Origin of the sequence: Streptomyces sp. NRRL F-525 (assembly GCF_000716605.1) — a bacterium.
Lineage (GTDB): Bacteria > Actinomycetota > Actinomycetes > Streptomycetales > Streptomycetaceae > Streptomyces.
Map to the genome: position 1 here is coordinate 1 of NZ_JNXE01000018.1, position 57,671 is coordinate 57,671.

The window sequence follows — 57,671 nt, forward strand, 5'->3', positions numbered from 1 at the left end:
GAGGGAGGGGGTGCGGGAGGTGGTGAGGGTGAGGGGGCTGGGGGAGTGGTGGTTCGTTGGTGCGGGCGTGGGTGTCGGCATGGACGTTGGGAAGGGGCCGTTGCTTCCGAGTGTCGGCGTGGGGGCGGACCCCGGCATCCGGTCGCCGGGGTCGCTCTCCCGGCTTGGTCGGGCGGCCGGTGCCTGTTGCTGGAGAGGGGTGTTCGGTGTCTGCCGCTCGGGAGGGGCGCCCGGGGTTCGCTGCTCGGGAGGGGCGCCTGCTGTTCTCCGCTCGGGAGTGGCGCCCGGGGTTCTCCGCGAGGGAAGGACGCCCGGTGTTCTCCACTCGGCCGGCGCGACCGACTGCAGTTCCGGGCCGGCGTTTCCGGCACCCGGCGCTGGGCCCTGCGGCAAACGCCCCCACTCCTGCCCCCGCCCCCGCAGGCTCGGTGCCGTGAGTGCCAGCACGCTCGGCGCGACGGCGGCTGCTTGCTCGTCCGGGATGCCAAGGGCCCGTGTCTCCGCGAGGGCGGTCAGGGCGGCCCCAGCGGCCGTGCGGGACTTCGGCGGCTCGTGCAGCAGGGCGCCCGCGAGGGCCTCTTGGGCGTGCAGGGAGACCAAGGCGGCGCGGGTCCAGCGGAGTTGGGCGGCCAGGTCGGGGCCGAGGAGTTCGGCGAGGGCCGGGACTTGGGCGAGGCGGCGGTCGATGTCCGCCACGAGGTCCGCGGACAGCCCGGGCAGCGCCGCCGTGAGTCGGCCGACCCGCCAGGCCGAGCCGAGCCGCCGTGCTCCCGGCGCCGGGTTGAGCAGGGCCAGCCACCGGCGCCGGGGCGGGGCCGCGCCGAGCAGCCGTAGGTCGGCCGCGGCCCAGCCGCCGACCGTCGTGACGACCGGCACCGTACGCAGCAGCCGACGCGGCGCGCTGCCCGCGATGTCCAGCGCGGCGGTCAACCCACGGGCCATCGGCGTGACCCACAAGTCCTCTTCCAGCGGCTGGAGTTGGCCCGGCAACGTCTCCGCGACCGGCCCCGGCCCGAGCAACCGCGCCCCGCGTGACGGCCGCGCCGCCATGGCGGTGATCGGGCGGCTCTGGAACAACCACAGCCGCCCGCCCCCGACTTGATCCCCGTCCTCGTCGAGCCCGAGCCCGAACCCGAACTCGATGTCCTGCGGCCCTCCGAACACCTGCCGCGTCCGGCGCGCGAGCCGGGCCAGTCGCCGTAGTTCGGAGGGGGTGAGCAGCGCGTCGGCGGTCGGTGGCTCGGTGCGCAGCAGCCGCCCCCGTCGGCTCAACCAGTAGTCGGTACCGGCCTGTTCACCACTGACCAGACTGTCCGGACCGCCGCGCACCGCGCTCACCAGCATCCGGTCGGTACGCCCCTCGACGGGGTCGGCGCCGAACATCACCCCGCCGACCCGAGCCGTCAGCATCGGCTGCACCAGCACCGCCATCGGCGCGGTGGACCCGTCGGGCCGGTGCGCCGAATCGAGCACGGTCCGCACGGCCGTACAGAAGGCGGACCACCCGCGCACATCGAGCACGGAGGCGAACTGCCCTGCCAGGGACGACTGTTCGGTGTCCTCCTGCGGCGAGGAGGACCGTACGACGAGGGGTCGCGCTCCGGAGTCGGAGAGGTCCCGCCAGGCCCGGCGCAGGGTGGCGGGGTCGTCGCCCGCGCCCTCGGGGATCACGAACCCGGGAAGCACGGGCAGTCCGGCCCGGGCCGCGCGGGCGAGGTTCGCCGCCTTGGAACCGGCGAACAGGGGCTCTATCGCCGTGAGTTGACCGAGGGGGACGGCGGCGTCCGGGCGGTACGCCCCCTCCGCCTCCCGTGCGTCCTCGCCATGACGTTCGTCGAGCGTCGTCATCAACACCCTCCAGGACCGACCGCCAACAGGGGGGACGCGCGGGGGTGGCCCTGCGCCTGACGACGGAACGAAGGATGGGGGCGCCGCCGCGCCCGACCCCACTCCGGGCCGACCACGACTCGCCTCCTACGCCGATGATCCCACCGCCGTTGGCCCACAGGTCGGCCCGAAGCCACTTTCCGGCCCGCCACCGAACGATTTCGTGAGCCGGGAGGAGAGCCCGCCCGGCGCCTCGTACTCGCGCAGTACGCCCCGCCTCATCCCCAGGTGTGAGCACGGACGTACGCCTGCCCATCCGGCAGCAGAGATTCCGACTGCTTCCTCCGCCGCCTCACACGGTCATCGGGCGGTCGTACGGCCCGATGGGCGCCGGGAGTTGGGAACTCCCGGTCAGATAACGGTCGACGGCCGCCGCCACCGCCCGCCCCTCCGCGATCGCCCACACGATCAGCGACTGCCCGCGCGCCGCGTCCCCGGCGACGAACACTCCGCGCGCACTCGTCGCGAAGTCCGCGTCCCGGGTGATCGTGCCGCGCGGCGCCATCGCCAACCGCAGTTGATCGACGAGGCCGTCCTCGCGGTCGGGCCCGGAGAACCCGAGGGCGAGCAGCACGAGATCGGCGGGCAGGCTGCGTCCGGAACCGTCCAACGGGCGCCGCTGCGCGTCGACTTCGACCAGGTGCAAGGACCGCACATGCCCGTCCCCGTCACCCTCGAAGTGGAGCGTCGACGCCGCGAACAGCCGCGCGTCCGCGTGCGCCGCCGGAGCCGTCTCCAGGTCCCGCGCCTCCTCGTGCGCGGCCGAGAGCCGGTAGATCTTCGGATACGTCGGCCAGGGCTCCGCGTCCTCGTCGCGCTCGGCGTCCGGCTGGGCGTAGATGTCCAACTGCGTGACGGACGCGGCCCCTTCACGCACCGCCGTACCCAGACAGTCGGCCCCCGTGTCACCGCCGCCCACGATCACGACATGCTTCCCGGCTGCGGACAGGGGAGAGGCCGCCAGGTCGCCCTCGCACACCCGGTTGGCCAGCGGAAGGTACTCCATCGCCTGATGGACGCCGGTCAACTCCCGCCCCGGCACGTCCAGTTCACGCCAGGCCGTCGCTCCCGTGGCGATCACCACCGCGTCGTAGCGCGCCCGCAGCTCGGCCGCCCCGATGTCCCGCCCGACCGTCGTCGACGTACGGAACTTCGTGCCCTCGGCCCGCATCTGCTCCAGCCGCCGTTCCAGATGCCGTTTCTCCATCTTGAACTCGGGGATGCCGTACCGCATCAGGCCGCCGAGCCGGTCGTCCCGCTCGTACACGGCGACCGTGTGCCCGGCCCGCGTCAACTGCTGTGCCGCGGCGAGGCCGGTGGGCCCGGAGCCGATCACCGCGACGGTCCGCCCCGACAGCCGGTCCGGTGGCCGAGGTGGCGCGAAACCGTCGCTCCAGGCGCGGTCGGCGATGGCGACCTCGACGTTCTTGATGGTGACGGCGGGCTGGTTGATGGCGAGCACGCACCCCGCCTCGCACGGCGCCGGGCACAACCGCCCGGTGAACTCGGGGAAGTTGTTGGTGGCGTGCAGCCGATCGCTCGCCGCGCGCCAGTCGTCCCGGCTGACGAGATCGTTCCACTCGGGGATCAGATTGCCGAGCGGGCAGGCGTCGTGGCAGAACGGGACGCCGCAGTCCATGCACCGGTCGGCCTGCTTGGTGACGATCGGCAGCAGCGCGCCCGGGACATACACCTCGTCCCAGTCCCGCACCCGCTCCTCGACGGGCCTGCGGGGCCACTCCTCGCGCGGAGTGGTCATAAAACCCTTGGGATCGGCCATGGCCGTCTTCCTCGCGTCCGCGTACGACAGGCCGTGCGTCATCGGGCGGCACTCTTTCAGCCACGATAAGGCCCCGCGGCCGGGCGCGCAGAGTGGGACGAGACGGCTTTCTCGCACGGCCCCGCGGACGGCTTGGTGCGCCCTCACCAGTGCGCGCTCAGGTGATCATGCGGTTTCTCTCAGGTGAGAGCCAGCATGTACACCAGCGCGGCGGCGGCCGAGGCGATCGCGCGGACGTGATTCCACATCGTCCACTCGCGCACGTACGACGGCCAGTACGCGGCGGCCTCCGGCGTCCCCGGGTCCAGCTTCAGCAGCGCCTCGTTGCGGGGCACGTTCGCGACGAGGGTCAGCCCGAACGCGCCGAACAGATACAGCGCGCTGCCCAGCAGCAGCTCCACGGTCCCCCGATCCGGCCACAGCACGAACGTCACCACGGCGATCACCGCGCACACCACCGCGGAACCGGCGAACAGCAGCATGAAGGCCGGCGTCATCGCCGCCGTGTTGATCGCGTTCATCGCGGCGACCCCCTGCGCGGGCGGCAACCCGGCCAGCCCCCGCATGACCAGCACGGAGAAGGCACAGAACACCCCGGCCATCACCCCGGTCGCGAGCACCCCCAGAACCGTCAGGGTGACATACGGTTCACCGATCATGCCGACACCAACTCCCGCCCGTAGAGCCGAGATCCTGCCCACCACCGCCCACCGGGACAAGTCAACCCAGCCCCCGACCGGGTCACCATGGCCGAGAATCGCCGAGGCATAAGCGCACGTCCACGACACGCTCCGCACCGCCGACAGCACCCTGGGCAACCGGCCTCCCTCATGGCCTCCTCACCCAGCGTCGGCCTCCTCCCGGGCCCCCGTCCGAACACCGCCCTCCCTCCCCTCCCTCCACCCCCGCAGCACCCCCTCCACCTCCACCGAGATCCGCCGCCGCGCCTCATGTCGCGGCACCCCACTCATCAGCAACTGGTCGTAGGGCGTGTCCACATGTCGTACGGCCGCCACCACCGCCGAGACCACCGCGCCCTCGGACAACGCCCGCCCCGCCGCACTCCGCCCCACCCGCCCGCTGCCCCGCACCGAGGCATGCGCGGCGACAGCTCGGGCCCGCGCCTCGGGACAGCCCGGGAACAGGCGTCGTATCTCCGCCGCGAACGCCTCCGCGAACCGCACGTCCTCCGCGGCCCGCCGCACCGCGTCCCGGGCCCGGCGCCGCCGTCGCGCCTCCGCGTCCGCGAGACACCGCTCCTCGGCCCGCGCGAGCCCCGCCTCCTCGACGAGAACCCCCTGCCGCTCGTACCGGCCCCGCCGCCGGTGGAACCGCACCACCACCGCCGACAACCCACTCTCCTCCCGCGCCCGCCGCGTCAACGCCGTGTCACCGCGCGGCAGAAACACCAGATGCCCGAGATCCACACAGTCGAGACACCGAGGCACCCCACCCTCGACGACCACCAACGCCAACGGCCCCCCACGGCACCCGGCACAGTGCCGCTTCCTCAGCGGCTGAACAACCAGAAGTCCACGGGGGGTCGGGGAAGTCGCGAGCGCTGCCGTGCGAGCCATAGGAGAAGCATTCCCTCCTGCCGCGCACCGCTCTCCCATCCCCTCCCAGACGGTGACGCCCGATGCACGGGGCACCCTGCTCCACCCACCCCCCGGGATGCCCCACGAGCCCGCAGCCGCCAACGCAACGGGAGTGGGTCGTGGCGGTACGGCGCAGCCCGCCGCGTACCCGGCACCAACCCCGCCCCACCGTGGTAGCAAACCGAGGGGCCCCGAAGGCGGCGGGCTGGCCGTACCGCCACGACCCCGACCCCACAACACACCCGAGGGCGATCCCACCCCACCTCCGAGGACCACGACCCCCCCTCATGCCCAACGCTCTTGTCCAGCAGCGCCCACCCTGATCGCGGCCTGCCGCATCATGGGCCCTGTGCGACTGGAAGCGATCACCTGGGACCGGCTCGGCGACCAACTCGCCGAGCGTCTGCTCGACCTGAAGCCGGCCGACGGCAGCCCCTGGCCGCGCGTAGCCATCGACGGCGCCCCCGCGGCCCACCCCGGCGACCTCGCCGAACGCGTCGCGGAGGCACTGCGCGTCCGCGGCCGCCCCTCGCTCGTCGTCGGCACCGAGGGCTTCCTGCGCCCCGCCTCTCTGCGCCTGGAGTACGGACGCCAGGACGTCGAGGCGTACTACGACGGCTGGTTCGACACCCGTGCCCTGTGGCGCGAGGTCTTCGGCCCGCTCGACCCGGACGGCGACGGCCGCGTCCTGCCCGACCTCTGGGACCCGGTCGCCGACCGCGCCACCCGCAGCCCCTACGTCCAACTCCCGCCCGGCGCCGTCCTGTTGCTGCACGGTCCCCTCCTCCTCCGGCACTGGTTCCCCTTCGACCTGTCCGTCCACGTCCTCCTCTCACCGGGCGCCCTGCGCCGCCGTACCCCCGAGCCCGAGCACTGGACCCTCCCCGCCTTCGAGCGCTACGAGGACGAGACCGACCCGGCCGGCACGGCGGACGTCCTGGTCCGCGCCGACGACCCGCGTCACCCGGCGTGGAACGGCTGATCCACGGACCCGGTGAGCCCCCGCGGGGGCCGGGGCGGCGCGCCGGCGCACCGGAAGTCGTGACCGTCGGGGTGCGTTCACCCGGCCGCGCGGCGAGAATGTAGGGCGCCGGGACTAGCGGAACGTTCTGTGCCGCGCCGGCCGTCCGGCACCGGGAGGTACTTCATGACCACCGCCGGAGACATCATGCACCGGGGCGCCCAGTGGATCCCCGCCCATGAAACCCTGGACCGCGCCGCCCAGCTGATGCGCGAACTGGGCGTCGGAGCCCTGCCCATCAGCGACGAGAACCAACGCCTCTGCGGCATCCTCACCGACCGGGACATCGTCGTCGGCTGTGTGGCCATGGGCCACGACCCGGCCAAAATCACCGCGGGCGAGATGGCCCAGGGCACCCCCCGCTGGATCGACTCCGGCGCCGATGTCGGCGAGGTGCTCCAGGAGATGCAGGGACACCAGATCCGCCGGCTCCCCGTCATCGAGAACAAACGCCTCGTCGGCATGATCAGCGAGGCCGACCTGGCCCAGCACCTGACGGAGGAACAACTCGCCGGCTGGGTCGAGAGCGTCTACGCCCGCAGCGGCATGCGCTGAACCACCGGACGACTTCCGCTTCCGGTTCAGCGGCTGCCGTTCACAGCCAGCCGTTGCGCCGGAAGCCCCGGTACAGCGCCAGACACGCCACGGTTATCACCCCGATGACCAGGGGATAGCCGAACCGCCAGTGCAGCTCCGGCATGTGGTCGAAGTTCATGCCGTACACACCGCACACCATCGTCGGCACGGCGATCACCGCGGCCCAGGCCGTGATCTTCCGCATGTCCTCGTTCTGCGCGACCGTCACCTGCGCGAGGTGCGCCTGCAGAATCGAGTTGAGCAGTTCGTCGAAGGACGCGATCTGCTCCTTCGCGCGCAGCAGATGGTCGGAGACGTCCCGGAAGTAGGCCTGTATCTCCGGTCCGATCACCCGCATCGGCCGGGTGGCGAGCTCCTCCAGCGGGCGGCTGAGGGGGACGACCGCCCGCTTCAACTCCAGCAGCTCACGCTTGAGTTGGTAGATACGGCCCGGGTCCGCCCGCGCGCCGTTCTCCGCGAACACGTCCGTCTCCACCTGGTCGATGTCCGCCTGCACCGAGTCCGTGACGCTCAGATAGTCGTCGACCACATGGTCCGCGATCGCGTGCAGTACCGCGGCCGGTCCCTTGGCGAGCTGTCGCGGGTTCGACTCCAGCTCCTCGCGCAGCGGCCCCAGCGAGCCGTGCCGCCCGTGCCGCACCGTGATGACGAACTCGGCGCCGACGAACACCATGATCTCGCCGGTGTCCACGACCTCGCTGGTCGCGGTCAGCTTCTCGTGCTCGACGTAGCAGACCGTCTTGAACACCGCGAACAGCGTCTCGCCGTAGCGCTCCACCTTCGGGCGCTGATGCGCCTCGATCGCGTCCTCGACGGCGAGCGGGTGCAGGTCGAAGAGCTCGGCGATGCCCGCGAACTCCTCGTTCGTCGGCTCGTGCAGGCCGAGCCAGACGAAGCCGTCCTCCTTCTTGCGCACCCGCTCGACGGTGTCCACCAGGTCGCCGGCGACCGGCACCCGGACGCCGTCCTGATACGTGACGCACTTCACCACCGAGGAGCCCAGCGGTGACCGGGCATGGTGGCTCAGGTCGACCCGCGGGTGCCGCCGGGCCAGCCGCGCCACCTTGCGGAGGCCGCCGACCCTGCCGAGGCCCGTGACCTTCCGAAGATTCCCTGCCATGGACATCCGGATCTCCTTGCGTGGATCCCCTCGCATCGCATTTCTGCGCCTTGGCGTGCCAGTTTGCCAGGCCGAAGTGAGCCGTGGGTAAGCCTGTGGGAACGGAATCCTCCGCTTTGTTCCCGGCTGTGGACGAAGCCGTGGACGAACCGGTGCACGGCCGGGACAAGGGCGCGGTGGGCCGGAGCTCCGCCCGCGCCGGAACCGGAGTTTCGCCCCGCCCGACAACCGGAGCGTCGCCCCCTCCCGACAACCGGGGCAACTGGGATGATCGCGGCATGACGCGATCCGACGGGTATCTCCTCGACAACCGGCAGTCCGAGGCGGGACAGCGCTTCGACGCCTTCGCCACGCTCTTCGACCCCACGACGTTCCGGCACCTGGAGGGGTTCGGCGTCGGACCCGGCTGGCGCGTCTGGGAGGTCGGCGTCGGCGGCACCTCGGTGGTGTCCTGGCTGGCCAAGAAGGTGGGCCCGACGGGGAAGGTCGTAGCGACCGACATCGACACGTCCCAGGTCGCTTCGGCAGCCCGCCCGCCGATCGAGGTGCGCGTCCATGACGTCGGCGCCGAGGAACCGCCGGGGGAGGGCTTCGACCTCGTGCACGCCCGGCTCGTCCTCGTCCATGTGCCGGACCGGGAACGGGCGTTGCGCTCGATGATCAAGTCCCTGCGCTCCGGCGGCCGCCTCCTGATCGAGGACGCCGACCCCGCCCTCCAGCCCCTGCTCTGCCCCGACGAACACGGCCCCGAGCAACAACTCGCGAACCGCCTCCGCCACGGCTTCCGCAAGCTCCTCGCCGACCGCGGCGCCGACCTCTCCTACGGCCGCCGACTCCCGCGCCTGCTCCGCGAGGCCGGCCTGCGCCGCGTCGAGGCCGACGCGTACTTCCCGGTCACCTCACCGGCCTGCGCCGCCCTGGAGTCCGCCACGGTCCGCCAGATCCGCGACCAGCTCGTCACCGCGGGCCTGGCCACGGACGAGGACATCGACCGCCACCTGGCCAACGTCGCCTCCGGCACGATGGATCTGGCGACGGCTCCGATGATCTCGGCGTGGGGGCGGAAGGCGTAGGCGGGGAGCGGGAGTTGATGATCGGCGGGGGAGACTGCCGCTTCCGGTGCGGGGGTTGTCAGTACCGGGTTGTCGGTGCTGGGTGCCGGTTCGGCCGCCGGTGACTTCGGCGACGGGGTGCCATGAGGCGGCCCTTACCGTTGCTCGCCCGGCTCCGCCATCCGGCACCGGTGGCCGTCAACCCCGTACAGCCGCCCCTCCGCCCGACACGGCTACCTGATCCACAACTGGCCCTGCACCCAGCACCGTTGACCGAATCACCGCTGCCCCTCACCCCCGCCCAGGCGGCCGCCCTCCCACCCGCTCCACCGCCCGAGCCCCCGCCCGGCATCCCTCCCGCGCGGCTTCCTCGGGATCGGCGCCCGCCAGCAGCGTCGCGAGGAACGCCCCCGTGAAGGCATCCCCCGCGCCCGTGGTGTCAAGGGCAACAGCCGGCTCGGCCGGTACGCGTGCGTGGACGGTGCCGGAGTGGGCGACCAGCGCTCCCTGGGCGCCCTGCTTGGTGACCACCAGGGGGACATGGCGGCTCAACTTGGCCGCCGCGTCCGCCGGATCGGGCAACCCCGTGAGCAGGCACGCCTCGTCACGGCTCGGCAGCAGGACGTCCACCCCCTCGACCAGCGCGAGGAAACGGTCCACGCCCAGCTCCACCAGGAACCCCGCCGACGCCGGATCCAGACTCACCGGCACCCCACGCGCGCGTGCCGACTCCAGCGCCGCGGCCACCAGCGCCCGGCTCGGCTCCGAGAACAGCAGATAGCCCGACAGATGCAGCCGTACGACGCCGTCGAGCAGGGAGTCCGACCAGTCGCCGGGATCGAGCCGCAGGGACGCGCCGCTGTCCGTGAGGAACGTCCGCTCGGCCGACGCCCCCGTGTCGACCAGGCAGATCACCGTCCCGGTCGCGGCCTCCGGGTCGACGACGAGACGGGGCCGTACCCCGGAGGCGACCAACTCCCGCTCGTGCCACACCGCCGCGTCCGTACCCACACGGCCGAGCAGCCGTACGTCCGTACAGCCCCAATGGGCCGCCCAGCAGGCCACGTTGGCGCCCGCGCCGCCCGGCACGGTGCGGATCGCGGCGGCGGTGTCGGTGCCCGGGGCGAGCGGCCCCCGGTGCCGGGCGACGACGTCCGTGACGACGTCCCCGACGACCAGGAGCGCGCCGTTCGGCTCCGTCGTCACGCCTCGGCCCAGGCCGCCGCGATCCGCCCCGCCAGCCGTACGTTGCCGCGCACGGCCGCCAGGTTGGCGGTCAGCGAGGCGCCGTCGGTGTGCTCGACCAGGTAGCCGAGCAGGAACGGGGTGACCGCCTGCCCGGTGACGCCCTCCGCCTCGCACGCGTGCAGCGCGTCGGCGAGCACACGCGCGTGCAGCGCGGGATCCAACTGCTCGTCCTCGGGCACCGGATTGGCGACGATCAGCGTCGACTCCGGGGCGTCGAGAGCGTCCTGTGCCCGCATCACGGCCGCGACCTGCTCGGGAGTCTCCAGCGTCCAGTCCACCGGGTACCCGGAGTCGGAGAGGTAGAAGCCGGGGAAGCGGTCCGTGCCGTACCCGGCGACCGCGACTCCCAGCGTCTCCAGGCGTTGCAGGGTCGCCGGCACGTCCAGGATCGACTTCACGCCCGCGCACACCACCGTGATCCGGGTGGACGCCAGCAGCCCCAGGTCGGCGGACTCGTCCTGCGTCACCGTCCACTCCCGGTGCACCCCGCCGAGCCCGCCGGTCGCGAACACCCGGATGCCCGCCCGCGCCGCCAGCAGCGCCGTCGCCGACACCGTGGTGGCCCCGCTGGCCCCCGCCGCCACCGCGAGCGGCAGGTCGCGGTGGCCCAGTTTGCGGATGCCGTCCTCGTTGGCGACCCGCTCCAACTGCTCCTTGTCCAGGCCGACATGGGGCCGCCCGTCCAGCACGGCGATCGTCGCGGGTACGGCGCCCTCCTGCCGTACCGCCGCCTCCAGCTCCAGCGCCACCTGCAGATTGCGCGGGCGCGGCAGCCCGTGCGCGATGATCGTCGACTCCAGGGCCACCACGGGTCGACGCGCGTCGATCGCCTCGCGTACTTCCTCGGACACCACCAGCACCACGCGCCTCCTGTCGTTCGGTCTTCCCTCATCCCTGGCGGGTGCCGGGCCTGGTCAAACCCTCGCGGACTGTGGGGGACACCACCAGCGGGCGACGTGGAAAAAGGGGGCCACGCGTGCGTGGCCCCCGCTTTCCGTGCCTCAGACCGGGCTCACACCCGCCAGCGTCCCGTGCGGATCGAGCACGTACTTACGGCTGGCGCCCTGGTCGAACTCGGCGTAGCCGCGCGGTGCTTCCTCCAGGGAGATGGGCGTCGCGTTGACGGCCTTGGCGATGTGCACGCGCCCGTGCAGGATCGCCATCATCAGACTCCGGTGGTACGTCATCACCGGGCACTGACCGGTCGTGAAGGTGTGGCTCTTGGCCCACCCGAGCCCGAGCCGCACCTTCAGGGTGCCGCTCTTCGCGTCCTCGTCGACCCCACCGGGGTCGGCGGTGACGTACAGCCCGGGGATGCCCAGGGCACCGCCCGCGCGCGTGACGCCCATCAGCGAGTTGAGGACCGTCGCCGGCGCCTCCGGGGCGTCCGGGCCGTGCGCCCGTGCCTCGAAGCCGACCGCGTCGACCGCGGCGTCCACCTCGGGCTCGCCGAGGATCTCGGCGATCTGCTCCCCGATGTCGCCGCGCGAGACGTCGACGGTCTCGCAGCCGAAACTCCTCGCCTGGCCCAGCCGTTCGGCGTTCAGGTCGCCGACGATGACGACCGCGGCGCCCAGCAGCTGCGCCGACGCGGCCGCCGCCAGACCGACCGGCCCCGCCCCGGCGACGTACACCGTGGACCCGACCCCGGCGCCCGCGGTGACCGCGCCGTGGAACCCGGTCGGGAAGATGTCCGACAGCATCGTCAGATCGAGCAGCTTCTCGCGTGCCTCGTCCCGGTCGGGGAACCTCAGCAGGTTGAAGTCCGCGTACGGGACCATGGCGTACTCGGCCTGACCGCCGACCCAGCCGCCCATGTCGACATAGCCGTAAGCCGCACCGGGGCGGGCCGGGTTGACGTTCAGGCAGATGCCCGTCTTGCGTTCCTTGCAGTTGCGGCACCGGCCGCAGGCGATGTTGAACGGTACGGAGACGATGTCGCCCACGTCGATGAACTCGACGTCCGGACCCCGTTCGACGACCTCTCCGGTGATCTCGTGTCCGAGGACCAGCCCCTCGGGCGCGGTCGTCCGGCCGCGCACCATGTGCTGGTCGCTGCCACAGATGTTGCTGGCGAGCACCTTCAGGATCACCCCGTGCCGGACCTTGCGGCCGACGTTGGCGGGTGCGACTCCCGGCCCGTCCTGCAGTTCAAGCGTCGGATAGTCGATGGTCCTGACCTCGACCGCTCCCGGCTTGAGATACGCGACTGCCCTGTTTCCGCTTCCACTCATGCGTGTTCGCCGTCCCTTCGGCTCCGATCCCCCGGATGCCAGTGGCTGTGCGCGCGCACGGCGGAGTCTGCTACCGGCCCGGCCTCCCGGCCACCCTTCGCGGGACATCGGAAACCGGGATCTTCCGGGAGCGGGTGAACAGCGCCAGCGCGGCCAGGGGTATCAGCAGGCAGGCGGCCGTGAGATTCAGCCAGCCGTAACTCGCCTCCGCGACCACCAGCCCGGCGACCGCCCCGCCGATGCCCGCCGAGGTGTTCATCGTGAGGTCGGACAGGCCCTGCGCGGCGGCACGCGCGGGCTGTGGCACCGAGTCCGTGAGCAGCGCGGACCCGGAGACGAGCCCCGCCGACCAGCCCAGGCCCAGCACGAACAGGCCCAGCGCGATGCGTCCGTGACTCCCACCCGCCGTACCGGCAAGAAACGCGGCACAGGCCAGCAGCCCCACCGCGAGCCCTATCCCCGCCAGCCGCCCGACCCGGTCGGACAGCCTCCCCATCAGCGGCGAGAACGCGTACATCCCCGCGATGTGCCCGCTGATCACCAGCCCGACCAGATCGATGCTCGCCCCGTGGTGCCCCAACTCGACCGGCGTCATCGCCATCACCGACACCATCGCCGTGTGCGACACGGCCACCGTCACCAGCGCCAGCCGCGCCCGCGGCGAGGCCATCACCGCCGCGAACCCGGCCCGCAACGACCGCGCGGCCGGCGACCGGTCCTCGTCCGGCGCGAGCGCCCGCGCCGTCAGCAACGGATCGGGCCGCAGCATCACGGCGACCACCACGGCGGCGACCAGAAAGATCGCACCCGCCCACAGGAAGGGCCCCGCCGCCGCGGGTATCCCGAGCCCGGAGACGCTACGGCCCGCGGGCGCGGCGATGTTGGGTCCGAGGACCGCCCCTATGGTCGTCGCCCACACGACATGGGAGATGGCCCGGGCCCGCTGCTCCGGCTCGGCCAGATCGGCGGCGGCGAACCGGGACTGCAGATTCGCCGACGAGGCAGCCCCGAACCCGGCCATGCCGCACAGCAGCAGCGGAAAGCTCCCGATGCTCGCCGCGAGCACCACGACCCCGGCTCCCAGCGCCCCGACCAGATACCCGAGGACCAGCCCCGGACGCCGCCCACGCGCCGTCATCAGCGCCGCGAACGGCATCGACAGCACCGCCGTCCCCGTCACCGTCGCCGTGGGCGCCAGCCCGGACAGCGACTCGGTCCCACTGACCTGCTTGGCCAGTACGGCGGCCAGTGCGATCCCGGTGGCGACGCCGAGGCCGCCCAGGATCTGGGTCGTGATCAGCACCCCGGACACCCGGCGCCGCAGCGCGGGCAGCCGGTCGGCCGTGACGGGCAGCGCGCCCCGCCCCTCGACGGCGGTCACGGCGCGCACCCGGTACCGCCGTCGCCGCACGCGCACGTGAAGCCGGTCCTCACCAGCACGACATCCCCCCGATTCCCGGTCCGACCGAGCCCTCAGAACAAGGGCTCGGGCAGCACCCCCTCCAGCGCCAGCAGCTTCCTCTTCGTCTCCAGGCCGCCCCCGAACCCGCCGATGCCGCCGTCGCTCTCGACGACCCGATGGCACGGCACGACGACCGGCAGCGGATTGGACCCCATCGCCACCCCCACCGCCTGGGCCGCGAGCGGTTGCCCGACCCGCCCGGCCAGATCGCCGTACCCGACGACCGAGCCGTACCGCACGCCGGACGCCAGCTCGCGCAGCACCTGCCGGTTGAAGCCGGAGATCAGGGACCAGTCGAGCGGCAGCTCGAAGTCGCGCAGATCACCGGCGAAGTAGGCCTCGAACTGACGTATCGCCTCGGCCAGCAAGGGGGAGTCGGGCGCCTCGACCGGCTCGGTGCCCAGCCGGGTCGCCAGTCGGTCGAGGGTCTTGTCGCGCACCGCGTCCGTGGCGTGGAAGACGACGTTGACCAGGCCGTCCTGTGTCGCGGCCAGCAGCAGGGGACCGATGTCGGTGCCGACCACGGTCCACACCACCCGCTGCTCGTTCTGCCCATGGCTGTCCATGCGCCCACCGTACGACCCGGCACTGACAACGCCCCGCGAGCGGCCTCAGAAGCCGTTCAGCGCGGACCGCACCACGTCCGGCTTGTTCGTGATGAGCCCGTCCACGCCGTACCCGGCGACCTTCCACGCCGTGGGCGCGTCGTCGACGGTCCAGGCGTACACCTCCATCGGACTGCCGTGCGGGCCCGTGTGCCCGTGCACGGCGGAGACGTAGCCCATGGAGATCGAGCCGTACGACGGGTTGATCAGGTCGGTGAAGGCGGCGTACGACTGCAGCGCGGACACGGCGGGTGTGCCGAGGAAGGCGGTCCTGATGGCGGGCTTCAGGTCGTGCACGATGCGGATGCTGTCCGCGCTGAAGCTCTGCACGATCAGCCGGTCGTCGAGGTGCCCCTGGTCCAGCCATCCCTCGTTGCCCAGGAGCTTGAGGGTCTGCTGCTCGATGCCGGGGTACAGCTCCGGGTTCTTGATCTCCAGGAGCAGACTCTCGTGGTTGTGCTCCACCTCACGCATGTACTGCGTGAGCGTGGGCACGCGCGTGCCTGTGAACGCGGGACCGAACCAGCTTCCCGCGTCGAGGCGCGCGATCTCGGCGGCGGTGAAGTCCTTCACCTTCCAGGGAGCTCGATCCGGGAACACCTTCTGGACGTCGGTGGTGCGCTTCAGGCTGTCGTCGTGGATGACGACGAGCTCGCCGTCCTTGGTGCGCTGGACATCGTTCTCCACCCACTGGAAGCCGAGCTGGGCCGCCTTGTCGATGGAGGCCAGGGTGTTCTCGGGCGCATAGGAGGACGCGCCCCGGTGGGCCACGACCGTGGGCCACTGGGTGGCGTCGCCGGCCCGGGCGGCGGGGGAGGGGAGCAGAAGGGCGGCGGCCCCCAGGAGCGCGGTGGTCGAGGCGGCAACTGCGCGCAGGTGCATGCGTACTCCTCGCATCGAGCGATCACATACAGCTCAAGGATGACAGCGGAACGTCACTACCCGTGGGGTACAGGATGGACACAGAATGAATGGTGTTGCCCAAGTCCGCTCACCGGTGCCGCACAACTGGGGCAGGGCCGTGTTTCTTTGCCGGAAAATCGTTCGACCATTCCGGTGGGGGTCATACTCTCTGCGTCGACCCTGACCGTTCCGGCGGTCCTGGGGCTGGGCGCGTTTCAGGAATTCCGGAATGGAACAGGACGGAAGGGCAACTGCGCATGCAGGGCACGGTCGACGGATTCAGCTACGGACTCGTCACACCGCTGGTGGCCTACCTCATGGCGTGCCTCGGCGGCGCCCTCGGCCTGCGCTGCACCACCAGATCGATGCTCGTCGCCCAGTCCTGGCGCCCCGGATGGCTCGCCCTCGGATCGGCGGCGATCGGTTCCGGCATATGGACGATGCACTTCATCGCGATGATGGGTTTCTCGGTCCGCCAGACACCGGTCCACTACGACAAGCCGATGACCTTCGCGAGCCTCGCCGTCGCCATCGTCATGGTGGGCGTCGGGATCTTCATCGTCGGCTACAGGGGAGCCCGCGGGACGGCGCTCTTCACCGGCGGCACCCTCACCGGCCTGGGCATCGCCTCGATGCACTACCTGGGCATGGCCAGCATGCGCCTCAACGGAAATCTCGAATACAACACGTTCACCGTCGCCGTGTCCGTCGTCATAGCGGTCGTCGCCGCGATCAGCGCCCTCTGGGCCGCCGGACAGGTCCGCGGGTTCCTGTGGAGCGTGGGCGCGAGCCTGGTCATGGGGCTCGCCGTCGCCGGCATGCACTACACCGGCATGGCCGCCCTCAGCGTCCACGTCCACGGCACGGCCCCGACCACCGACGGCGTGTCGGCCGCTTCCCTCCTCGCGCCCATGATGATCGGCCCCCTCGCCTTCCTCCTCCTGGCCGGCGTCGTCGTGATGTTCGACCCGCTGATGGTCATGGGGAAACCCGCCCAGGCCCCCGTCGAGCACAAGCCCGGCGTCCCGGCCGGCGCCCTCGTCCCGCACCCCCGGCGCGCCCCGGTCCGCGCCGCCCGCGAGCTCGGGCACCGCCGCTCCCGCACCCCGCAGAACCGCTGATCCGACCCCGTTGTCAGTGGTGGGTCGTACGGTTGGTTCCATGCGGCCCGTTTCCCACATCGAACGCACGGTGGCGCCTTTCGAGGTCGTCAGTTCCTACCAGCCCAGCGGCGACCAGCCGGCGGCCATCGCCGAGCTGGCCCGACGCGTCGAGGCAGGTGAGAAGGACGTCGTCCTGCTGGGCGCGACCGGCACCGGCAAGTCCGCCACCACCGCGTGGATGATCGAGAAGCTCCAGCGCCCCACCCTGGTGATGGCGCCGAACAAGACCCTGGCCGCCCAGCTGGCCAACGAGTTCCGCGAGCTCCTGCCGAACAACGCCGTCGAGTACTTCGTCTCGTACTACGACTACTACCAGCCCGAGGCCTACGTCCCGCAGTCGGACACCTACATCGAGAAGGACTCCTCGGTCAACGAGGAGGTCGAGCGCCTGCGCCACTCCGCGACCAACTCGCTGCTCACCCGCCGCGACGTCATCGTGGTCGCCTCCGTCTCCTGCATCTACGGCCTCGGTACACCGCAGGAGTACGTGGACCGCATGGTCCCCCTCAAGGTCGGCGACGAGATCGACCGCGACCAGCTGCTGCGCCGCTTCGTGGACATCCAGTACACGCGCAACGACGTGGCCTTCAGCCGCGGCACCTTCCGCGTCCGCGGCGACACCATCGAGATCTTCCCGGTCTACGAAGAGCTGGCCGTCCGCATCGAGATGTTCGGCGACGAGATCGAGGCCCTCTCCACCCTCCACCCGCTCACCGGCGAGATCATCAGCGAGGACGAGCACCTCTACGTCTTCCCGGCCTCCCACTACATCGCCGGCCCCGAGCGCATGGAGCGGGCCGTCAACGACATCGAGAAGGAACTCGCCGAGCGGCTGGCCGAGATGGAGAAGCAGGGCAAGCTCCTGGAGGCCCAGCGCCTGCGGATGCGGACCACGTACGACCTGGAGATGCTCCGCCAGATCGGCTCCTGCTCCGGCGTCGAGAACTACTCGATGCACTTCGACGGCCGCGAGCCCGGCTCCGCGCCGAACACCCTGATCGACTACTTCCCGGAAGACTTCCTGCTCGTCATCGACGAGTCGCACAACACGGTCCCGCAGATCGGTGCCATGTACGAGGGCGACGCCTCCCGCAAGCGGACCCTCGTCGACCACGGCTTCCGGCTGCCCTCCGCCCTGGACAACCGCCCCCTGAAGTGGGAGGAGTTCCAGAAGCGCATCGGACAGACGGTCTACCTCTCGGCGACCCCGGGCAAGTACGAGCTCTCGCGCGCGGACGGCGCCGTCGAGCAGATCATCCGCCCCACCGGACTCATCGACCCCGAGGTCGTCGTCAAGCCCACCGAGGGCCAGATCGACGACCTGGTGCACGAGATCCGCAAGCGCACCGAGAAGGACGAGCGGGTCCTGGTCACCACGCTCACCAAGAAGATGGCCGAGGACCTCACGGACTACTTCCTGGAACTCGGCATCCAGGTCCGCTACCTGCACAGCGACGTCGACACCCTGCGCCGCATCGAGCTGCTGCGCGAGCTGCGCTCCGGCGAGTTCGACGTCCTGGTCGGCATCAACCTCCTCCGGGAAGGCCTCGACCTCCCCGAGGTGTCCCTGGTCGCCATCCTGGACGCCGACAAGGAGGGCTTCCTGCGCTCCGGCACCTCCCTGATCCAGACCATCGGCCGCGCGGCACGCAACGTCTCCGGCCAGGTCCACATGTACGCCGACCGGATCACCCCGGCGATGGAGAAGGCCATCGAGGAGACGAACCGCCGCCGGGAGAAGCAGGTCGCGTACAACACGGAGCGCGGCATCGATCCCCAGCCGCTCCGCAAGAAGATCAACGACATCGTCGCGCAGATCGCCCGCGAGGACGTCGACACGGAGCAGCTGCTCGGCTCGGGTTACCGCAAGGCCAAGGACGGCAAGGGCGCCAAGACCCCCGTGCCCGCGCTCGGCGGCAAGGCCGCGAAGAGCGCCAAGTCCGCCAAGGGCAAGGCCCAGGACACGGTGCCGACCGACCGTCCCGCGGCCGAACTCGCCGAGCAGATCGAGGAGATGACGGCACGCATGCGTGCCGCCGCCGCCGACCTGCAGTTCGAGGTCGCGGCCCGGCTGCGCGACGAGGTCCACGAGATGAAGAAGGAACTGCGCCAGATGAAGGAGGGCGGCCTGGCCTGACCGCCCGCGTGGACCGCCCGACCTCGGGGTACGCGCTCTGTGTTGCAAGACCGACACAAAGTCCGATGCGGGGTTCGGCACTGTCAGTGGCGCTGCGTAGGGTTCTGGACATCCGCGGATTCCGCGGCAACAGGGGACAGTTCGAGAGGGGAACAGCCGTGACGGTCAACATGACCAAGGGTCAGGCCATCAGTCTGCAGAAGAACGACGGGTCGGGCCTGACCGCGGTGCGCATGGGCCTCGGCTGGCAGGCGGCACCCCGGCGCGGCCTGTTCGGCTCGCGCACCCGGGAGATCGACCTCGACGCGTCCGCCGTGCTCTTCGCGGACAAGCAGCCCGTCGACGTCGTGTTCTTCCGCCACCTGGTCAGCGACGACGGCTCCGTGCGCCACACCGGTGACAACCTCGTCGGCGGTGTCGGCCAGGGCGGGGACGACGAGGCGATCCTCGTCGACCTCGCGCGCGTGCCGGTCCACATCGACCAGATCGTCTTCACCGTGAACTCCTTCACGGGCCAGACCTTCCAGGAGGTGCAGAACGCGTTCTGCCGCCTGGTCGACGAGACCAACGGCCAGGAGCTGGCCCGCTACACGCTGGCGGGCGGCGGCCAGTACACCGCCCAGATCATGGCGAAGGTGCACCGCACCGGCTCGGGCTGGACGCTGACGGCCCTCGGCACACCGACCAACGGCCGTACCTTCCAGGACCTGATGCCGGCGATCCTGCCGCACCTGTAGGACGGCCCGGCGCACACGACACGACACGGCTGAGCAGGGGGACGAGAGCGATGGCAGCCGAGCTGGTGCGAGGGCAGAACCACCCGCTCTCCCAAGTGCGCCTGGAGATCCGGGTCGCGGCAGGCCAGCCGGTCGTGGCCGCCGCCACGCTCGGCGACGAGCACGGCAGGATCCACGGCGTCGAGTGGGTGGCCCACCCGGGCACGCCCACCCTGCCCGGCCTGGAGGTCTCCAAGCAGGCGGCCGCCGAACACCGCCTCGCGGTCGACCTGGGCGCCATGCCGGAGATCGTGCACCGCGTCAGCGTCCTCCTCGCCCTGCCCCTCGGCGGCGACGGCCCCGCCCGCTTCGGCGCCGTGGCCGCGCCCTTCATAGCGGTCACCGGCCTCGACGGCACCGAGGTCGCCAGCTACACGATCACCGGCCTGGACGCCGAATCCGCCGTGGTCGCCCTGGAGTTGTACCGCAGGCAGGGCGCCTGGAAGGTACGCGCCGTAGGCCAGGGCTACGCCGGCGGCCTCGCCGAACTCCTCACCGACCAGGGCCTGCCCCAGGCCGCGCACCTCGCGGCCGGCATCAACGAAGCGGTGGCCCACGGCCTCGCCCGCTCCGTGGCAGCACCCCCACCCCGCACCCCGGACGGCGACCGCACCCGCCAGACGGCCACCCCTGCCCTCGGCCCGGAGGGGAGTGGGCCTACGGCACAGGGCGCACCCGGAGCCGTAGCGCCGCAGCCGACGTCTCCGTACGGGACGCAGGGCACCCCGGGAGCCGTAGCGCCGCAGTCCGGATTCCCCGGTTCCGCCGCGCCCGCGGACCCCGCCGCCCAGCCCGCGCCCCCCACTACCGGTGGGCCGATCGACTACAGCCACCCGCGTCGGCAGACCGGGGCGCCCCCGTCGCCCGCGCCGACCGCGCCCCCGGCTCCGCCCGGGCAGCCCGCGCGGCCCGTTGCCGGGGACGCGACCGGGTGGTCGATGGAGGAGCGGCTGTACAACCAGGTGTGGGGGATGTTCGAGGACCTGGCGCGCACGATGGCCGCGTACCGCAGCGCGGTTGACTTCGCGGACTCGCGCATGGAGAAGGAGCTCGACCAGGCCCTGTCCGACCCGCGCAGCCGGATCGGCGGTCAGGGGGACGCGGCCCGCGAGGCGGCGCAGGCCAAGCACGCCCAACTCGTCGACCAGGCGCGGGCGGCCCTCGACCGGGACCTCGCCCAGCTGGCCGCCGAGTCCGAGGTGGTCGAGCCCGCGCTCCCGCCCGCGTTCGCCGGCTGGGACAACCCCGTCTGGCACGGCTACCGCGCCCCGATGGAGATCCCGATGGCCGTGCGCCTCGGCGATCTCCACCTCCCGGAGAGCCCCGAGCTGCGCGTCCCGATGCTGGTCCGGCTGCCGCTGGAGCGCGGCCTGTGGATCGACAGCGGTGGCGCGGAGTCCCTCGACGGCTCGTTCACCGACTCGCCCGAGCTGCGGCGCCTCGCGCTGGACACGGCCGTGGCGCACGCGGCCCGGCTGCTCGCCGTCTATCCGGCGGGCGAGTTCGCCGTGCACGTCATCGACCCGGCCGGGTCGGCTGCGCAGGCGCTGGTCCCGCTGGTGCACACCGGCGTGCTCGCGGCGCCGCCCGCCGTGGGCGCCGCCGGGGTGACCGACGTACTGACCCGGCTCACCCAGCGGGTGGACCTGGTGCAGATGGCGGTGCGCGGCGGCGCCGCCGACTCGCTGCCGCCCGGCCTCGACACGGCCGAGCAACTGCTGATCGTCAACGACTTCCCGCACGGCTTCGACGACCGCGCCGTGACCCAGTTGCGCTATCTCGCCGACGAGGGCCCGAGCGTCGGCGTCCATCTGATGATGGTCGCGGACCGTGAGGACGCCGCGGGCTACGGCCCGTTGCTCGACCCCCTCTGGCGTTCGCTGATGCGACTCACCCCGCTGCCCGACGACCACCTGGCCGACCCGTGGGTCGGACACGCCTGGACGTACGAGCCCTCGCTCGTGCCGCCCGGCAGCCAGGTGCTGCGGCAGGTGCTGACAGAGGTCGCGACGGCCCGCACCAAGCTCAGGTAAAGAGCCCCCACCTGCGCTTTTGTCCTTTCTTTGGTAATCGCTTTACCTTTCCTTGGTGGTTGGGGTAGGCTTTTCCGTACGGAGGGGAGTACTCCCTATCTGCTGCGGCGTACCCGTCAATACGGATCAGGCCAGATCCCGGGGCGTCGGCCCTGGACACCCGTCCAAGGTGGAAGAGACCTCCGGTAGCGACGACGCTGACCATTTGCCGTTAATACCGCCGGAGGAGCAGTAGTGGACGTTTCCGTGACCCTGTGGGTCCTGACCATCGTGGGGCTGGCGGCCCTGATCGCGGTCGACTTCTTCATCGGCCGCAAGCCGCATGACGTGTCGATCAAGGAAGCCGGGATCTGGACGATCGTCTGGATCGCCCTCGCCGGACTCTTCGGACTCGGTCTGCTCCTCTTCGGGGGCGGCCAGGCGGGCGGCGAGTTCTTCGCCGGCTTCATCACCGAGAAGTCGCTGAGCGTCGACAACCTCTTCGTCTTCGTCCTGATCATGGCGAAGTTCGCCGTGCCCTCGCAGTACCAGCAGCGGGTGCTGCTCGTCGGCGTCCTCATAGCCCTGGTCCTGCGGGCCATCTTCATCGCGGCCGGCGCGGCCATCCTCGCCAGCTTCGCGTGGGTCTTCTACATCTTCGGCGCCTTCCTCATCTGGACCGCCTGGAAGCTCATCCAGGAGGCCCGCGCCGACGAGGAGGAAGAGGAGTTCGAGGAGAACAAGCTGCTCAAGGCCGCCGAGCGCCGCTTCGGCGTGGCCGACCGGTACCACGGCACCAAGCTGTGGATCCGGGAGAACGGCAAGCGGATCATGACCCCGATGCTGGTCGTGATGCTCGCCATCGGTACGACGGACGTGCTCTTCGCCCTCGACTCCATCCCCGCGATCTTCGGCCTGACCCAGGACCCGTACATCGTGTTCACGGCCAACGCCTTCGCGCTGATGGGCCTCAGGCAGCTGTACTTCCTCATCGGCGGCCTGCTCAAGAAGCTGGTCCACCTCAGCTACGGCCTGTCGGTCATCCTCGGCTTCATCGGCGTCAAGCTCGTGCTGCACGCACTGCACGAGTCCGGCGTCCATGTCCCGGAGATCTCCATCCCGGTCTCCCTGGGCGTGATCTGCGCGGTCCTGATCGTCACCACGATCACCAGCCTGATGGCCAACAAGAAGACGGCGGCGGCCGAGGCGGCGCAGTCCGGGACCGAAGGCGCCCCGAAGGACAGCATCGACGCCTGACCACGTCCGACGTAGGAGAAACGATCACCGGGAGCACCGCACGATGAATTGCCGACCACTGCTCCCGGTGCTTCGTTGGATACCGAGCGCGACCGGTCCGGGAGCGCCACGGCCGGGTGGAGGTATCCATGGACGTATCGAAGAAGTTCGTGCAGATCGTCGACTTCGAGACCGACCGCTTCGACGAGATGCAGGCGGTGGCCGAGGAGGCGGACAAGCGGATCGCCGGCCGGCCCGGCGGTCCGACGCACCGCCTCGTCCTGCGGGACCGGAGCAATCCCGGCCATGTCCTCGTCGTGATCGAGTTCGACTCGTACGAGGACGCCATGCGCAACAGCCAGGATCCGGAGACCGGCAAAATGGCCGAGCGGATGGCCGCGCTGTGTACCAGGCCGCCGTCGTTCACCGACTGCGACGTACTGGACGTGACCGAGTTCAAGTAGTGCCGGACGGGCTCCGCACCGCCGGAATGCGGGGCCCGTGCGCCTCTGCGAGGATCGCTTCATGATCACTCGGCTCAGGTCGCTCACCACCCGGTGGACGACCCTCGTACCGGTGCTCGCGGCCGTCCTGCTGATCTTCACGTGGGGGCGCAAGGATCTGCCCGCCGTGGTCGTCGCCCTGGTGACCGTGGTCCTCGCCGGTGCCGTGCTGGCCGCGGTGCACCACGCCGAGGTGATCGCCCATCGCGTCGGAGAACCCTTCGGCTCCCTGGTCCTCGCCGTCGCCGTGACGATCATCGAGGTCGCCCTGATCGTCACCCTGATGGCCGACGGCGGCGACAAGAGCTCGACCCTCGCCAGGGACACCGTCTTCGCGGCCGTCATGATCACCTGCAACGGCATCGTCGGCCTGGTCCTCATCGTCGCCTCGCTGCGCCACGGCACGGCGGTCTTCAACCCCGAGGGCACCGGCGCCGCCCTCGCCACCGTGGCGACCCTGGCCACGCTCAGCCTGGTGCTGCCGACCTTCACCACCAGCAAGCCGGGCCCGGAGTTCTCCGGCGCCCAGCTCACCTTCGCCGCGCTCTCCTCACTCGCCCTGTACGGCCTCTTCGTGGCCACGCAGACCGTGCGGCACCGCGACTACTTCCTGCCGGTCTCCCACCAGGGCGAGACGATCACCAAGGACCTCCACGCGGACGCGCCCTCCGCCCGCACCGCCCTGATCAGCCTGGGCCTGCTGGGCCTCGCCCTGATCGGCGTGGTCGGACTGGCCAAGGGCGTCTCGCCGACCATCGAGTCCGGCGTCGAGGCGGCCGGACTGCACCACGCCGTCGTCGGTGTGATCATCGCGCTGCTCGTACTGCTCCCCGAGACCATCGCCGCCCTGCGCTCCGCCCGCCGCGACCGGGTGCAGACCAGCCTCAACCTCGCGCTCGGCTCGGCGATGGCCAGCATCGGCCTCACCATCCCCGCCGTCGCCCTCGCGTCCATCTGGCTCTCCGGGCCGCTCGTCCTCGGCCTCGGCTCCACACACATGGTGCTGCTCGCCCTGACGGTTGTGGTGAGTTCGCTGACGGTGGTGCCGGGGCGGGCGACACCGCTCCAGGGCGGAGTCCATCTGGTGCTGTTCGCGGCCTACTTGGAGCTGGCGATCAATCCGTAGCGCGAGGCGTCCCGCCCGCCGCGTGTGCGGTTCCGCAAGGCGAGAATTTCCGTGAGGCGAGGATGTCCGTGAGGCGCGGGGGCTCGGGCGGGACGTAAACGCTTGCGCAAACGTTTACGTCCCTCTGCCGCCTGCCGCGCACGCCCTCACCCGGCGACCGGCTCCACCGCCACCACCTCCACCGGCCGGGTCTCCGGCAGCAGCGCGAAGCAGCCCAGGCTGAACAGGGCGACCCCCGTCAGATAGGCGCCCACACCCCAGGGGACGCGCCCGCTGTGCTCGGCGAGCGCCGTCGCCACGATCGGGGTGAGCGCGCCGCCGAGGACCCCGCCGAGGTTGTAGCCGACAGCGGCGCCCGTGCAGCGCACCCGCGGCTCGTACAGCTCGGGCAGATACGCGCCGAGCACGGCGAACATCGTCACGAACGCGAGCAGCGCCCCCAGGAACCCGAGGAACATCAGCAGCGGCTCACCCGTGGCGAGCAGCGCGACCATCGGGAACATCCACAGCGCGGCGCCCGTGCACCCCAGCAGGCACAGCGGACGGCGCCCGTAGCGGTCGCTCAGCAGCGCCACCAGCGGGGTGAGCGAGCCCTTCACCAGCACGGCGGCCATGATGCAGGCCAGCATGACGGTACGGCTCACCCCGAGCCGCTCCGTGCCGTAGGCGAGGGACCACGTCGTGACCGCGTAGAAGATGGCGTACCCCACGGACAGTGCCCCGGCGGTCAGCAGTACCAACCGCCAGTGTCCGCGCACCACTTCGGCGAGCGGCACGCGCGCGTGGTCGTCGATTTCGAGGAACCTGGGGCTCTCGGCGAGCGACGACCGCAGCCACAGCCCGCCCAGGGCCAGCACCCCGGCCACCCAGAACGGCACCCGCCAGCCCCACCGCGCGAACTGCGCGTCCGTCAGGGTCGCCGACAGCGCCAGCATCACGCCGTTGGCCAGCAGGAACCCCACCGCGGGTCCGGCCTGCGGAAAGCTCGACCACAGCCCGCGCCGCCCGGCAGGCGCGTGCTCGGCGGTCAGCAGCACCGCCCCGCCCCACTCCCCGCCGAGTCCAAGACCCTGCAGAAAACGCAGCACCAGGAGGAGCACGGGAGCGGCCACCCCGATCGAGCCGTACGACGGTACGCAGCCGACCGCGACCGTCGAGGCTCCCGTCAGCAGCAAGGACGCGACGAGGACCGGCCGTCGCCCACGCCGGTCCCCGAAGTGCCCGAACAGGATCGAGCCCAGCGGTCGCGCCACGAAGCCCACCCCGAACGTCCCGAAGGCGGCCAGCGTCCCCGCCACCGGCGAGAACGTCGGGAAGAACAGAGGGCCGAGAACCAGGGCCGCCGCCGTGCCGTACACAAAGAAGTCGTAGAACTCGATCGCGGTCCCGGCGAGCGAGGCGGCCGCGAGGCGCAGCATGGACGGAGGGCTTACGGTGCGTGCATCGTGCATGCCGCGTCAACTACCCACAGTGAGCGACGGTTACGGGGCGCGCGGTGGTGCGGAGGTGGCGTGATAGACCGGGTCCGAGCAGTGCCGTCGACCGGCGGTCCTGCCTCGAACGACATGTCCGAACGGACCGGAGGAACCGTGCCCCGCACCCTGGCCAACGCCCCGATCATGATCCTCAACGGCCCCAACCTGAATCTCTTGGGCCAGCGCCAGCCGGAGATCTACGGCTCCGACACGCTCGCCGACGTCGAGGCCCTGTGCGTCAAGGCGGCGGCCGGGCACGGCGGCACGGTGGACTTCCGGCAGTCCAACCACGAGGGCGAACTGGTCGACTGGATCCACGAGGCACGCCTGAACCACTGCGGCATCGTGATCAATCCGGCCGCCTACTCGCACACCTCGGTCGCGATCCTGGACGCCCTCAACACCTGTGACGGGCTGCCGGTGGTGGAGGTCCACATCTCCAACATCCACCAGCGCGAGGCCTTCCGGCACCACTCGTACGTCTCGCTGCGCGCCGACGGTGTCATCGCGGGGTGCGGTGTGCAGGGGTACGTGTTCGGCGTGGAGCGGGTCGCCGCGCTGGCGGGGGCGGGGAAGGCCGACGCGTAAGCACCGGCCTCCAGGAATACGCCCCTTACAGACCACCCGTTACACAAGGCCGCTGCTACAGCCGGCCCGCCTCCACGATCCGTCGCAGGAAGCGCTGAGTGCGCTCCTGCTGCGGGTCGCCGAAGATCTGCTGGGCGGTACCGCGCTCCAAGACCACGCCTCCGTCCAGGAAGCACACCTGGTCGGCGACGTCCCGGGCGAAGCCCATCTCGTGCGTGGCCAGCACCATGGTCATGCCCTCGTCCTTCAAGTCCCGCACCACGGCGAGCACTTCACCGACCAGCTCGGGGTCGAGCGCGGCGGTGATCTCGTCGAAGAGCAGCAGCCGCGGACGTACGGCCAGGGCGCGCACGATCGCCACCCGCTGCTGCTGACCACCGCTCAGCCGGTCCGGGTAGGCGCCCGCCTTGTCCCCGAGCCCGAGCCGCTCCAGCAGCTCACGCGCGTGTGCCTCGGCCTCCGCGCGGGACACGCCGTGCACCCGGCGCGGGGCCAGGGTGATGTTCTCCAGGACGGTCATGTGCGGAAACAGGTTGTAGGCCTGGAACACCACGCCGATACGGCGCCGTATCGCGTCCGGGTCGACGCGCGGGTCGGTGATCTCCTCGCCGTCCAGCCAGATCGCGCCGTCGTCGATGTCCTCCAGGAGGTTCGCGCACCGCAGCAGCGTCGACTTGCCGGAACCGGACGCGCCGATCAGCGCGGTCACCGTGTGCTGAGGGACCTCCAGGTCGACGTCCCGCAGGACGACCGACGTACCGAAGGTCTTGCGGACGGACTCCATGCGCAGCACGGGTGAGGTGGTGTCGGTGCTCATGTCGTGCCTCCCTGGGCGCGCTGCTTGTCCATCCGCGCGGTCACCCAGTCCGTGAAGCGGGTCATCGGGATGGTCAGCGCCACGAAGACCAGCCCCGCGACGATGTACGGCGTGTAGTTCAGGGCGCGCTGCGCGATGATGTCGGACGCCCGTACGGCGTCGATGGCGCCGCCGATCGACACGAGCCCGGTGTCCTTCTGGAGGGACACGAGATCGTTCAACAAGGGCGGCACCTGCCGGCGTACGGCCTGGGGGAGCACCACGTGCCGCAGCGCCTGCCGGTTGCTCAGGCCCAGCGAGCGGGCCGCGGCGCGCTGCGAGGGGTGCACGGACTCGATGCCCGCGCGGAACACCTCGGCGACGTACGCCGAGTACGTGAGCGTCAGCGCCGCACCGCCCAGCCACACGGGGTCGACGGTCACGCCCTGGAGGCGCAGAGCGGGCACTCCGAAGACCACGATCATCAGGTTGATGATCAGCGGCAGCCCCCGGAAGAAGTCCGTGTACGCCGCCGCCAGCACCCGCAGGGGGAAGAACACCGGCCCGCGCAGGGTGCGCGCGATGGCGATCAGCATGCCCAGGACGAGCACCAGGACGCCGCAGATCAGCAGCAGCCGGACGTTGAGCCACAGTCCTTCGAGGACCTTGGGGAACGCCTCGCGCGCGTAGTGCCCGTCGAAGAAGGTCTCCTTGGTGCGCTCCCAGCCCGGCGCGCTGACCACGACCACGTACAGGACGACGGCCGTGACCAGGGTCGACACCGCGGCGATCGCGGTCGCGCGACGGGCACGCGTGCGCTTGTGCCGCTCGCGGTCCAGGCGCCGCTGCGAGGGGACGTACGCGTCGCCCCCGCCTGGCATGTCGCCCTTGTCGTCCGCGGCCTCCTGGCCCGACTCGCCCTTCACCACGGTCACTTGAGGACCGGGGCGTCGACGGCGTCGGAGAGCCACTGCTTCTCCAGCGCGGCCAGCGTGCCGTCCTTGCGGAGCGCGTCCACGGCCGACGACACGCACGACGTGAGGTCGCTGCCCTTGTCGAGGACGAGCCCGAACTGCTCGGGCGTGCCGCCCTGGTTCTCGAACTGGCCGACGATCTTGGCGTTGGTCACCTCGGCCGAGGTGATGTAGAAGGCGGTCGGCAGGTCGACGACGATCGCGTCCACCTGGCCGTTCTTGAGCGCGGAGACGGCCTGGTCGTTCTTGGAGAACGCGGCCTCCTGCTGCGTCGGCTTCACCACGTCGCTGATGTAGTTCAGGCTCGTGGTGCCGACCTGGGCGCCCAGCTTGAGGCCCTTCAGGCCCGCGATGGTCGTCGCCTTGGCGGCCTTGCTGCCCTTGAGCGCGATGACGGCCTGCCGCACGTCGTAGTAGCCGGACGAGAAGTCGACGGCCTTCTTGCGCTCGGTGCTGATCGACACCTGGTTGATGTCGAAGTCGAAGGTCTTCACGCCGGGCGCGAACGCCTTGTTGAAGGGGACGCTCTGCCAGACGACGGCGCTCTTGTCGTAGCCGAGCTGCTTCGCCACGGCGTAGGCGACCGCCGACTCGAAGCCCTTGCCGTTGGCGGGCTTGTCGTCCTCGAACCACGGCTCGTACGCCGGCTCGTCCGTTGCGATCGTCAGCTTGCCGGAGGTCTGGGTGGCCAACTTGCCCTTGGCACAGGTGGTCGCGGTCGAACCCGAGGCCTGGTCCGAGGCCTTGTCCTCCGGCTGGGGAGCACAGCCGACGGCGGTGGCGAGCAGGGCTATGGTCGCGGCGGATATCGCGCGTCGCAGTACGCGAGGGGCAAGGTGCATGGCGGGAGAGTGACAGTCAGACGTCCTGATTGTCCAGGTCACAGCCCCGAATGTCCGCATAGTGGGAACACTTGTTGCGCTCTTGTGAACAGCGCCTGTGGAGCCGCCGATTCCGACCCGCTCGCCGGGGCCGCCGGTCTAGGGCGGGGGAATGACGGACCGGCGGCCCATCCGCGCAGGAGCCGTCGTCCTGAGCGGGGCTGCTTCCAGTTGACCGCGCAACCACGTGTGTTGGGAGCGCGCGTGGGACACCGGCGCGTGCGAAGGATTCACACGGGGCGCGCACGCACCGGTTCACGCCGGACGGTGACCACTCCGGCCGATCCTCACCACCCGCGCGCGTGCCACTCCGGCAGGTGCGGACGCTCGGCGCCCAGCGTCGTGTCGTTGCCGTGTCCCGGGTAGACCCAGGTCTCGTCCGGGAGCGTGCCGAAGATCTTCGTCTCGACGTCGTGGATCAGGCTCGCGAACGCCGCCGGATCCTTCCAGGTGTTGCCCACGCCGCCGGGGAACAGACAGTCCCCGGTGAACACATGAGGGTGCCCGTGCGGGTCGTCGTAGACAAGCGCGATCGAACCCGGCGTATGGCCCACGAGGTGACGCGCCGTCAACTCGACCTGGCCCACCCGGATCGTGTCGCCGTCGTCGACCAGGACGTCGGTCGGCACGGGGATGCCGTCGGCGTCCTCGCGGCCCGCGTGCGTACGCGCGTGCGTGGCCGTCACGACCTCGGCGAGCGCCTGCCAGTGGTCGCCGTGCTGGTGGGTGGTGACGACGGACGCGATGCCGTCCTCGCCGATCGTGCCGAGCAGGGTCTCCGCGTCGTTGGCCGCGTCGATCAGCAACTGCTCGTCCGTGGCCCGGCAGCGCAGCAGATAGGCGTTGTTGTTCATGGGCCCGACCGCGATCTTGGTGATCATCAGGTCCGTGAGCTCGTGCACATCCGCCGGTCCACCGACCGTGACCTCGCCGCTGTACGTCATGGCGGTCAGCCTAGTGGGTTCCCGAAGACGTTCCGAAGGGACCGGCGCGCTCCGGTGCCCGGGCGCGGGAGCGTGATGTCGTGCCCGCCGTGGCGACGGAAGTCGATCATTCGCCCATGAGACCCGAAGTGCGCGCGTTCGTCGCCGACGGCCCGCTCCCCGGCTGGGACGCGAGCGAGGAGGAGATCGACAGGCGGGCCCGCCGGCTCGACGCGATCCCGAAGCCGGTCACGGGAGAGGAGACCCGGGCGCTCGTCCTCTGCTTCGGCCCGGACGACTGCTACGGCGTCGCCTGGACGCTCCTCCACCTCATCGAGACCGGCCCGAACCCCGTGCTCACCAGCCAACCCGCACCCACTGCCGACGAGTGGCACCGGAGGCTCTACGACCGCGCCCTGGGCCTATAGCGGGGGAAGTGCCGGCAAGGAGTCCCCGTCGACCGCCAGGGCCGCCCCGTCACGGCGCCCGCAGAGCCAGCCGAGCAGATCAGCCGGGCGGCCGGTGACGGTGACTTCGGGCTTGTCGGACGCCCGGCCCGTGCTCCACGCGTGCGTGCCGTCGGTGAGCTGCGTCGACGGCACATCGGGGTGTCCGGTGAACCGCTCGACCAGGAAGTCGATCTCCCGCCGCGTGAACTCCTCGGGCAGATCCTCCAGTTCGTACCCGATCCCCAGGTCCACGTGGTGCAGCTCGACCTCGACCCAGCGCCGGAACGGCACCCGGGAGGCGCTGTCGACGACCCCGTTGCGCAGTTCCACGGTGCGTGACCAGTCCGCGGGAGCGGCACCCGCGTCCTGGAAACGGGCCCCGCTCTCGCGCACGTCGGCGAGCTGGACGTCGAGGGGGCGCGGGGCGTCCCGCTCGATGTCGGCGTCGCGCATGCTCGCCGTGGCGTACATGGGACGCCCCTCCAGGACGTTCACGAGGGCGTCCGCGTTCCGGGCGATATGGGCGAGGACGTGGCCGCGGCTCCAGCCGGGAAGCCGTGACGGCTCGGCCACAGAGGCGTTGTCCAGTTCGGCGGCTGCGGTGAGCACCCGCTCGGTCGCATCACGTACAGAGGCCAGGTCATGAGCGTGATCAATCATGCTGCTGACCCTAGTCCCGCCACACCTTTGGGTGAAGGTGGTGAAGCAGTGCCGTAAATCGAATGCACGTGCTATATCGTCGGGTGCGGCGTCGGGCATGCTGGAAGGCCGGAGGTTGTTATGCCTCGGCCGGGATTCCGACCGGCGTTGTCAGTGGCTCCCCCTAGTCTGAGAACGACGGGGGCCCCGCCCCTGTCACTTCTCTCAAGAAAGGTGCGGACCGGCGTGGCCGACCGTCTCATCGTCCGTGGCGCGCGCGAGCACAATCTGAAGAATGTCTCGCTCGACCTTCCACGCGACTCGCTCATCGTTTTCACGGGCCTGTCCGGGTCGGGCAAGTCCTCCCTGGCCTTCGACACGATCTTCGCCGAGGGCCAGCGGCGCTACGTGGAATCGCTCTCCTCGTACGCCCGCCAGTTCCTCGGCCAGATGGACAAGCCGGACGTCGACTTCATCGAGGGTCTGTCCCCGGCCGTCTCCATCGACCAGAAGTCGACCTCGCGCAACCCGCGCTCGACGGTCGGCACCATCACCGAGGTCTACGACTACCTGCGCCTGCTCTTCGCGCGCATCGGCAAGCCGCACTGCCCCGAGTGCGGTCGGCCCATCTCGCGCCAGTCGCCGCAGGCCGTCGTCGACAAGGTCCTGGCGCTGCCCGAGGGAAGCCGCTTCCAGGTCCTGTCGCCGCTGGTGCGCGAGCGCAAGGGTGAGTTCGTCGACCTGTTCGCGGACCTCCAGACCAAGGGCTACAGCCGCGCGCGCGTGGACGGCGAGACCATCCAGCTCTCCGAGCCGCCCACCCTGAAGAAGCAGGAGAAGCACACCATCGAGGTGGTCATCGACCGCCTCACGGTGAAGGACTCCGCCAAGCGCCGCCTCACCGACTCCGTGGAGACCGCCCTCGGTCTGTCCGGCGGCATGGTCGTGCTCGACTTCGTCGACCTCCCCGAGGACGACCCCGAGCGCGAGCGCATGTACTCGGAGCACCTGTACTGCCCGTACGACGACCTGTCCTTCGAGGAGCTGGAGCCCCGCTCCTTCTCCTTCAACTCGCCCTTCGGCGCCTGCCCCGAGTGCTCCGGCATCGGCACGCGCATGGAGGTCGACGCCGAGCTGATCGTCCCGGACGAGGACAAGTCCCTGGACGAGGGCGCCATCCACCCGTGGTCGCACGGCCACACCAAGGACTACTTCAGCCGCCTCATCGGCGCCCTCGCCGACGCCCTGGGCTTCCGCACCGACATCCCCTTCGCGGGCCTCCCGCAGCGCGCCAAGAAGGCCCTGCTGTACGGCCACAAGACGCAGATCGAGGTGCGGTACCGGAACAGGTACGGCCGCGAGCGGGTCTACACGACGCCCTTCGAAGGCGCCGTCCCCTTCGTGAAGCGGCGGCACGGCGAGGCGGAGAGCGACGCCAGCCGCGAGCGCTTCGAGGGCTACATGCGCGAGGTGCCCTGTCCCACCTGTCACGGCACGCGTCTGAAGCCCGTCGTCCTCGCGGTCACGATCATGGACAAGTCGATCGCCGAGATCTCCGGGATGTCGATCAGCGACTGCGCGGAGTTCCTCGGCGGGATGAAGCTCGACGCCCGCGACAAGAAGATCGCCGAGCGCGTGCTGAAGGAGTGCAACGAGAGGCTGCGCTTCCTGGTCGACGTAGGCCTCGACTACCTCTCGCTGAACCGCGCGGCCGGCACCCTCTCCGGCGGCGAGGCCCAGCGCATCCGCCTGGCCACCCAGATCGGCTCCGGACTCGTAGGCGTCCTGTACGTCCTGGACGAGCCGTCCATCGGCCTGCACCAGCGCGACAACCACCGGCTGATCGAGACCCTGGTCCGGCTCCGCGACATGGGCAACACGCTCATCGTCGTCGAGCACGACGAGGACACCATCAAGGTCGCCGACTGGATCGTCGACATCGGCCCCGGCGCGGGCGAGCACGGCGGCAAGGTCGTGCACAGCGGCTCCCTGAAGGAACTGCTCGCCAACGAGGAGTCGATGACCGGGCAGTACCTGTCCGGCAAGAAGGCCATCCCGCTGCCCGAGATCCGGCGCCCGCTCGACCCCTCCCGCCGGCTCACGGTGCACGGCGCCCGGGAGAACAACCTCCAGGACATCGACGTCTCGTTCCCCCTGGGCGTGTTCACCGCGGTCACCGGCGTCTCCGGCTCCGGCAAGTCGACCCTGGTCAACGACATCCTGTACACGCACCTGGCCCGCGAGCTGAACGGCGCGAGGAACGTGCCGGGTCGGCACACGCGCGTGGACGGCGACGACCTCGTGGACAAGGTCGTGCACGTCGACCAGTCGCCCATCGGCCGCACCCCGCGGTCGAACCCGGCGACGTACACCGGAGTCTTCGACCACGTCCGCAAGCTGTTCGCGGAGACGACCGAGGCGAAGGTGCGGGGCTATCTGCCCGGCCGCTTCTCCTTCAACGTCAAGGGCGGCCGCTGCGAGAACTGCGCGGGCGACGGCACCATCAAGATCGAGATGAACTTCCTGCCGGACGTGTACGTCCCGTGCGAGGTGTGCCACGGCGCCCGCTACAACCGGGAGACGCTGGACGTCCACTACAAGGGCAAGTCCATCGCCGACGTCCTGAACATGCCGATCGAGGAGGCCACGGAGTTCTTCGAGGCGGTCCCCGGGATCGCCCGCCACCTCAACACCCTCAAGGACGTCGGCCTCGGCTACGTCCGGCTCGGCCAGTCCGCGACCACCCTGTCCGGCGGTGAGGCCCAGCGCGTCAAGCTCGCCAGCGAGCTCCAGCGCCGCTCCACCGGCCGTACGGTCTACGTCCTGGACGAGCCGACCACCGGCCTGCACTTCGAGGACATCAGCAAGCTCCTCACGGTGCTCGGCGGCCTGGTCGACAAGGGCAACACGGTCATCGTCATCGAGCACAACCTCGACGTGATCAAGGTCGCCGACTGGGTCGTCGACATGGGCCCCGAGGGTGGCGCGGGCGGCGGTCTGGTCATCGCCGAGGGCACACCGGAGCAGGTGGCCGCGGTCTCGACCAGCCACACCGGCAAGTTCCTCCGCGAGATCCTCGACGCCGACCGGATCAGCGACGGCGCCCCGGTGAAGGCCCCGCGCAAGACGGCCGCCAAGAAGACCGCGGCGGTCCCGGCGAAGAAGGCAGCGCCCGCTAAGAAGGCCACGCCCGCGAAGAAGACGACGCGGGCCCGCAAGGCCTGACCGGCGGCGAGCACGCGCGTGTGGCGCCCTGCGGGAACCTCCTCGCAGGGCGCCACACGCGCTCAACAGCCCCTACAGACCGCCCAGTTCAGAGGCGTACGGCGGTTCCGCCCCCGCCCGTGAACACGTGATCGCCGCAGCCCGCGCCGCGAACTTCAGCAGCTGGGTCCAGCCGTCGCGGCCCAGGACGGCCATCCCCTCCGCGGACAGCGCGTTCCGGGTGGACAGGCCGTGCAGCAGCGCCGCGTTGACGGTGTCGCCGGCGCCGATCGTGTCCACGACGTCGACCTTCTCGCCCGGAATCGGGTACACGGTGCCGTCCTGGGTGTACGCGGCGAGGCCGTCGCCACCATGGGTGATCACGACCGCCGAGGGACCGGCGTCCAGCCACTCGCGCGGGGTGCCGCCCAGCCACAGCGCGTCCTCCTCGGACACCTTGAGGAGGGAGACGTACGGCAGCCAGCTCTTGAAGCGCGCCCGGTAGGCGTCCGCGTCGGGGATCAGGCCCGCCCGGATGTTCGGGTCGAGCAGCGTGAACACGCCCTGCCCGAACGCGGTCCGCAGCAGTTCCTCGTAGGCGGTCGCGCCCGGCTCCAGGACGAGCGAACAGGTGCCGAAGGACACGGCCTCGGTCTCGGCGGGCAGCGCCGCGGGCACCTCGAAGAGCCGGTCGGCGGTGCCGTCGACGTAGAAGGAGTACGTGGCCGAGCCGTGCGCGTCGAGCGTGGCGACCGCGAGGGTGGTCGGCTCCTGGCCGCGCTGTACGTCCAGGACGTCCACGTCGGCCTTCCGCAGCCCGGCGAGGAGGGCCTCGCCGAACGCGTCGTAGGAGACGCGGGAGCAGAAGGCGGTGGGGGAGCCGAGGCGGCCGAGCGCGATGGCGGTGTTGTACGGGCCGCCGCCGAGCGCCGGCTTCAGGGCGGCGAGGGCTCCGGTGCCCTGCGGCACCAGGTCGATCAGGGCCTCACCGGCTACGACGATCACGAGATGTTTCCCTTCTGGGACTGTTCGGACGGGGCGGGGCAGCCGCAGGACGTGCGGTGGACGAAGGTGCAGGGCAGGCGTACGACGCGGGCGGGCCGGTCCGGCGTGGTGAGCCGGTCCAGCAGGAGCCGTACGGCCTCGGCGCCGATCTCCTTGCTGGGCTGGGCGATCGCGGTGAGCCGGGGCTCGAACAGGTCCGCCCAGGCGAAGTCGTCGAAGCAGCACAGCGCGAGGTCGCCGGGGACCGACAGGCCGCGCTCGCGCAGGGCGCGCAGGGCGCCGATGGTCATCGCGTTGTTGGCGGTGACCAGGGCGGTGGGCGGGGCGGCGAGGGACAGCAGCTTCTCAGTGGCCCGCTCGGCGGCGGCCGACTCGGAGTCGCCGTACGCCAACAGCCGCTCGTCGTAAGGGAGTCCGGCGGCGGCGAGGCCGTGCCGGTATCCGGCGATCCGCTCGCCGGTGGTGCTGAGCCCGGGCAGGCCCGCGACGAGGCCGATGCGGCGGTGGCCGAGTCCGGCGAGGTGGGTGACGAGATGGGCCGTCGGTTCGATGTTCTCGGCGCACACCTGGTCGACGGGGGGCGCGTCGGCCGGGGGTGCCTCGACCACCCGGTCCAGGAACACCGTCGGTACGGAGTGCCGGGCGAGGTAGGCGACCAGGGCGTCCGGGGCCGCCGACGGGGCGACGATCATGCCGTCCACCCGGCGCTCGTGCAGGAGTTGGACGACCGTGCGCTCGTGCTCCGGGTCGTCGTGCGGGTCGGCGATGAGCAGGCTGTAGCCCTGTTCCAGGGCGCCGGCCTCGACGCCCTGGAGGATCTCCGTGAAGTACGGGTTGCTGATCGCCGACACCGCGAGGCCGATGGAGCGGGTGCGGGACGTGACCAGGGAGCGGGCGAGGGTGTTGGGGGTGTAGCCCAGCTCCTCGATCGCGGCCAGCACGGCCTCCCGGGTGCCGGGCAGCACCGGACGGGTGTCGTTCAGGACGTGCGAGACGGTCGCGACGGACACACCGGCGCTCCGAGCGACGTCGACCATGGTGGCCATCGCGGGTCCCCCTCCCCGAGGTGCGGTGGGCTTGAAATGTGGCAGGCCTTCTGGGCGGGAACGTATCCCATCCGCCGCCAGACGTAAACGCTTGCGCAAACGTTTACGTACCGTGAGCGCCCGTCCGGTGAACCCACCTCAAAGCGGGCGGAACGCCACGGGTATCGTCGCCGTGCACCGCCCTCTGAACGACTGAACAGCGCGCACCACTGGAGATCCCCATGCCCGGCCGCCCCGCCCCGAGCCGTCGTACCGTCCTGCGCGGAGCGGTCCTCACGCCCGTCGCCGGGCTCGGACTCGCCGCCTGCTCGGGCGGTGGTTCAGGGGCCGCCGCGACCCCGACCGCGCCCGTGGAACTCGGCGCGGAGAGCGAGGTCGCCAAGGGGAGCGCCACGCTGTACCGCGATCAGAACGTGGTCGTCAGCCGGGCCGCGAACGGCACCCTCAAGGCGTACAGCACGATCTGCACGCACGCGCAGTGCCCCATCAACAAGCTGGACGGCACGACCCTCATCTGCCCGTGCCACGGTAGCCAGTTCGACGCGATGACCGGCAAGGTGGTGCAGGCGCCGGCCACCGAACCGTTGCAGGAGCTGAAGGTCACGGCCGAGAACGGGAAGATCGTCGCGGGGCCGGCCGCCTGATCCGCGGGGCCTCCGCGCCCCGGCGGCTCACTCCCAGTCCCAGCCGATCCCCACGATCCCCGACCGCATGCGCGGCTCCACGAGGTGCACCGAGTGGTGTCCTCCGGCCAGGCGCAGTTCCTGGCGGCCGCTGCGCGGGGCCGCCGCCGAGTGCTGGGTGAAGCGGTGGCAGCGCACCGGGAGGGCGTTCTCGTCGAAGCGCACCTGGAGCGCGTACTGGCCGCCCGCGATACCGAAGTCGCGGACGTACTCGCGGGAGACGCCGGCGGTGCCGTCCTCGACGCCGTAGCGGAAGAGGAACGTATCTCCCGAGCGCAGGCGGGTGCCGAAGAGGAGCTCGGCGACCAGGATGCCGGTCTCGTGGTGGCGGTGGACGCGGCCCGTGCGGCAGTTCTCCAGGGCGTGCACGGTCATGCGGTCCGGGGCGCAGCCGGGGTCTCCGTAGTGGACGGCTATGAAGCGGTCGACGCCGTCCCGGTGGGCGCGGACGATGTGGTGCGACTCGCGGCCGAGCAGCTCGCGGTGCGGCCCGACGCGCACGCGCTCGTGCAGCCCGAGGGAGTGCAGGCCGGTGTCCAGGGAGGACTCCAGTTCGGCCAGCAACTGCTCCAGGACGCCGGAGGCCTCGACGAAGGAGCGGTACGAGCGGGCCGCCGGGCGCTGCGCGACGGAGCGTTCCTCGGCCTCGGCGAGCAGCCGGATCAGGGACTCCTCCGGGAGCTGGAGGATCTCCTCCAGTGCCCGTACGGCGCGCAGCGACTCGGGGCGCTGCGGGCGGCGGGCACCCTGCTGCCAGTAACTCAGGCTGGTGACACCGACCTTGACCCCGTAGCGCGTCAGATGGTGCTGGACGCGCTGCAGGGGGAGTCCGCGGGCGGCGATGGCGGCGCGCAGCGCGACATGGAAGGGGCCGCCGCGCAGGGCCGAGTCCAGTTCCGCGGTGGCGACGTCCGCCTGCTGTGTGGCGTGCGGCATGCAGGGGCCCTCTCTGTGAATGTTCACAACGGCTGGTCAGGCCGTTCACGCGAGTTGCTTCGGGGCCCCCGTCGGCGCCGGAGAAAAGTCTTCACATCCGTACGCCGTCGTTCACGCCCCGAGTTCCCCCGCATTGAAGCGTGTTGACCAAGTCCCGACAACACCTGTCGCCCATCAGGCATATGTGACTTGGCCCGGTCGCGGTGGGTGCTCTCACCGCGGTGCGGGCGGCCCGTCGACGCCCAGCACGTCCCTGATCGCCCGTGCGGACACGGCCGACTTGTGCAGGAAGCCGTGTGCGGGGCTGGCGGCGATGAGTTCCTGGAAGTCCTCCCGGGAGTGGGTCGAGATGAGGATCACCGCCGGTACGTCGCCCACGAGTTGGCGCGCGACCTCGAAGCCGTTCTCGCCGTCGAGGTCGAGATCGACGAGGACGACGTCGGGGGCCGACTCCCGGGCCTGGGAGAGGGCCTCCGCGCCCGTCGAGGCGATGCCGACGACTTCCACGCCGCCACGTTCCAGCAGGGCGCGAGCCGCCTCCAGGAACCGTGCGCTGTCATCGACGAGGAGACAGCGCAGCGACATGTCCTCAGCTTGCCAACCGGTGGTCGGTCGCGCCTTCCAGCTAGCCGGAAAGTGCTGAAGTCCCGTGCCCCAAGCGAAGGTTCTCGTGCACGCAGGGCGATGGGGATGAGACGGGCGGTAGCATGACGGCGCCCTGGGGGAGACCACGTCGTCCGGTCGAGTGGGGGTGTGCCATGGACGGAACGAGCGCCACGCGCGCGTGGACCGGCAGCCGCGGGATCCGCCGGGTCCGCGGAACCCTGGTCCCCTGGGTGGCGTGCGCGGCCCTGTTGCTGGCCGCGTGCGACGGCGGCGGGAGCGACGCCAAGGGGGCGAGCGCGACCCCGAAGGACACCACCTGCGACGGGAGGATCCACGGCACCGCGCACATCACCGTCTGGTACCACGCTGGCCCCAGCGGCGAGTTCACCACGCTGCAGGACCAGGTGAAGGAGTTCAACAGGCGGCAGAAGCAGGTGCGGGTCGAGCTGGTCACCCTCCCGGAGGACCGCGCCTACACCGCCCTGGTGCTCTCGGCGGCGGCCAGCGGAGACCTGCCCGACCTCCTCGACTTCGACGGGCCGAACCTCTACAGCTACGCCTGGTCGGGCAAGCTCCGGCCGATCGACTCCTGTGTGCCCGCGAGCGTCCGCGCCGACCTGGTGCCGACGATCCGTCAACAGGGCACCTACGCGGGCAGGTTGTGGGGCATCGGCACCTTCGACTCGGGCATGGGCCTGTATGTGCGCAAGTCCGTCATGAAGAAGGCCGGCATACGCATCCCGACCGGTCCGAAGGACGCCTGGACGGCGACCGAACTCACGGGCATCCTGCGCAAGTTGCGCACCCAGGGCTACAAGGCACCCCTCGACCTGCGGCTCGTCTACTCGCAGCCGGGCCAGGAGTGGAACACCTACGGCTTCGCGCCCGCCGTGTGGTCGGCGGGCGGCGACCTCGTCGAGCCCAAGAACTTCCGCACCGCCGAGGGCTATGTGAACGGCCCCGGTTCGGTCAAGGCGCTCACCGACATGCAGAACTGGGCCAAGGCCGGGCTCATCGACATGGTCAAGGACGACAAGGCGTTCGTCAGCGGCCGCAGCGCGATCTCCTGGTGCGGTCACTGGACCTATCCGGAATTCAACAAGGCATTCCCCGGGGACGTCGCCATCGTCCCGCTGCCCGACTTCGGCCAGGGGACCGTCACAGGGATGGGCTCCTTCCAGTGGGGCGTCCCGGCGGGCAATGCGGACGGTGACGCCGTCTGGCGCTTCCTGTCCTTCCTGCTCCAGCCCGCCCAGGTGCACCGGATGACGGTGGCCAACGGGGCGATCCCGGCCACCGAGAGCGCGATCAAGCTCTCGCCGCAGTACGCGCCCGGCGGCCCCGAGCACCTCTTCATCGAGCAACTCCGGGACGGAGTCGCCCGCCCCAGGCCGCAGACGCCCGCCTACCCGGCGATCACCGATGCCTTCTCCCGGGCCTTCGCGAAGATCATCTTCAATCGGGCGCCGGTCAAGGCCACCCTGGACGAGGCCGCCAGGAAGATCGACGACGACCTCGCGGCGCACGACGGCTATCCGCCGAGCAGGTAGCGAAGGCGTGCGCCACGCGCGCGTGCCCGACGGCGGCAAGGACCGCGCGGGCCACGGCCGCGAGCGGCGCCACGCGCGTGTGCCCGACGCGGGTCCCACGCGCGTGCCCGATTTCGAGCAACCCGCCCTCCCCAAGGCCCTGACGATCATGGCCGGTTGGGGGCAGGCTGGGCACGTGACCCACCATCATCGATACCCGCCACCACCCGGCCGCTGAGAGCCCGCCGTGCGTCGCCCCCTGTTCCCGGGCCCGCTCCGTAAGGTGCTTGCAGGGCTCCGCCCCGAGCCCGACCTCGCCACGCCCACCGCGCTCCCGGAGCTGCGCAGCCCGCGCTCCGACCGCCCCGCCCCGCGCGGTCCTCGCCGTCGGCGCCCTCGGTCCGGTGCCGCCCTCCGGATCCCCTTCCTCGCCCGGCTGCGCGTCGGGCGCAAGCTGATGCTCCTGGTGCTGCTCCCGGTGACCGGCATGCTGGCGTTCACCGTGTTCGGCGCCGTCTCCCAGTGGCACGACGCGGAGACGATGCGGAACTTCCGTACGGCGACCGCGCTGTCGTTCCGGACCACCGCGCTGACCGACGCCATCGCCAGGGAACGCATCGCCGCCGTCAAGGCCCGTCTGCGTCCCGGAGCGGCGACGCTGAAGGAACGCTCCGGTGCGGAGCACGCCACCGACCACGCCCTGAACACAGCCCTCCTGGGCACCGGCGGCTGGACCGGGTCGCCCGATGTCTCGGGCCGGCTCGACGCCCGGAGCCGCCAACTGCACGCCCTGCGGCTCCAGTCGGGCACCGGTTCGCTCACCGCGCCCCAACTCGCCGCCCAGTACGACACGATCGAGGACGACCTCCTGGAGTTGGCCGCCACCCTGGAGTCAGGTCGGCCGACCCGCGCCTCCGGGCAGGCCGCCGACACCCACATCGCGCTCCTGAACGCCATCGAGGCCGCCGAACGCGAACGCACCGAACTGGCCGTGCTGTTCGACACCCCGGACGCCCCGCACGCCACCGCCACGGACCGCTGGTCGGCGCTGGAGAAGGCGCTCCTGGACGACTTCGACCGGACCGCGCCCGCCGCTCTCAAGGGCAGGCTCTACGTCGTCCTCCTCCAGCACCCCGGCCTCGTCGTCCGCACCACCCGCGAGACCCTCGCCGACCCGCACGCCAAGAAGAACGCCTGGCCCACGTACGCCGGTTGGCTGACCGCCTCGACCCAGCGCATCGACGCACTGCGCGTCATCCAGCACCAGGCCGCCGCCGAACTGGGCCGCGACGCCGCCGGCGACCTCGACACGGCACGCGCGCGTGAGGCACGCGACCTCAGCGTCTCGCTGGCCGTCCTGGCCGCCGTCACCGTCCTCGCCCTGACCCTGCGCCAGTCGATCACCCGCCCCCTCAGCGAGGTCTCCGCGGGCGCCCGCGCGCTCTCCGAGGGCGACCTGTCGTACGACATCCGGTACGCGGGCCGGGACGAACTCGGCGCCGTGGCCGACACGTTCAGAGAGCTGCGGGTCACCACCGAACGGCTCGCCGGCGAGATCAACACCATGAACACGGCGATCGACGACAACCGGCTCGGTCACCGCGCGGACGTCGCCGCGTTCGAGGGGACCTGGGCGCAGCTGCTCGGCGGCATGAACGGCACCATGGCGTCCTTCGCCGCCGCGCACGGGCGGCGCGACAAGGCCGAGCAGGAGCTGGCGAGCATCTTCCACCTCTCCCTCGACCTGCTGTGCATCGCGGGACTCGACGGCTACTTCAAGCGCGTGAACCCCGCCTTCGAGCGGACCCTCGGCCACTCCGCCGACGCGCTCCTGGGCAGACCCTGGCTGGAGTTCGTGCACCCGGAGGACCGGGCACGCACGCGTGCCGTCCTCGACCGGCTGGCGAGCGGCGTCGAACTGGCCGAGTTCGAGAACCGCTTCGTCCGGGACGACGGCACCGAACGCTGGCTCCAGTGGAGCGCCCGCCCGGTCACCGCGGACGGCCTGATCTACGCCGCCGCACGCGACGTCACCGAGAGCCGCCGCGCCGCCCGCGAACAGACCGCGCTGCGCCGAGTCGCCACCCTCGTCGCACGCGGAGTGCCACCGCACGAGGTGTTCTACGAGGTCGCCGACCAGGTGGGCAAGGTCCTGAGCAGCGGCTCCGCCGCGGTCCTGCGCTACGGAGCCGACGGAGCAGCCACCGTCCTCGGTTCCGCCCGCGGGCCCGCCGCCGAGGCCGAGACGGCCGCCGCCGCCGAGGTCGCGCGCACCGCCCGCCCCGCGCGCGTGGGCCGCTCGGTGGGCGTCCCCATCGTCGTGGACGACCGGCTGTGGGGTGCCGTCGTCGCGGCCGCCGCCGGAAGCGAACCGCTGCCCCCGGGCACCGAGTCCCGGCTCGCCGACTTCACCGAACTCGTCGCCACCGCCCTCGCCAACGCCGACAGCCGCGACCAGCTCACCGCGTCCCGCGCGCGCGTGGTGGCCGCCGGGGACGCGTCCAGGCGCCGTATCGAACGCGATCTGCACGACGGCGTCCAACAGCGGCTCGTCTCGCTCCAACTCGACCTGAGAATGGCCCAGTCGATGCTGGACGAGCAGCCGGAGGAACTCGCCGAGCAGCTGGACCACATCGCCAAGGGCCTGGACGACGCCTTCGGCGACCTGCTGCAGGTCGCACGCGGCATCCACCCCGCGATCCTCTCCAAGGGCGGCCTGGGCCCGGCCCTGCGCGCGCTGGCCCGCCGCTCCGCCGTCCCCGTGGAACTCGACCTGCGCCTGCCCGCCGGCCGCCTCCCGGAGCGGATCGAGGTCGCCGTCTACTACGTGACCTCCGAGTGCCTCACCAACGCCGTCAAGCACGCGCGCGCGAGTTTCGTGGCGGTGTCCGCGCGGGTCGAGGACGACGTCCTGGAGGTGACGATCGCCGACGACGGAGTGGGCGGCGCCGATCTCGGGCACGGCTCCGGGCTCATCGGACTCGTCGACCGCGTCGAGGCGATCGGCGGCAAGCTGCACGTCGTCAGCCCCCCGGGGGAGGGCACAACTCTCGTCGTACGACTGCCCCTTACCCGGACGGAGGGGTGACCGCCCGAGGCGTACGCGATGAGGTCCAGGTCGGGGGAGCCGTGGACTCGGTGACGTCGCGTACGCGTCGGGCGGTCTTCTCGGACGGAGAGGCAGCCGTCCGGCTCTAGGGATGCCGCGAGGTCCTCGCACGCAGGTGCTTGGCGCGGACCACGTCGGGGTCACGCGGGTCGAGGAGGTCCTTCAGGGACCGCGTGTCGTCCTCGTACGGGCGGACACGGACCGACCGCCGTCGTCTGTCCGCCCGTGTCCGCCGCATCTCCCGCAGCCCTTCCGACGTTCCGGCCTGAGCTCCGTCACCTCGCCCGAGACGACCGGTCCGCCCGCATTCGCACTCCTACGAGAATCGCCCGGACGCGCGGCCCTGTCTTCACCGTCACCCCCCAATTCCCTTACCGGCTAGCCGTACCCGACCCGGTCCGGCAGGCTGTGCCTGGCGCACCGCACCGGTCGGGCAGGGGGAGCCGTGACGATGGACGCATCGCAGCAGGCCGCGCGGGGACGGGTCGTCCTCGCCGACGACGACGTCCTGCTCAGGGAGGGCCTCGCGAGCCTGTGCGAACGCCTGGGCTACGAGGTCGCGGGCCAGGCCGGCGACGCCGTACGGCTCCTCGAACTGGTCGACACCGAGCGGCCCGACCTCGCGATCGTCGACATCAGGATGCCGCCCGACCACTCCACCGAGGGACTCAAGGCGGCCCGCACGATCCGCGAGCGCCACCCCGACACCGGCATCCTCGTGCTGTCCGCGTTCGTCGAGGTCGAGGAGGCCCTGGAGCTGCTGGCCGGCGGGCACAAGGTCGGGTATCTCCTCAAGAGCCGGATCACGGTCGTCGACGAGTTCGTCGAGGCCCTCGACCGCATCCACAAGGGCGGCTCGGTCGTCGACCCCTCCCTGGTGCACGAGCTGTTCTCGGCGCAGCGCCGCGACGACCCGCTGTCCTTCCTCAGCACCCGCGAGCGCGAGGTCCTGGCGCTGATGGCGGAGGGCCGCTCCAACGCCGGCATCGGCCGCCGGCTGTGGGTCACCGAGGGCACCGTCGAGAAGCACGTCCGCAGCATCCTGGGCAAACTCCGCCTTCCGGAGGCCGCCGACGACCACCGCCGTGTCCTGGCGGTTCTCACGTTCCTGGAGTCCCGCTAGGAGTACCGGCAGAACATCCGACAATCGTTCCGGCGGGAGTTCCGCCGGGCGTGTCCGGCGTTGTCCACAGCCCCGCCGCGCTGTCACTCCGCGCCAGTAGGGTGTGAAACATGGCCGATCCCTCCAGCTACCGCCCCAGGCCGGGAGAGATCCCGGACTCGCCCGGGGTCTACAAGTTCCGCGACGAGCACCGCCGGGTGATCTACGTCGGAAAGGCGAAGAGCCTGCGCCAGCGCCTGGCGAACTACTTCCAGGACCTGGCCGGACTCCACCCGCGCACGCGCACGATGGTCACCACGGCCGCGTCGGTGGAGTGGACGGTGGTGTCCACGGAGGTCGAGGCACTCCAGCTGGAGTACTCCTGGATCAAGGAGTACGACCCCCGGTTCAACGTCAAGTACCGCGACGACAAGAGCTACCCGTACCTCGCGGTGACGATGAACGAGGAGTACCCGCGCGTGCAGGTGATGCGCGGTCACAAGAAGAAGGGCGTCCGCTACTTCGGGCCGTACGGACACGCCTGGGCGATCCGCGACACCGTGGACCTCCTGCTGCGCGTGTTCCCCGTCCGCACCTGCTCGGCGGGTGTCTTCAAGAACGCGGCCCGCACCGGCCGCCCCTGCCTGCTCGGCTACATCGGCAAGTGCTCCGCCCCCTGCGTCGGCCGCGTCTCCGAGGAGGAGCACCGCGAACTGGCCGAGGAGTTCAGCGACTTCATGGCCGGCCGCACCGGCACGTACATCCGCCGTCTGGAGAAGCAGATGACGGACGCGGCCGAGGAGATGGAGTACGAGCGGGCCGCCCGCCTGCGCGACGACATCGACGCCCTCAAGAAGGCCATGGAGAAGAGCGCGGTCGTCCTCGCCGACGCCACCGACGCCGACCTGATCGCCGTGGCCGAGGACGAGCTGGAGGCGGCCGTCCAGATCTTCCACGTCCGCGGCGGACGCGTGCGCGGCCAGCGCGGCTGGGTCACCGACAAGGTCGAGGACGTCACCACCGCGGCCCTCGTCGAGCACGCCCTCCAACAGCTCTACGGCGAGGAGACCGGGGACTCCGTCCCCAAGGAGGTCCTCGTCCCGGCCCTGCCCGACCCGGTGGAGCCGGTCCAGCAGTGGCTGACCGACCGGCGCGGGGCGAACGTGTCACTGCGCATCCCGCAGCGCGGCGACAAGAAGTCCCTCATGGAGACCGTCGCGCGCAACGCCCAGCAGTCGCTGATCCTCCACAAGACCAAGCGCGCCTCCGACCTCACCACCCGCTCACGCGCCCTGGAGGAGATCGCCGAGGCCCTCGACCTGGACAGCGCGCCCCTCAGGATCGAGTGCTACGACATCTCGCACCTCCAGGGCGACGACGTCGTGGCGTCGATGGTCGTCTTCGAGGACGGGCTGGCGCGCAAGAGCGAGTACCGCCGCTTCCAGATCAAGGGCTTCGAGGGCCAGGACGACGTCCGCTCGATGCACGAGGTGATCACCCGCCGCTTTAGGCGCTATCTCGCCGAGAAGGAGAAGACGGGGGAGTGGGCGGACGGCGACGAGCTGACGGACCTCAAGGATGACGAGGGCCGCCCCAAGCGGTTCGCCTACCCGCCGCAGCTCGTGGTGGTCGACGGCGGGCAGCCGCAGGTCGCCGCCGCCAAGAAGGCCCTGGACGAGCTGGGCATCGACGACATCGCCGTGTGCGGCCTCGCCAAGCGTCTGGAGGAGGTCTGGCTCCCGGACGACGACGACCCGGTGGTCCTGCCCCGCACCAGCGAGGGCCTCTACCTCCTCCAGCGCGTCCGCGACGAGGCCCACCGTTTCGCGATCACCTACCAGCGCGCCAAGCGGGCCAAGAGGTTCCGGTCGAGCCCCCTGGACGACGTGCCCGGCCTCGGCGAGACACGCAAGCAGGCGCTGATCAAGCACTTCGGTTCGGTGAAGAAGCTGCGATCCGCGACAATCGATCAGATCTGCGAGGTTCCGGGCATAGGTCGCAAGACTGCTGAGACCATCGCGGTCGCCCTCGCCCAGGCGGCCCCGGCCGCACCCGCCGTGAACACGGCGACTGGAGAGATCATGGAAGACACGGAAGACGGGACACCCGGGACCACGGCGGGTGCCCCAGGGGAGCCCGTACCCGCGGGAGCCCCGGACGAGCGACGGGGGCAGGAGACATGACCGGACAAGAGAAGCAGCCCACAGCGGACCGAGATCGGACGCACAAGGAAACCGGCGACGATCAGGCTCCGCAGCAAGAGGTCCAGGACGACGGAGCACAGGTGAGTACGGACAGCACGACCCCCGGGGTGCCCGAGGCGGCCATCCCCGAGCTGGTGATCATCTCCGGCATGTCCGGAGCCGGGCGGTCCACCGCCGCCAAGTGTCTGGAGGACCTCGGCTGGTTCGTCGTCGACAACCTCCCGCCCGCCCTGATCCCCACCATGGTGGAGCTCGGCGCCCGCTCCCAGGGCAACGTGGCACGGATCGCGGTCGTCGTCGACGTACGCGGACGGCGCTTCTTCGACAACCTCCGCGAGTCCCTCGCCGACCTGGAGTCGAAGAACGTCACCCGCCGGATCGTCTTCCTGGAGTCGTCGGACGACGCCCTGGTGCGCCGCTTCGAGTCGGTGCGCCGCCCCCACCCCCTCCAGGGCGACGGCCGCATCGTCGACGGCATCGACGCCGAACGCGAGCTGCTGCGCGAACTGCGCGGCGACGCCGACCTGGTCATCGACACCTCCAGCCTGAACGTCCACGAACTGCGCGCCAAGATGGACGCCCAGTTCGCCGGCGAGGAGGAGCCCGAACTGCGGGCCACCGTCATGTCCTTCGGCTTCAAGTACGGCCTCCCGGTCGACGCCGACCTCGTCGCCGACATGCGCTTCCTGCCCAACCCGCACTGGATCCCGGAGCTGCGCCCCTTCAACGGCCTCAACGAAGAGGTCTCGGCGTACGTCTTCAACCAGCCCGGCGCCAAGGAGTTCCTCGACCGCTACGCCGAGCTCCTGCGGCTCATCGCGGCCGGCTACCGGCGCGAGGGCAAGCGGTACGTGACGATCGCGATCGGCTGCACCGGCGGCAAGCACCGCTCGGTCGCCACGGCGGAGAAGCTCGCCGCGCGGCTCGTGGCCGAAGGCGTGGAGACGGTGGTCGTACACCGGGACATGGGACGGGAATGACAGGACGTAGCCCACGGCTGGGCAGGCTGCGCCGCGTGGTGCCCGAAGGACGGACGACCAGGCCCGTGGAGGCCCGCGGCGGCAAGCCGCGCCGGCGCGGCACCCAGCCCAAGGTGGTCGCCCTCGGCGGCGGCATGGGCCTGTCCGCCTCGCTCACCGCACTGCGCCGCATCACCGGCGACCTCACCGCCGTCGTCACCGTGGCCGACGACGGCGGCTCCAGCGGCCGCCTGCGCGACGAACTGGGCGTCCTGCCCCCCGGGGACCTCCGCAAGGCGCTGGCCGCGCTGTGCGGCGACGACGACTGGGGCCAGACCTGGGCCCGCGTCATCCAGCACCGCTTCCAGTCCAAGGGCGACCTGCACGAACACGCCGTGGGCAATCTGCTGATCGTCGCCCTGTGGGAGCAGCTCGGCGACCATGTGCAGGCCCTCGACCTGGTCGGCAAGCTGCTCGGCGCGCACGGGCGCGTGCTGCCCATGTCCGCCGTACCGCTGGAGCTGCAGGCCCTGGTCAAGGGGCACGATCCGGCGCGGCCCGACGACGTCGACACCGTCCGGGGACAGGCGACGGTCGCCCTCACCCCTGGTGAGGTGATGTCCGTGCACGTCGTGCCGCACGACCCGCCGGCCGTGCCCGAGGCCGTCGCCGCCGTGCTCGACGCGGACTGGGTGGTGCTCGGCCCGGGGTCCTGGTTCTCGTCCGTCATCCCGCACCTGCTGGTGCCGGAACTGCTCGACGCGCTCACCGAGACGAAGGCGCGCCGGGTACTCTCCCTGAACCTCGCGCCGCAGCCCGGAGAAACCGATGGCTTCTCCCCGCAGCGTCATTTGGAGGTTTTGGGACGACACGCCCCTAAACTCGCCCTGGACGTGGTGCTGGCCGACGAGGCCGCCGTGCCCGATCGCGCGTCGCTCACCGAAGCCGCCAAGCGGCTGGACGCCGCGGTCGAGCTGGCGCCGGTGGCCCGGACCGACGGAACTCCAAGGCACGACCCGGAGCTGTTGGCCGCCGCGTACGACCGTATTTTTCGGATGCATGGAAGGATCGGCCCATGGCGATGACGGCAGCGGTGAAGGATGAGATCTCCCGGCTCCCCGTCACCCGGACCTGCTGCAGGAAGGCGGAGGTCTCCGCCATTCTGCGGTTCGCCGGAGGCCTCCACCTGGTGAGCGGGCGCATCGTGATCGAGGCGGAGCTGGACACCGCGATGGCGGCGCGCCGGCTCAAGCGGGACATCCTGGAGATCTTCGGCCACAGTTCGGAGCTGATCGTGATGGCGCCCGGCGGCCTGCGCCGCGGGTCCCGTTACGTCGTCCGGGTGGTCGCGGGCGGCGATCAGCTGGCCCGGCAGACGGGCCTCGTGGACGGCCGCGGACGCCCCATCCGGGGCCTGCCCCCGCAGGTCGTCTCCGGGGCCACCTGTGACGCGGAAGCGGCCTGGAGAGGCGCGTTCCTGGCGCACGGCTCGCTGACCGAGCCCGGCCGGTCCTCCTCCCTGGAGGTGACCTGCCCGGGTCCGGAGGCCGCGCTCGCGCTGGTCGGCGCCGCGCGCCGGCTGTCGATCGCGGCGAAGGCACGTGAGGTGCGCGGGGTCGACCGGGTGGTCGTCCGTGACGGCGACGCGATCGGCGCCCTGCTCACCCGGCTCGGCGCGCACGAGTCGGTGCTGGCCTGGGAGGAGCGCCGGATGCGCCGCGAGGTGCGCGCCACGGCGAACCGCCTCGCCAACTTCGACGACGCCAACCTCCGCCGCTCGGCCCGCGCGGCCGTCGCCGCCGGAGCCCGGGTGCAGCGTGCGCTGGAGATCCTCGCCGACGAGGTCCCCGAGCACCTCGCGGCAGCGGGCCGCCTGCGCATGGACCACAAGCAGGCCTCCCTGGAGGAACTGGGCGCCCTCGCCGACCCGCCGCTCACCAAGGACGCGGTGGCCGGCCGTATCCGCCGCCTGCTGGCGATGGCCGACAAGCGGGCCCAGGACCTCGGCATCCCGGGCACGGAGTCCAGCATCACCGAGGAGATGGCCGACAACATGGTCGGCTGACGATCACTCGACACGGATCGGCTGATGATCCGTCAATACGCCGGTGCGGGTGCCCAGTTCGGGCGTCGGCACCGGCGTTCGTCTGTGGTGGGGTGCCTTGGCTTCGCTGCCGACGGGCCGTCAACTCACCGGTGCGGGGTGCCTGTACGGGCGTGCCTGGTGGATTGGGCCGGAGGTTGGTCAACGGTGGCCGATCGACGTGAGGGGGCGGCAGGAGGCGGGCCGTGAGGGTTTCCGCTGGGCGAGTGGATGCCGGCCCTTGCGTTCCCGGGAGGATGTACGGGCTCGTCCGAGGGCGTCGGCATTGGCGTGTTTTCTGCCGGGGTGCAATTGCCGTCGATGCCGACGGGCCGTTAATTCGCCGGTGCGGGCCCCGTCCGGGCGTGCTCGGTGGATCCGGCCCGGAGGGAATCGACGACGACCGGTCTGCACGAGGGAGCCGACGGCTGACGGTCGAGGGCAAGGCTGCGAGGGCTCCCGCCGGGCGAACGCGTGCCGGCGCTTGCGCCTTTGAGGAAGACCCGGCCTCCTCGGAAGCCCCTGGCGCTGACGCTTCTCCGCTGCGAGCGCCCTCGTCTCGATGCCGGCGAGCTGTCGATACACCGGTGCGGGCGCCCCTTCAGCCTGTCGGCTGATCAGGCCGGGGAGAATCAACGACCCGCGTCCCTCAAGGGGAACGCCCCGCGCCCAACCTGTGCCCCTCAAGGAGATCGGCCGGGCCTGCCTGAGGATCCGCGCGCCGACGTGTGTCCGTCTTGGGCGCCGCATACCTCGATACCGCTCCATCCCGCCCAGCCCACGAGTAACGCCGCCTGCCCCCCGGAGGGACCCCCGTCCCCCCTCCCCACCCCGTCCCGATCCGCCGCCCCCGCCAAAGTTCAACACCCCGCCGTTTGAACCTCCTTGAGGCCCCCTTGACTCGATCATGAAGTGTCATGAGCCTGGCAACTGTTCGCCGCTGTGGTGAACGATTGCTAGGGGGATTCATGAGACACAGAGCGAGATCGATCCTCGCTGTCGGCGCCCTCCTGATCGCCGGGGCGAGCATCGCACCCATCGCCCAGGCGCAGGGCGGGAGTTCGACGAAGTCCGACCCCGCCGAGGTCAAGGTCTTCCACGCCGACGTCACCCAGAAGCAGATACCCCTGCTCCTGAAGGCCGGACAGGACGCCCACGAACTCGGCGACAACCAGTTCTCGGCCTCCGGCAAGACAGCCGTAGAGGTCTACCTCACCGACCAGCAGGCCCAGAAGCTGGAGAAGCAGGGCGTCGACCTCACCGAGCACACCCTGTCGGCCAAGGCCGAGACGCGGGTCGAGGACGCGGCGCAGGGGGTGTTCCGCCCGTACAGCGGAAGCGGCGGGCTGGAGGAGGAGATCCTCAGGACCGGGCAGGCCAACCCCGGTCTCACCAAGGTCGAGTCCATCGGCAAGACGATCGACGGCCAGGACATCCTCGCGCTCAAACTGACCAAGAACGCGAAGAAGACCAAGGACGGCTCCAAGCCCTCCGTGCTGTACGTGTCCAACCAGCACGCGCGCGAGTGGATCACGCCGGAGATGACCCGCCGGCTGATGCACTACTACCTGGACAACTACAAGACCGACAAGCGCATCAAGAAGATCGTCGACTCGACCGAACTGTGGTTCGTGCTGTCGGCCAACCCGGACGGCTACGACTACACCTTCCAGAACTCCGACACCCGCCTGTGGCGCAAGAACCTGCGGGACGTCAACGGCGACGGCACCATCTCCACCGGTGACGGCGTCGACCTCAACCGCAACTTCGCCTACAAGTGGGGCTACGACGACGAGGGTTCGTCCCCCAACCCCACCAGCGAGACCTACCGGGGCGCGAGCCCGAACTCGGAGCCGGAGACCGCCGCGCTCGACGCCTTCGAGAAGCGCATCGGCTTCACCTACGGCATCAACTACCACTCCGCCGCCGAACTCCTCCTCTACGGAGTCGGCTGGCAGGTCGCGACCCCGACCCCGGACGACGTGCTTTACAAGGCCCTCGCGGGCACGCCCGACAACCCGGCGATCCCGGGCTACCGCTCGCAGGTCTCCTCGGAGCTGTACACGACCAACGGCGAGGCGGACGGCCACGCGTCGAACGTCAACCACATGTCGATGTTCACCCCCGAGATGTCGACCTGCCAGACCGCGTCGAACATCGACCCGAACGACGCCTGGAACGCGGCCGACTGCCAGTCCGTCTTCAACTTCCCCGACGACGAGAAGCTGATCCAGGACGAGTTCGAGAAGAACATCCCCTTCGCGCTCTCCGTCGCCGAGACGGCCGTCCACCCCGACCAGCCGACGTCGTCGGTCGGCCTCAGCGCCGCCGACTTCACCCCGGCCACCTTCCCGACGTCGTACTCGCGCGGCGCCGACCAGGAGGTCTCCGTCGTCGTACGGAAGTCCGTGCGCGACAAGGAGCTCAAGTACCGCGTCAACGGCGGCCGTACGGAGGACATGGCGCTGAAGCCCTGGAAGGGCGGCCAGACCTACGGCGGGGACGACAACCTGTACTTCGACGAGTACCGGGCCAAGGTCAAGGACGGCGACCCGGGCGACAAGGTCGAGGTCTGGTTCACCGGCGAGACGAAAGCCGGGAAGCCCACCTCCAGCGCGCACTTCACCTACACGGTGGCCAAGCGGGCCGCGGCCGACACGCTCTTCGTCGCCGAGGAGGCCGCCGCCGCCACCCAGGCGCAGACCTACGTAGACGCGCTGAAGGCGGACGGCCGCAAGGCGGTCGTCTGGGACGTCGCCACCCAGGGCGCGCCCGACGCGCTCGGTGTGCTCGACCACTTCAAGACGGTCGTCCACTACTCGGGCACTGCAGGACCGGGCAACGACACCCAGCTCCAGCTGCGCGCCTTCCTCAACGAGGGCGGCAAGCTGATCGAGGCCGGCGAGCAGGCGGGCGGCTCCGTCGACCTCGGCGACGGCACCCCCTCGAACGACTTCAGCCAGTACTACCTGGGCGCCTATTCGCGTACGTCCCTCCCCGGGGCCACCGGCTTCACCGGCTCCGGCAAGCTCGCCGGCTTCACCGGGCCGCTCAGCGGCGCGCCCGGCAACCCGCTGGACCGGGCGGGCAGTTACAGCGTCACCTCCGACTCGCTGTCGCCCACCGCGTACCCGCAGTTCGCGAGCGCGGGGGCGGGTCAGTTCGCCGGGACCGTCAACCCGTACGGCCCGTATGCGGGCTCCTACATGGCGGCCGCCGTCCACACCGACGACGCCTACAAGCGCCTCACCCGCACCATCGACCTCTCCGGGGTGAGCGCCGCCGACAAGCCCACGCTGCGCAGCGAGCTGCTGTGGGACACCGAGCCCGGCTACGACCACGCCGTCCTCGAGATCCACACCACCGGGGCCGACGACTGGACCACGCTCCCGGAGGTCGGCGGCGCCACCAGCACCGCCCTGCCGTCCGAGTGCGAGGCCGGCTTCCTGGTCGCCGAGCACCCCTGGCTCAAGCACTACCTGACCTTCTCCACCAGCGGCTGCACCGCGACCGGCTCCACCGGTTCGTGGAACAGCTTCACCGGCTCCTCCAGCGGCTGGCAGCAGGTCGGCTTCGACCTGAGCGCCTACGCCGGCAAGTCGGTCGAGGTCTCGCTCAGTTACATCACCGACCCGGGCTCCGGCGGCCACGGCGTCCTCGCCGACGAAACCTCGCTCGTCGTCGGCGGTACGGCGACCCAGACCGAGGGCTTCGAGACCTCCCTGGGGGCCTGGAGCGTGACAGGGCCGCCCCCGGGCAGCCCGGCGGTCCTGAAGGACTGGACCCGCACCGGAGCCCTGTTCCAGACGTACGGCGCCGTCACCACCGACCGCACCGTGCTGCTCGGCTTCGGTCTGGAACAGGTCACCTCGGCGAGTGACCGGGCAGCCCTCCTCAAGAAGGCGCTGAACGCTCTGACCAGCTGACCCTGTGTGACGATGTCATGAACATCAAGGGCGGTCCGTACCCCTACTGGCGGGTACGGACCGCCCTGCCGTGTATGGGGCATCTCGATGTCACCACGGCGGGCTCAGGAGGGTAGGGTCGTAGGCGGTCGGGGACATCCCATACAACTCGCCGGCACTGAGCCGGCGTACCAACGAGGAGATCGGTTCGTGACGATCCGCGTAGGCATCAACGGCTTTGGCCGCATCGGTCGTAACTACTTCCGCGCGCTGCTGAAGCAGGGTGCTGACATCGAGATCGTGGCTGTCAACGACCTGGGTGACACCGCGACCACCGCTCACCTGCTCAAGTACGACACCATCCTGGGCCGCCTCCAGGCCGAGGTGTCGCACACCGCCGACACGATCACCGTCGACGGGCACACGATCAAGGTGCTGTCCGAGCGCAACCCCGCCGACATCCCGTGGGGCGAGCTGGGCGTCGACATCGTCATCGAGTCGACCGGCATCTTCACGAAGAAGGCCGACGCCGAGAAGCACATCGCCGGCGGCGCCAAGAAGGTCCTCATCTCGGCTCCGGCCAAGGACGAGGACATCACGATCGTGATGGGCGTCAACCAGGACAAGTACGACGCGGCCAACCACCACGTCATCTCGAACGCCTCCTGCACCACCAACTGTGTGGCGCCGATGGCCAAGGTTCTCGACGAGAACTTCGGCATCGTCAAGGGCCTGATGACGACGGTCCACGCGTACACGAACGACCAGCGCATCCTGGACTTCCCGCACTCGGACCTGCGCCGCGCGCGTGCCGCCGCCGAGAACATCATCCCGACCACGACCGGTGCCGCCAAGGCCACCGCCCTGGTCCTCCCGCAGCTCAAGGGCAAGCTGGACGGCATCGCGATGCGCGTCCCGGTCCCGACCGGTTCGGCCACCGACCTGGTCGTCACGCTGCAGCGCGAGGTCACCAAGGACGAGGTCAACGCCGCGTTCAAGAAGGCCGCCGACGACGGCGACCTCAAGGGCTACCTGTCCTACACCGAGGACCCGATCGTCTCCTCCGACATCGTCGGCGACCAGGCCTCCTGCACCTTCGACTCCCTCCTGACCATGGTCCAGGAGGGCAACACGGTGAAGATCCTCGGCTGGTACGACAACGAGTGGGGCTACTCCAACCGCCTCGTCGACCTCACGGTCTTCGTCGGCGGCCAGCTCTAACTCCCAGAGCAGGCAACTCGATGTGAGTCAGGGCTCGGGCAGCGCACGCCGCGCTGTCCGAGCCCTTGCTACGTAGTGTCCGAACGGCTGCTACGTAGTGATCGATCAGCCCTCTCGGATCTGAAGAGCCCTCCCTAGGAGTCCCTTTATGAAGACGATCGACGAACTTCTCGCCGAAGGCGTGGACGGCAAGCGGGTCTTCGTCCGCGCCGACCTGAACGTCCCGCTGGCCGACGGCCTCATCACCGACGACGGCCGCATCCGCGCCGTGCTGCCCACCGTCAAGGCCCTCGTCGAGGCGGGCGCCAAGGTGATCGTGGCCTCGCACCTGGGCCGCCCCAAGGGCGCCCCGGACCCGGCCTTCTCCCTCCTCCAGCCGGCCGAGCGCCTCGCCGAACTCCTCGGCGCGCCGGTCGCGTTCGCCCAGGACACCGTCGGCCCCGCCGCCCACGACGCGGTGCGCGGCCTCGAGCCCGGCCAGGTCGCGGTCATCGAGAACCTGCGCTTCAACGCGGGCGAGACCTCCAAGGACGACACCGAGCGCGGCGAGTTCGCCGACCAGCTCGCCGCCCTGGCGGATGTCTACGTAGGGGACGGTTTCGGTGCCGTGCACCGCAAGCACGCCTCCGTGTACGACCTCCCGGCCCAGCTGCCGCACTACGCCGGCTACCTCATCGCCACCGAGGTCGGCGTTCTGAAGAAGCTCACCGAGGACGTCAAGCGGCCCTACGTGGTGGCGCTCGGCGGCTCCAAGGTCTCCGACAAGCTCGCCGTCATCGACCAGTTGCTCGGCAAGGCCGACCGCATCCTCATCGGCGGCGGCATGGCCTTCACCTTCCTCAAGGCCCAGGGCTACGAGATCGGTGCCTCCCTGGTACAGGACGACCAGATTCCCGCCGTCACCGAGTACGTCGAGCGCGCCGCGAAGAACGGCGTCGAGCTGGTCGTCCCGGTCGACGTCGTGACCGCGTCCGCGTTCCCGGACCTGAAGACGAAGGCCCCGTCCCACCCCACCACCGTCGCCGCGGACGCCATCCCCGCCGACCAGATGGGCCTCGACATCGGTCCCGAGACCGGTGCCCTGTACGCCTCGAAGCTCGCCGACGCGGCCACCATCTTCTGGAACGGTCCGATGGGCGTCTTCGAGCACCCCGACTACGCCGAGGGCACCAAGGCGGTCGCCCAGGCCCTTCTCGACTCCCCGGCCTTCACGGTCGTCGGCGGTGGCGACTCCGCCGCGGCCGTCCGCATCCTGGGCTTCGACGAGAACGCATTCGGCCACATCTCGACCGGCGGCGGCGCCTCCCTCGAATACCTCGAGGGCAAGACGCTCCCCGGCCTCGCCGCACTGGAGGACTGACCTTAATGAGCACGCGCACGCCGATCATGGCGGGCAACTGGAAGATGAACCTCAACCACCTCGAGGCCATCGCCCATGTCCAGAAGCTCGCCTTCGCCCTCGCGGACAAGGACTACGAGGCCGTCGAGGTCGCCGTCCTGCCGCCCTTCACCGACCTGCGCTCCGTGCAGACCCTGGTCGACGGCGACAAGCTCAAGATCAAGTACGGCGCCCAGGACATCTCGGCGCACGACTCCGGCGCCTACACCGGCGAGATCTCCGGTGCGATGCTGGCCAAGCTCAAGTGCACGTACGTGGCGATCGGCCACTCCGAGCGCCGCCAGTACCACGCCGAGACCGACGACATCGTCAACGCCAAGGTGAAGGCCGCCTACAAGCACGGCCTGACCCCGATCCTCTGCGTCGGCGAGGAACTCGACATCCGCGAGGCGGGCAACCACGTCGCCCACACCCTCGCCCAGGTCGAGGGCGGCCTCAAGGACGTCCCGGCCGAGCAGGCCGAGTCCATCGTCATCGCCTACGAGCCCGTCTGGGCCATCGGCACCGGCAAGGTCTGCGGCGCCGGCGACGCCCAGGAGGTCTGCCAGGCCATCCGCGGCAAGCTCGCCGAGCTGTACTCGCAGGAGCTGGCCGACCAGGTCCGCATCCAGTACGGCGGCTCCGTCAAGTCCGGCAACGTCGCCGAGATCATGGCCCAGCCCGACGTCGACGGCGCCCTGGTCGGCGGTGCCTCGCTGGACGCGGACGAGTTCGTCAAGATCGCGCGCTTCCGCGACCAGTGAGTCCGGCCGCGTGTAGGCGGTAGCGACGATCCGTCGTACTCTTGCGGGGGCATAGCGCCAGCCGCTATGCCCCTGTCGTCCATCCGAATCCGAGGAAGTTGGTCCAGCCGTGGTTTTGGGGTTCTCGATCGCCCTGATCGTCTTCAGCCTGCTGCTGATGCTGCTGGTGCTGATGCACAAGGGGAAGGGCGGCGGTCTCTCCGACATGTTCGGTGGCGGCATGGCGTCGTCCGTCGGCGGCTCGTCGGTCGCCGAGCGCAACCTGGACCGCATCACCGTGGTGCTCGGTGTGCTCTGGTTCGCCTGCATCGTCGTGCTCGGCCTGCTGATGAAGACGAGCTGACCGCACGTTCCTTCGCACATTCCGTACGTAAGGCCCCATGTTCGGTACGCGCAGCTGAGCGCGGCCTATCATGGGGCTTGCGTCTAGGTGTAGGGGCTGTAACTCCAACCACTGGACGCGCGTTGGGCCTTACGTAGACTGAGGCGCTCGCAACGGAGCGAAACGCCGACTCGCTTCGCGGCACCATCACGCAGGGAGTTACGACCGTGGCAAGTGGCAACGCGATCCGTGGAAGCCGGGTCGGGGCGGGGCCGATGGGCGAGGCCGAGCGTGGCGAGTCCGCGCCCCGGCTGCGCATCTCCTTCTGGTGCTCGAACGGGCACGAGACGCAGCCCAGCTTCGCCAGCGACGCGCAGGTTCCCGACACCTGGGACTGCCCGCGCTGCGGCTTCCCGGCCGGACAGGACCG

The 57,671-nt window shown here is 70.7% G+C and carries 48 protein-coding genes (1 of these 48 running past the window's edge); 27 read left to right on the forward strand and 21 right to left on the reverse strand.

All coding sequences use genetic code 11. The annotated features are described in order from the left end of the window. The 4 genes from OO69_RS25350 to OO69_RS25365 form a co-directional block, all read right to left on the reverse strand. A partial coding sequence (locus OO69_RS25350; RefSeq protein WP_051801195.1) for a PEP/pyruvate-binding domain-containing protein occupies nt 1-1,848 on the reverse strand: 1,848 nt, incomplete at its 3' end. A gap of 331 nt (nt 1,849-2,179) precedes the next feature. Then, on the reverse strand, nt 2,180-3,667 hold the full coding sequence (locus tag OO69_RS25355; RefSeq protein WP_033283213.1) for a glutamate synthase subunit beta: 1,488 nt from the start codon (nt 3,665-3,667) through the stop codon (nt 2,180-2,182). A gap of 179 nt (nt 3,668-3,846) precedes the next feature. Then, the gene (locus tag OO69_RS25360; protein ID WP_033283082.1) at nt 3,847-4,326 is read right to left on the reverse strand and encodes a DUF1772 domain-containing protein; all 480 of its coding nucleotides are present in this window, start codon (nt 4,324-4,326) and stop codon (nt 3,847-3,849) included. Nucleotides 4,327-4,506: 180 nt separating this feature from the next. Further along, complete coding sequence (locus tag OO69_RS25365; protein WP_199811022.1) at nt 4,507-5,244, reverse strand: DUF2293 domain-containing protein; 738 nt, start codon at nt 5,242-5,244, stop codon at nt 4,507-4,509. A 361-nt stretch (nt 5,245-5,605) separates the two neighbouring features. On the opposite strand from OO69_RS25365, the gene OO69_RS25370 reads away from it, so the two are divergent. Both OO69_RS25370 and OO69_RS25375 read left to right on the forward strand, forming a co-directional pair. Beyond that, nucleotides 5,606-6,247 (forward strand): uridine kinase, encoded by a 642-nt coding sequence (locus OO69_RS25370; protein ID WP_199811023.1) that lies wholly within the window; start codon nt 5,606-5,608, stop codon nt 6,245-6,247. A gap of 165 nt (nt 6,248-6,412) precedes the next feature. After that, nucleotides 6,413-6,841 (forward strand): CBS domain-containing protein, encoded by a 429-nt coding sequence (locus OO69_RS25375; protein ID WP_033283085.1) that lies wholly within the window; start codon nt 6,413-6,415, stop codon nt 6,839-6,841. A gap of 40 nt (nt 6,842-6,881) precedes the next feature. Here the strand turns inward: OO69_RS25375 and corA are convergent, their stop codons facing one another. Next, nucleotides 6,882-8,009, reverse strand: a complete 1,128-nt coding sequence (gene corA, locus OO69_RS25380; protein WP_033283086.1) for a magnesium/cobalt transporter CorA — start codon at nt 8,007-8,009, stop codon at nt 6,882-6,884. 272 nt (nt 8,010-8,281) lie between these two features. On the opposite strand from corA, the gene OO69_RS25385 reads away from it, so the two are divergent. Next, nucleotides 8,282-9,076, forward strand: coding sequence for a methyltransferase domain-containing protein (locus OO69_RS25385; protein ID WP_033283087.1), 795 nt, complete (start codon nt 8,282-8,284; stop codon nt 9,074-9,076). A 270-nt stretch (nt 9,077-9,346) separates the two neighbouring features. Here OO69_RS25385 and OO69_RS25390 read toward each other — a convergent pair whose 3' ends face one another. From OO69_RS25390 to OO69_RS25415, 6 genes are all read right to left on the reverse strand, one after another. After that, the gene (locus OO69_RS25390) at nt 9,347-10,261 is read right to left on the reverse strand and encodes a carbohydrate kinase family protein (RefSeq protein ID WP_199811024.1); all 915 of its coding nucleotides are present in this window, start codon (nt 10,259-10,261) and stop codon (nt 9,347-9,349) included. Continuing rightward, complete coding sequence (locus OO69_RS25395) at nt 10,258-11,166, reverse strand: pseudouridine-5'-phosphate glycosidase (RefSeq protein ID WP_033283088.1); 909 nt, start codon at nt 11,164-11,166, stop codon at nt 10,258-10,260. Before OO69_RS25395 ends, OO69_RS25390 begins: the two co-directional genes overlap by 4 nt. Before the next feature lie 138 nt (nt 11,167-11,304). Next, on the reverse strand, nt 11,305-12,537 hold the full coding sequence (gene fdhA, locus OO69_RS25400; RefSeq protein ID WP_033283089.1) for a formaldehyde dehydrogenase, glutathione-independent: 1,233 nt from the start codon (nt 12,535-12,537) through the stop codon (nt 11,305-11,307). A gap of 70 nt (nt 12,538-12,607) precedes the next feature. Then, nucleotides 12,608-13,918 (reverse strand): MFS transporter, encoded by a 1,311-nt coding sequence (locus tag OO69_RS25405; RefSeq protein ID WP_033283215.1) that lies wholly within the window; start codon nt 13,916-13,918, stop codon nt 12,608-12,610. A gap of 92 nt (nt 13,919-14,010) precedes the next feature. Next, nucleotides 14,011-14,565 (reverse strand): methylated-DNA--[protein]-cysteine S-methyltransferase, encoded by a 555-nt coding sequence (locus OO69_RS25410; RefSeq protein WP_033283090.1) that lies wholly within the window; start codon nt 14,563-14,565, stop codon nt 14,011-14,013. Nucleotides 14,566-14,610: 45 nt separating this feature from the next. Beyond that, on the reverse strand, nt 14,611-15,486 hold the full coding sequence (locus tag OO69_RS25415; protein WP_033283091.1) for a glycerophosphodiester phosphodiesterase: 876 nt from the start codon (nt 15,484-15,486) through the stop codon (nt 14,611-14,613). A gap of 278 nt (nt 15,487-15,764) precedes the next feature. Here OO69_RS25415 and OO69_RS25420 point away from each other — a divergent pair, with 278 nt between their 5' ends. The 7 genes from OO69_RS25420 to OO69_RS25450 all read left to right on the forward strand — a co-directional run bounded on the left by OO69_RS25420 (nt 15,765) and on the right by OO69_RS25450 (nt 24,460). After that, nucleotides 15,765-16,628, forward strand: coding sequence for an MHYT domain-containing protein (locus OO69_RS25420; protein ID WP_033283092.1), 864 nt, complete (start codon nt 15,765-15,767; stop codon nt 16,626-16,628). 40 nt (nt 16,629-16,668) lie between these two features. Beyond that, a complete protein-coding gene (gene uvrB, locus OO69_RS25425; RefSeq protein WP_033283093.1) occupies nt 16,669-18,807 on the forward strand; it encodes an excinuclease ABC subunit UvrB in 2,139 nt (712 codons plus the stop codon). Nucleotides 18,808-18,965: 158 nt separating this feature from the next. Beyond that, nucleotides 18,966-19,544, forward strand: a complete 579-nt coding sequence (locus OO69_RS25430) for a TerD family protein (protein WP_033283094.1) — start codon at nt 18,966-18,968, stop codon at nt 19,542-19,544. Between the two features lie 50 nt (nt 19,545-19,594). Next, complete coding sequence (locus OO69_RS25435; protein ID WP_033283095.1) at nt 19,595-21,616, forward strand: TerD family protein; 2,022 nt, start codon at nt 19,595-19,597, stop codon at nt 21,614-21,616. Between the two features lie 234 nt (nt 21,617-21,850). Continuing rightward, the gene (locus OO69_RS25440; protein WP_106971112.1) at nt 21,851-22,852 is read left to right on the forward strand and encodes a TerC/Alx family metal homeostasis membrane protein; all 1,002 of its coding nucleotides are present in this window, start codon (nt 21,851-21,853) and stop codon (nt 22,850-22,852) included. A gap of 128 nt (nt 22,853-22,980) precedes the next feature. Further along, the gene (locus OO69_RS25445; RefSeq protein ID WP_033283096.1) at nt 22,981-23,295 is read left to right on the forward strand and encodes a hypothetical protein; all 315 of its coding nucleotides are present in this window, start codon (nt 22,981-22,983) and stop codon (nt 23,293-23,295) included. Nucleotides 23,296-23,356: 61 nt separating this feature from the next. After that, nucleotides 23,357-24,460: a calcium:proton antiporter gene (locus OO69_RS25450; protein ID WP_033283217.1), complete on the forward strand. Its 1,104-nt coding sequence runs from the start codon at nt 23,357-23,359 to the stop codon at nt 24,458-24,460. A gap of 146 nt (nt 24,461-24,606) precedes the next feature. Here the strand turns inward: OO69_RS25450 and OO69_RS25455 are convergent, their stop codons facing one another. Next, the gene (locus OO69_RS25455; protein ID WP_033283097.1) at nt 24,607-25,878 is read right to left on the reverse strand and encodes an MFS transporter; all 1,272 of its coding nucleotides are present in this window, start codon (nt 25,876-25,878) and stop codon (nt 24,607-24,609) included. Nucleotides 25,879-26,049: 171 nt separating this feature from the next. Between OO69_RS25455 and aroQ the strand changes: the two genes are divergently transcribed. Continuing rightward, nucleotides 26,050-26,523 (forward strand): type II 3-dehydroquinate dehydratase, encoded by a 474-nt coding sequence (aroQ, locus tag OO69_RS25460; protein ID WP_033283218.1) that lies wholly within the window; start codon nt 26,050-26,052, stop codon nt 26,521-26,523. Between the two features lie 55 nt (nt 26,524-26,578). Here aroQ and OO69_RS25465 read toward each other — a convergent pair whose 3' ends face one another. The 4 genes from OO69_RS25465 to OO69_RS25480 all read right to left on the reverse strand — a co-directional run bounded on the left by OO69_RS25465 (nt 26,579) and on the right by OO69_RS25480 (nt 30,118). After that, on the reverse strand, nt 26,579-27,340 hold the full coding sequence (locus OO69_RS25465; protein ID WP_033283098.1) for an amino acid ABC transporter ATP-binding protein: 762 nt from the start codon (nt 27,338-27,340) through the stop codon (nt 26,579-26,581). Further along, nucleotides 27,337-28,254 (reverse strand): amino acid ABC transporter permease, encoded by a 918-nt coding sequence (locus tag OO69_RS25470; RefSeq protein WP_033283099.1) that lies wholly within the window; start codon nt 28,252-28,254, stop codon nt 27,337-27,339. The genes OO69_RS25465 and OO69_RS25470 overlap by 4 nt, the downstream gene beginning before the upstream one ends. After that, entirely contained in the window at nt 28,251-29,135 is an 885-nt protein-coding gene (locus OO69_RS25475; RefSeq protein WP_033283100.1) for an ABC transporter substrate-binding protein, read from the reverse strand. The genes OO69_RS25470 and OO69_RS25475 overlap by 4 nt, the downstream gene beginning before the upstream one ends. 326 nt (nt 29,136-29,461) lie before the next feature. After that, nucleotides 29,462-30,118: an MBL fold metallo-hydrolase gene (locus OO69_RS25480; protein ID WP_033283101.1), complete on the reverse strand. Its 657-nt coding sequence runs from the start codon at nt 30,116-30,118 to the stop codon at nt 29,462-29,464. A gap of 116 nt (nt 30,119-30,234) precedes the next feature. Between OO69_RS25480 and OO69_RS25485 the strand changes: the two genes are divergently transcribed. Continuing rightward, nucleotides 30,235-30,525 carry a hypothetical protein gene (locus OO69_RS25485; RefSeq protein WP_234444526.1) on the forward strand — a complete coding sequence of 97 codons (291 nt, stop codon included), beginning with the start codon at nt 30,235-30,237 and terminating at the stop codon, nt 30,523-30,525. Here OO69_RS25485 and OO69_RS25490 read toward each other — a convergent pair. Beyond that, complete coding sequence (locus OO69_RS25490) at nt 30,520-31,206, reverse strand: maleylpyruvate isomerase family mycothiol-dependent enzyme (RefSeq protein WP_033283103.1); 687 nt, start codon at nt 31,204-31,206, stop codon at nt 30,520-30,522. The genes OO69_RS25485 and OO69_RS25490 overlap by 6 nt on opposite strands. 225 nt (nt 31,207-31,431) lie before the next feature. On the opposite strand from OO69_RS25490, the gene uvrA reads away from it, so the two are divergent. Continuing rightward, nucleotides 31,432-34,410, forward strand: a complete 2,979-nt coding sequence (gene uvrA / locus OO69_RS25495) for an excinuclease ABC subunit UvrA (RefSeq protein WP_033283104.1) — start codon at nt 31,432-31,434, stop codon at nt 34,408-34,410. A 72-nt stretch (nt 34,411-34,482) separates the two neighbouring features. Here uvrA and OO69_RS25500 read toward each other — a convergent pair whose 3' ends face one another. Together OO69_RS25500 and OO69_RS25505 are read right to left on the reverse strand one after the other, a co-directional pair. Further along, a complete protein-coding gene (locus OO69_RS25500; RefSeq protein ID WP_033283105.1) occupies nt 34,483-35,394 on the reverse strand; it encodes a carbohydrate kinase family protein in 912 nt (303 codons plus the stop codon). Continuing rightward, entirely contained in the window at nt 35,391-36,440 is a 1,050-nt protein-coding gene (locus tag OO69_RS25505; RefSeq protein ID WP_033283106.1) for a LacI family DNA-binding transcriptional regulator, read from the reverse strand. The genes OO69_RS25500 and OO69_RS25505 overlap by 4 nt, the downstream gene beginning before the upstream one ends. Nucleotides 36,441-36,661: 221 nt before the next feature. On the opposite strand from OO69_RS25505, the gene OO69_RS25510 reads away from it, so the two are divergent. After that, nucleotides 36,662-37,084, forward strand: coding sequence for a Rieske (2Fe-2S) protein (locus OO69_RS25510; RefSeq protein WP_033283107.1), 423 nt, complete (start codon nt 36,662-36,664; stop codon nt 37,082-37,084). Between the two features lie 27 nt (nt 37,085-37,111). Here the strand turns inward: OO69_RS25510 and OO69_RS25515 are convergent, their stop codons facing one another. Continuing rightward, nucleotides 37,112-38,059 carry a hypothetical protein gene (locus tag OO69_RS25515; protein ID WP_033283108.1) on the reverse strand — a complete coding sequence of 316 codons (948 nt, stop codon included), beginning with the start codon at nt 38,057-38,059 and terminating at the stop codon, nt 37,112-37,114. Between the two features lie 213 nt (nt 38,060-38,272). Further along, nucleotides 38,273-38,644: a response regulator gene (locus OO69_RS25520; RefSeq protein ID WP_033283109.1), complete on the reverse strand. Its 372-nt coding sequence runs from the start codon at nt 38,642-38,644 to the stop codon at nt 38,273-38,275. Between the two features lie 173 nt (nt 38,645-38,817). On the opposite strand from OO69_RS25520, the gene OO69_RS25525 reads away from it, so the two are divergent. From OO69_RS25525 to OO69_RS25585, 13 genes are all read left to right on the forward strand, one after another. After that, entirely contained in the window at nt 38,818-40,215 is a 1,398-nt protein-coding gene (locus tag OO69_RS25525; protein WP_033283110.1) for an ABC transporter substrate-binding protein, read from the forward strand. 436 nt (nt 40,216-40,651) lie between these two features. Continuing rightward, on the forward strand, nt 40,652-43,282 hold the full coding sequence (locus OO69_RS25530) for a PAS domain S-box protein (RefSeq protein ID WP_234444529.1): 2,631 nt from the start codon (nt 40,652-40,654) through the stop codon (nt 43,280-43,282). Between the two features lie 472 nt (nt 43,283-43,754). Beyond that, nucleotides 43,755-44,426 carry a response regulator transcription factor gene (locus OO69_RS25535; protein ID WP_033283111.1) on the forward strand — a complete coding sequence of 224 codons (672 nt, stop codon included), beginning with the start codon at nt 43,755-43,757 and terminating at the stop codon, nt 44,424-44,426. Nucleotides 44,427-44,536: 110 nt separating this feature from the next. Next, nucleotides 44,537-46,588: an excinuclease ABC subunit UvrC gene (gene uvrC, locus OO69_RS25540; RefSeq protein WP_033283112.1), complete on the forward strand. Its 2,052-nt coding sequence runs from the start codon at nt 44,537-44,539 to the stop codon at nt 46,586-46,588. Then, nucleotides 46,585-47,589 (forward strand): RNase adapter RapZ, encoded by a 1,005-nt coding sequence (rapZ, locus tag OO69_RS25545; protein WP_033283113.1) that lies wholly within the window; start codon nt 46,585-46,587, stop codon nt 47,587-47,589. The genes uvrC and rapZ overlap by 4 nt, the downstream gene beginning before the upstream one ends. After that, on the forward strand, nt 47,586-48,653 hold the full coding sequence (locus OO69_RS25550) for a gluconeogenesis factor YvcK family protein (protein WP_026150944.1): 1,068 nt from the start codon (nt 47,586-47,588) through the stop codon (nt 48,651-48,653). The genes rapZ and OO69_RS25550 overlap by 4 nt, the downstream gene beginning before the upstream one ends. Further along, nucleotides 48,644-49,633 carry a DNA-binding protein WhiA gene (gene whiA / locus OO69_RS25555; RefSeq protein ID WP_019067568.1) on the forward strand — a complete coding sequence of 330 codons (990 nt, stop codon included), beginning with the start codon at nt 48,644-48,646 and terminating at the stop codon, nt 49,631-49,633. Before OO69_RS25550 ends, whiA begins: the two co-directional genes overlap by 10 nt. 986 nt (nt 49,634-50,619) lie before the next feature. Next, nucleotides 50,620-53,577: a M14 family metallopeptidase gene (locus OO69_RS25560; protein ID WP_033283114.1), complete on the forward strand. Its 2,958-nt coding sequence runs from the start codon at nt 50,620-50,622 to the stop codon at nt 53,575-53,577. A gap of 189 nt (nt 53,578-53,766) precedes the next feature. Then, the gene (gap, locus tag OO69_RS25565; protein WP_033283115.1) at nt 53,767-54,777 is read left to right on the forward strand and encodes a type I glyceraldehyde-3-phosphate dehydrogenase; all 1,011 of its coding nucleotides are present in this window, start codon (nt 53,767-53,769) and stop codon (nt 54,775-54,777) included. 148 nt (nt 54,778-54,925) lie between these two features. Then, on the forward strand, nt 54,926-56,137 hold the full coding sequence (locus tag OO69_RS25570; protein ID WP_033283116.1) for a phosphoglycerate kinase: 1,212 nt from the start codon (nt 54,926-54,928) through the stop codon (nt 56,135-56,137). 5 nt (nt 56,138-56,142) lie between these two features. Beyond that, a complete protein-coding gene (gene tpiA, locus OO69_RS25575; RefSeq protein ID WP_033283117.1) occupies nt 56,143-56,919 on the forward strand; it encodes a triose-phosphate isomerase in 777 nt (258 codons plus the stop codon). A 109-nt stretch (nt 56,920-57,028) separates the two neighbouring features. Continuing rightward, nucleotides 57,029-57,262 (forward strand): preprotein translocase subunit SecG, encoded by a 234-nt coding sequence (secG, locus tag OO69_RS25580; RefSeq protein WP_078652560.1) that lies wholly within the window; start codon nt 57,029-57,031, stop codon nt 57,260-57,262. Between the two features lie 206 nt (nt 57,263-57,468). Further along, nucleotides 57,469-57,671, forward strand: partial view of an RNA polymerase-binding protein RbpA gene (locus tag OO69_RS25585; protein WP_003957010.1) — the 5' portion only. It continues 133 nt past the right edge of the window; 203 of the gene's 336 nt are visible here — the first part of the coding sequence; the start codon lies at nt 57,469-57,471; the stop codon falls past the right edge of the window.

Excerpts from the sequence above, each read along its gene's own strand:
- OO69_RS25355 (WP_033283213.1), bottom strand. The coding sequence starts at position 3,667 with ATGGCCGATCCCAAGGGTTTTATGACCACTCCGCGCGAGGAGTGGCCC.
- OO69_RS25360 (WP_033283082.1), bottom strand. The coding sequence starts at position 4,326 with ATGATCGGTGAACCGTATGTCACCCTGACGGTTCTGGGGGTGCTCGCG.
- OO69_RS25365 (WP_199811022.1), bottom strand. The coding sequence starts at position 5,244 with ATGGCTCGCACGGCAGCGCTCGCGACTTCCCCGACCCCCCGTGGACTT.
- OO69_RS25370 (WP_199811023.1), top strand. The coding sequence starts at position 5,606 with ATGGGCCCTGTGCGACTGGAAGCGATCACCTGGGACCGGCTCGGCGAC.
- OO69_RS25375 (WP_033283085.1), top strand. The coding sequence starts at position 6,413 with ATGACCACCGCCGGAGACATCATGCACCGGGGCGCCCAGTGGATCCCC.
- corA (WP_033283086.1), bottom strand. The coding sequence starts at position 8,009 with ATGTCCATGGCAGGGAATCTTCGGAAGGTCACGGGCCTCGGCAGGGTC.
- OO69_RS25385 (WP_033283087.1), top strand. The coding sequence starts at position 8,282 with ATGACGCGATCCGACGGGTATCTCCTCGACAACCGGCAGTCCGAGGCG.
- fdhA (WP_033283089.1), bottom strand. The coding sequence starts at position 12,537 with ATGAGTGGAAGCGGAAACAGGGCAGTCGCGTATCTCAAGCCGGGAGCG.
- OO69_RS25410 (WP_033283090.1), bottom strand. The coding sequence starts at position 14,565 with ATGGACAGCCATGGGCAGAACGAGCAGCGGGTGGTGTGGACCGTGGTC.
- OO69_RS25415 (WP_033283091.1), bottom strand. The coding sequence starts at position 15,486 with ATGCACCTGCGCGCAGTTGCCGCCTCGACCACCGCGCTCCTGGGGGCC.
- OO69_RS25420 (WP_033283092.1), top strand. The coding sequence starts at position 15,765 with ATGCAGGGCACGGTCGACGGATTCAGCTACGGACTCGTCACACCGCTG.
- uvrB (WP_033283093.1), top strand. The coding sequence starts at position 16,669 with ATGCGGCCCGTTTCCCACATCGAACGCACGGTGGCGCCTTTCGAGGTC.
- OO69_RS25435 (WP_033283095.1), top strand. The coding sequence starts at position 19,595 with ATGGCAGCCGAGCTGGTGCGAGGGCAGAACCACCCGCTCTCCCAAGTG.
- OO69_RS25445 (WP_033283096.1), top strand. The coding sequence starts at position 22,981 with ATGGACGTATCGAAGAAGTTCGTGCAGATCGTCGACTTCGAGACCGAC.
- OO69_RS25450 (WP_033283217.1), top strand. The coding sequence starts at position 23,357 with ATGATCACTCGGCTCAGGTCGCTCACCACCCGGTGGACGACCCTCGTA.
- OO69_RS25455 (WP_033283097.1), bottom strand. The coding sequence starts at position 25,878 with ATGCTGCGCCTCGCGGCCGCCTCGCTCGCCGGGACCGCGATCGAGTTC.
- OO69_RS25465 (WP_033283098.1), bottom strand. The coding sequence starts at position 27,340 with ATGAGCACCGACACCACCTCACCCGTGCTGCGCATGGAGTCCGTCCGC.
- OO69_RS25475 (WP_033283100.1), bottom strand. The coding sequence starts at position 29,135 with ATGCACCTTGCCCCTCGCGTACTGCGACGCGCGATATCCGCCGCGACC.
- OO69_RS25480 (WP_033283101.1), bottom strand. The coding sequence starts at position 30,118 with ATGACGTACAGCGGCGAGGTCACGGTCGGTGGACCGGCGGATGTGCAC.
- OO69_RS25485 (WP_234444526.1), top strand. The coding sequence starts at position 30,235 with ATGAGACCCGAAGTGCGCGCGTTCGTCGCCGACGGCCCGCTCCCCGGC.
- OO69_RS25490 (WP_033283103.1), bottom strand. The coding sequence starts at position 31,206 with ATGATTGATCACGCTCATGACCTGGCCTCTGTACGTGATGCGACCGAG.
- OO69_RS25505 (WP_033283106.1), bottom strand. The coding sequence starts at position 36,440 with ATGGCCACCATGGTCGACGTCGCTCGGAGCGCCGGTGTGTCCGTCGCG.
- OO69_RS25510 (WP_033283107.1), top strand. The coding sequence starts at position 36,662 with ATGCCCGGCCGCCCCGCCCCGAGCCGTCGTACCGTCCTGCGCGGAGCG.
- OO69_RS25515 (WP_033283108.1), bottom strand. The coding sequence starts at position 38,059 with ATGCCGCACGCCACACAGCAGGCGGACGTCGCCACCGCGGAACTGGAC.
- OO69_RS25520 (WP_033283109.1), bottom strand. The coding sequence starts at position 38,644 with ATGTCGCTGCGCTGTCTCCTCGTCGATGACAGCGCACGGTTCCTGGAG.
- OO69_RS25525 (WP_033283110.1), top strand. The coding sequence starts at position 38,818 with ATGGACGGAACGAGCGCCACGCGCGCGTGGACCGGCAGCCGCGGGATC.
- OO69_RS25530 (WP_234444529.1), top strand. The coding sequence starts at position 40,652 with ATGCTCCTGGTGCTGCTCCCGGTGACCGGCATGCTGGCGTTCACCGTG.
- OO69_RS25535 (WP_033283111.1), top strand. The coding sequence starts at position 43,755 with ATGGACGCATCGCAGCAGGCCGCGCGGGGACGGGTCGTCCTCGCCGAC.
- uvrC (WP_033283112.1), top strand. The coding sequence starts at position 44,537 with ATGGCCGATCCCTCCAGCTACCGCCCCAGGCCGGGAGAGATCCCGGAC.
- rapZ (WP_033283113.1), top strand. The coding sequence starts at position 46,585 with ATGACCGGACAAGAGAAGCAGCCCACAGCGGACCGAGATCGGACGCAC.
- OO69_RS25550 (WP_026150944.1), top strand. The coding sequence starts at position 47,586 with ATGACAGGACGTAGCCCACGGCTGGGCAGGCTGCGCCGCGTGGTGCCC.
- whiA (WP_019067568.1), top strand. The coding sequence starts at position 48,644 with ATGGCGATGACGGCAGCGGTGAAGGATGAGATCTCCCGGCTCCCCGTC.
- OO69_RS25560 (WP_033283114.1), top strand. The coding sequence starts at position 50,620 with ATGAGACACAGAGCGAGATCGATCCTCGCTGTCGGCGCCCTCCTGATC.
- OO69_RS25570 (WP_033283116.1), top strand. The coding sequence starts at position 54,926 with ATGAAGACGATCGACGAACTTCTCGCCGAAGGCGTGGACGGCAAGCGG.
- tpiA (WP_033283117.1), top strand. The coding sequence starts at position 56,143 with ATGAGCACGCGCACGCCGATCATGGCGGGCAACTGGAAGATGAACCTC.